The organism is Sinomonas sp. ASV486, from assembly GCF_030908215.1.
Classification (GTDB): domain Bacteria; phylum Actinomycetota; class Actinomycetes; order Actinomycetales; family Micrococcaceae; genus Sinomonas; species Sinomonas puerhi.
The window spans coordinates 109678-164353 of sequence record NZ_JAVFJK010000008.1 but is presented as its reverse complement, the minus strand read 5'-3'; the positions used below and the strand labels follow the sequence as shown (position 1 = coordinate 164353).

Below are 54676 nucleotides of genomic sequence, written 5' to 3'. Positions count from 1 at the left end.
CTCATCGCGGACCTCGTCTACTCCGCGCTCGATCCTCGCGTAAGGGTGAAGTGACATGAGCCAGCAGTCACAGCAGGAAGAAGCCACGGAGGTCTCGGCCTCCGCTGGGACGGCCGCCGCGCCTGCCGCCGGCATCGAGCCGATCCTCGAAGCCAAGGGCCTGAGCCTCGGGCAGATCGTCCGGAAGCGGTTCTTCGGCCACACCGGTGCCCTCGCCGGTCTCATCGTCTTCGCGGTCATCTTCGTCCTCGCCTTCTCGTCCGAGGGTTGGGGGCCGATCCCCGGCTGGTGGCAGTACCAGCACGATCAGGTCACCCCGCTCGTCAACGAGGGCGTACCGACATGGACCCTCCCGTTCAGCTTCGGCGATCACCCGTTCGGCCAGGACCGGATCGGTCGCGACCTGTTCGCGATGACCATGCGCGGCGCGCAGCAGTCGATCATCATCATGATCATCATCGGCGTCGTCGCCGGGCTCATCGGCGTCGTCGTCGGAGCCCTTGCGGGGTACTTCCGCGGGTGGGTCGAGGCGGTGCTCATGCGCCTGACAGACATCATCATCATCATTCCGGTACTGCTTCTCGCGGCGGTCATGTCCCAGACGGCCGGCCGGCGCGACTCCGGATCCTGGTTCGGCCAGTTTGCGGCTTCGAACGGCGTGGTCGTGCTCGGCATCTTCCTCGGCCTGGTCGCGTGGGTGGGCCTCGCGCGCCTTGTCCGCGGCGAGTTCCTCTCGCTGCGCGAGCGCGAGTTCGTCGACGCAGCACGGATCTCCGGGGCCTCCAACGCCCGCATCATCTTCAAGCACATCCTGCCCAATGCGGTCGGCGTTGTGATCGTCAACGGGACGCTGCTGATGTCCTCTGCGATCCTGCTCGAGACGGCGCTCTCCTACCTCGGAGTCGGCGTCAAGGCCCCGGACACGTCCCTCGGCCTGCTCATTTCCCAGAACCAGGAGGCCTTCTCGACGCGTCCGTGGCTCTTCTGGTGGCCGGGCCTGTTCATCGTGCTCATCTGCCTCTGCATCAACTTCATCGGCGACGGCCTGCGCGACGCGTTCGATCCGCGCCAGAAGAAGTTCAACGCGAAGAAGGCAAAGAAGGGCACAAGGAGTGGCCACGGGTCGGCCGCGGTGGCCGGAGGCGCCGCTGCGCCCGCTCTTGAGGTCGGCGGTGGCGTGAGCCCGGTGTCCGGCTACGTCCCGGACAGCGAGGCCTTCGGCGGGGCTCCCCACGCTGGCGACGACACGACCGGCAGGAATGACTGACGTGCGCGCGACGCCGATCGCGGGACCGCGCGCTGCGGGCCGCGGGGCTGGCCCCGGCTCACGCGGCGAACGTGATGACCGTGCCGACCACGAGGACGAGGCCCAGCGCGAGCACACCCCACGCCACCGAGCGGGCCACGGGCGTCTCCTCGACCTGGCCCCCGGCCACGGCACCGCGGTCCACCTGCCCGGCCCAGCGGCGTCGGACGAGGATCGCCGCCTGGCCGGACACCGTGTTGCCGAGATCGCCCGGCCGCACGGTGTGCTCGGGGCCGAAGCTCGAATCGGGGAGCCCCGTCAGATGCTCTGGGCGCGCCCGGCGGGCGCCGAGCGCCCCGGGGCCCGGCGCGGCCCACGCCGTGAACCGGCCGGCCCCGGTCCCGAGCGTGAGGGCGAACTTCGTGTCGACATACGCGAGGGCCTCCCACGGCACCCCGACGCTGCGCACCGGATTGACGAGCTCGACGCCAGAATCGCTCACCACCACGGCGGGGCGCCAGAAGAGCGCCCAGCCGGCCCAGGCCATGAGGGCCAGGGGAGCGAGGTAGCGCACGCCCGGCAGCCCGGACTGCGCGACGGTGAGCACCGCGCCGAGCGCGGCGAGGGCCCACAGGGCCACGGCCAGCAGCCTGTTGCTGCGGGCCTTGAAGACGTCGGTGGGACCGGCATGCTGCATCGCGCTCATGCCCCCCATGATGCAGGACGTCGCATCGAATTCAGGATTCCGTCGCCCGGGCCGAAGCTCTTGGGTCCGGCGGCGCAGGGAAGGAAGCACAACGATGGCTGAGAACCTCGGCACAGCGGGCCGGCCCCGACGGGACGGACGGAGCCGCGACGCGAAGAACCGCGCCAACGGGGTCGGCGAGGACCTGGTCAAGGGCCAGATGGTCCTGGAGGTGAAGGACCTCAGCGTCGATTTCGGCGTTGAGAAGGAATGGGTCCCTGCGGCCATCGGTCTCAACTACGAGGTGCGTGCCGGAGAGGTGCTCGCGATCGTGGGCGAGTCCGGCTCGGGCAAGTCCGCTAGTTCCATGGCCCTGCTCGGGCTCCTGCCGTCCAACAGCCAGGTCTCGGGCAGTGTCAAGCTCATGGGCCGGGAGCTCTTGGGCAAGGACAGGGCGTCCGCGGGGCGTTCCGTGCGCGGCAACGACGTGGCTGTCATCTTCCAGGAGCCCATGACGGCGCTCAACCCGGTGTACACGATCGGCAATCAGATCGTCGAGACGATCCGCCTCCACAACCCGGTCTCCCCGGACGAGGCGAAGGCCCGAGCGATCAAGATGCTCGAGCTCGTCGAGCTGCCAGACCCCGAGAAGGCGTTCAAGTCCTATCCGCACCAGCTCTCGGGCGGCCAGCGCCAGCGCGCCATGATCGCACAGTCGCTCTCGTGCGACCCGAAGCTGCTCATCGCCGACGAGCCGACCACGGCGCTCGATGTGACCGTGCAGGCCGAGATCCTCGACCTCATGCGCCATCTCAAGGACAAGCTCAACTCGGCGGTCATCCTCATCACCCACGACATGGGGGTGGTCGCCGACCTCGCCGACCGGATCGCCGTCATGCGGCGTGGCCTGATCGTCGAGGCCGGCACGGCCGGGGAGATCTTCCACAACCCCCAGCACGAGTACACGCAGGCGCTCCTCGCAGCTGTTCCCCACCTGGGGCAGGGCGGCGAGGGGACGGAGGACGACGTTGACATCACGGCCGCCCTCGCTGCGGCTACGGGTGCGGAGCTCGAGGCAGTCGACCCCGCCGAACTCGCCCAGCGCGAGAGGGAGAACCGCGCGGCGCTTGCTGCGGCCACAGCCGCCGAGGAGCGCCGCGGCGCCCCCATCCTGCAGCTCGCCGACGTCGCGATCGAGTACCCCAAGCAGGGGCGCGTTCCGGCCTTCCGTGCGGTCGAGGGCGCCGACCTCGTCGTGTACCCGGGCCAGGTCGTGGGGCTCGTCGGCGAGTCGGGTTCGGGCAAGACGACGATCGGCCGCGCCGCCGTCGGCCTCCTGCCGGTTGCGGAGGGCTCGCTCAAGGTGGGCGGCAAGGAGATCTCGGGGCTGAAGAAGAACTCCAAGGAGCTCCATGACATCCGCAGGTCGGTGGGAATGGTGTTCCAGGACCCCTCGTCCTCGCTGAACCCGCGCCTGCCCATCGGCGAGTCCATCGGTGAGCCCATGCTGCTCGCGGGAGTCGCGAAGGGCGCGGAGCTCCAGAAGCGCGTTGAGACGCTTCTGGACCAGGTTGAGCTTCCGCGGTCCTATCGGAACCGGTACCCACACGAGCTCTCCGGCGGGCAGAAGCAGCGCGTCGGCATCGCCCGTGCGCTTTCGCTCAAGCCAAAGCTCATGGTCGCCGACGAGCCTACCTCGGCGCTCGACGTCTCCGTCCAGGCGAAGGTCCTCGAGCTCTTCCAGGGGCTGCAGAAGGAGCTCGGTTTCGCGTGCCTGTTCGTCACGCACGATCTCGCCGTCATCGACGTCCTCGCCGACCACATCTGCGTCATGCAGCGCGGCCGGATCGTCGAGCAGGGCTCGCGTGACCAGATCCTCCGCAACCCACAGGAGGCCTATACCCAGCGCCTCCTCGCTGCTGTGCCGCTCCCGGACCCCGAGAAGCAGCGCGAGCGCCGCGAGCTGCGCGAGCTGCTCCTCGCTAGCGGGATCGAGTGAGGCGAGCGGCCGGAGCCTTCCCCGCACGACGCCGCCCGTCCGGCTGAGCGGGCAACGCACCGCGAACACGAGAGGACCCTGGACGAGGGCCCTCTCGTCGTGCTGCCCGAAGGCCGCCGAGGCATGATCACGATTTCGCAAACGGTTCTTTCGTATTTTCAGATTCGGGCTAGGCTGGATCTCTATAAGCCAAGTCACAGGGACGAGTGCTTGGCAACACAGGTTCTTGCGCTAGGCGGGGACCCATGCACCATTCAACGAAGGAGCAAGGAAATGCGTCTTTCACGCATGTCCAGGACCCTTGGGGTCGCCGCTTCTGTCGCGCTCGCGCTCAGCGCCTGCGGCGGCGGATCCGGCACCGGAGGGGGAACCCAGGCCACCGGCGATCCGAACAAGGTCATCACGGCGTACAGCAACGAGCCGCAGAATCCTCTCCTGCCTGCCAACACGAACGAGGTCTATGGCGGCCGCGTCGTGGACCAGCTGTTCGCCGGACTGAGGGCCTACGATCCCAACGGCAAGCCGGTCAACGACCTCGCCGAGAGCATCGACACGACGGATTCCCAGACCTGGACGATCAAGGTCAAGCAGGGGTCCAAGTTCACCAACGGCGAGGCCATCACCGCCAAGACGTTCGTTGACTCCTGGAACTTTGCGGCGCTGAGCACAAACCTCCAGAACAACGGGTTCTTCTTCGAGTCCCTCGAGGGCTATGACGCCGTCAGCGCCGTCAAGAAGGAGACGGGTGCCGATGGCAAGACCAAGACCACTCCGGCGCCGACGGCCCAGACCATGTCCGGCCTGAGCGCCAAGGACGATTCGACGATCACCGTCAAGCTCGCCCAGCCCGAGTCGGACTGGTCTCTGCGCCTCGGCTACTCGGCCTTCTATCCGCTTCCCTCCGAGGCGCTCAAGGACCCGAAGAAGTTCGGCGAGAACCCCGTGGGGAACGGCCCGTACAAGATGGCCAAGGACACGGGCTCCTGGGTTCACGACCAGTCGATCTCGCTCGTGAAGAACCCCGACTACAAGGGACCCCGCGAAGCCAAGAACGGCGGCGTGACCTTCAAGTTCTACACGGATCCGGGCCCGGCCTACACCGATCTCCAGGCGGACAACCTGGACGTCACCGACGTGCTGCCCTCGAACGCGCTCAAGACGTACACGAGCGACTTCCCTGACCGGAACTCGACCAAGCCGATCGCGACGGACTCGACGCTGAACATCCCGGGCTACAACCCGAACTTCCAGGGTGACGCGGGCAAGCTGCGTCGCCAGGCACTCTCCTACGCGATCAACCGCGAGGAGATCGCGAAGGTCGTCTTCAACGGTACCCGCACGCCGGCGACGGGATACGCGCCGCCGGTCATCGAGGGTTACAAGGCCGACATTCCGGGCAACGAGGTGCTCAAGTACGATCCCGCGAAGGCCAAGGACCTCTGGGCCCAGGCCGAGAAGATCAAGCCGTACGACGGTTCGAAGCCGCTCCAGATCGCGTCGAACACCGATGGCGGGAACAAGGAGTGGATCGAGGCGGTCGCCAACAACTTCAAGAACAACCTCGGCATCCAGGCCGAGATCCAGCCGTTCGCGAAGTTCGCCGAGGTGCTCAACCTCCGCAAGTCGCAGAGCCTCCCGGGCCTGACGCGCGCTGGCTGGCAGGGCGACTACCCGTCGCTCTACAACTTCCTCGGACCGGTCTGGGCCACGGGAGCGTCCTCGAACTACGAGAAGTACTCGAACCCCGACTTCGACAAGCTCCTCAAGGAGGGCCTCGCGGCCAAGACCACGCAGGAGGCCAGCGACAAGTTCAACAAGGCCCAGGAGATCCTGTTCAAGGACCTGCCGGGCGTCCCCCTGTGGGACTACACGAGGCCGCTCGTGTGGAGCAACCACGTGGTCAAGGCCGAGTCCGGCTGGAACGGGGCCATCCTGTACTACAACATCCAGGCGAAGTGACGCGCGCCCGCGCGCTCTGATCGCAGCCGAGGGCCCGGCCACCCGCCGGGCCCTCGGCATCTGATAGGAAGGCCCAGCTCCATGGCACGATCCTGTGCCCAGCACGCCGGAGGGCCGCGATGATCCGCTACATCCTCCGCCGTCTGCTCCAAGTCATCCCGGTGTTCCTCGGGACGACTCTGCTCGTCTACTTCATGGTCTTCGCGCTCCCCGGAGACCCCATTGCTGCCCTCTTCGGTGACAGGCAGCCGCCGCAGAGCGTCATCGACGCGCTGCGCGCCCAGTACCACCTCGACCAGCCGTTCCTCGTCCAGTACGGGATCTTCCTCAAGAACCTCTTCACGCTCGACCTGGGCGTCGACTTCACGCAGCAGCCCATCGCCGCGACGCTCGCCAGGATCTTCCCGGTCACGGCGATGCTTGCGGTCGAGGCGCTCGCCATCCAGGCGATCTTCGGAGTCCTGTTCGGCCTGTGGGCCGGCCTCCGCCGCGGCGGCGTCTTCGATTCCACCGTTCTGATCGCCTCCCTCGTGGTCATTGCCGTTCCGACCTTCGTTCTGGGCTTCGTGTTCCAGCTCGTGTTCGGCGTCTATCTCGGTTGGGCGAAGCCCACGGTGGGCGCTCAGGCCGACTGGGGCAACCTCCTCCTCCCGGCGATCGTGCTCGGCCTCGTCTCGTTCGCCTACGTGCTGCGTCTCACGAGGGCCTCGGTCATCGAGAACATGAACGCGGACTATGTCCGCACCGCAACCGCGAAGGGCCTGTCCCGCCCCCGCGTTGTGCTCGCCCACATCCTGCGCAACTCGATGATCCCGGTGGTGACCTATCTCGGCGCCAACCTCGGCGGCCTCATGGGCGGCGCGATTGTCACCGAGGGCATCTTCAACGTCCCCGGTGTGGGGAACAAGCTCTACCAGGCCACGCTGCGCGGCGAGGGCCCCACCGTGGTCGCGATCGTGAGCGTGCTCGTCCTCGTGTTCGTGCTCGCGAACCTGCTCGTGGACCTCCTGTATGCCTGGCTCGACCCGAGGATCCGCTATGAAGCCTGAACGCACTGAGGGGCACTTCGTTGCCCCGTTCGATGAGGTGGGGCTCGGCGCCACCGATGCCCTCCGGGTTGAAGAAGCCCCGCTGAGCCTGTGGGCCGACGCCTGGCGCAAGCTGCGCCGTCGCCCGCTGTTCATCATCTCCTCGATCATGATCCTCGCGCTCGTCTTCATTGCGCTCTTCCCCGGTGCCCTCACCCAGACCCCGCCGAATGAGAACTGCCTCCTGGAGAATTCCGAGGCCGGCCCGAGAGACGGTCACCCCTTCGGGTTCACGTTCCAGGGCTGCGACCTCTACTCGCGGGTGGTCCACGGGACCCAGGCCTCTCTGACGGTCGGCGTCCTTGCGGTGCTGTGCGTCCTCGTGATCGGCGTGACCTTCGGCGCTCTGGCGGGGTATTACGGCGGCTGGCTCGATGCCCTCCTCGCACGGCTCGGCGACATCTTCTTCGCCCTGCCCCTCGTGCTCGGAGCGCTCGTCATCACGCAGCTCCCGCTGTTCCGGGAGAACAAGAGCGTGTGGACGGTGGTGCTCGTCATTGCCATGCTGGCGTGGCCCCAAATGGCGCGCATCACGCGCGGAGCGGTCATCGAGGTGCGCAACGCGGACTTTGTGACCGCTGCCCGCTCGCTCGGTGTCTCGAGGTTCGGCGCGCTCCTGCGCCACGTGCTGCCCAATGCCATCGCCCCGGTGATCGTGCTCGCGACGCTCGAGCTCGGCGTGTTCATCGTCACGGAGGCAACGCTCTCGTTCCTCGGCATCGGCGTGCCCGAGTCCGTCATGTCATGGGGCCACGACATCGCGGCCGCACAGCAGTCGATCCGCACGAATCCGATGATCCTCATCTACCCGTCCGTGGCTTTGTCCCTCTGCGTGCTGAGCTTCATCATGCTCGGCGACGCGGTCCGCGACGCCCTCGACCCGAAGAGCAGGACCCGATGACCGAGAAGACTACTGCAGCCGGCATTCCGGCGATCATCGACGACGAGGGGCCCGGCGGTCGTCCGATCCTCGAGATCCGCGATCTGGAGATCGCCTTCACGACCAGCTCGGGCGAATTGAGGGCCGTCCGCGACGCCCACCTGAAGATCATGCCCGGCGAGACGCTCGCGATCGTGGGGGAGTCGGGATCTGGGAAGTCGACGACGGCGCTCGCCGCGATCGGCCTCCTGCCGAGTAACGGGCGCGTCACGGGGGGGCAGATCCTGCTCGACGGCGAGGACATCGCCCATGCGCCCGAGAAGCGCATGATCGAGCTGCGCGGCAACACGATCGGCATGGTCCCCCAGGACCCGATGTCCAACCTCAATCCGGTGTGGAAGATCGGCTATCAGGTCAGGGAGACGCTGCGTGCCAACGGGAAGGCGGACAAGCCGGCCGACGTCGCGCGCGCGCTCGCGGAAGCGGGGCTCCCGGACGCCGAGCGGCGCGCCAAGCAGTACCCGCATGAGTTCTCTGGAGGCATGCGTCAGCGCGCGCTCATCGCGATCGGGCTCTCGTGCGCGCCCAAGCTCCTGATTGCCGACGAACCGACCTCGGCCCTCGATGTCACGGTCCAGCGCAAGATCCTCGACCACCTCCAGACAATGACGGGGGAGCTCGGCACGTCGGTCCTCCTCATCACGCATGACCTCGGCCTCGCGGCCGAGCGCGCGGACAAGGTCGTGGTGATGTACCAGGGCAAGGTGGTGGAGTCTGGTCCCTCGCTCGAAATCCTGCGCAACCCCCTGCACCCGTACACGCAGCGGCTCGTGGCCAAGGCACCTTCGCTCGCATCCCGGCGCATCCAAGTGGCGAAGGAGGCCGGCATCGAGCCGACTGAGCTCCTGACAGCCTCGGACGAGGCCAGGGCCAAGGCTGCCGAGCGTGCCGAGGCGACGGCACTCGAAGCCGTGGAAACGCAGGAGACGCCCGCCGCGGCTGGGCCAGAGGAAGTGCCCGACGACGCGCTTGTGGTCGAGGACCTGACGAAGGTCTTCAAGCTCCGTTCCGGGGGGCTGGGTCGGTCGACAGACTTCACGGCCGTCGATTCCGTGAGCTTCCGGGTGCGCCGGGGAACCACCATGGCGATCGTGGGCGAGTCGGGCTCCGGCAAGTCGACGGTGGCCCAGATGGTCCTCCAGCTCCTGGCCCCGACCTCAGGCCGGATTGTGTTCGACGGCGTCGACACGGCGACGCTCGACCGGAAGCAGCTGTTCGCGTTCCGTCGTCGAGTCCAGCCAATCTTTCAGGACCCCTACGGCTCGCTCGATCCGATGTACAACATCTACCGGACCATTGAGGAGCCGCTGCGGACCCATGGCATCGGAGACAGGGCCTCACGCGAGCTCAAGGTTCGCGAGCTCCTCGACCAGGTCGCGCTTCCGCAGTCGGCGATGCAGCGGTACCCGAACGAGCTCTCGGGCGGTCAGCGCCAGCGGGTTGCCATTGCCCGCGCTCTCGCACTCGATCCCGAGGTGATCATCTGCGACGAGGCGGTCTCGGCCCTCGACGTTCTGGTCCAGGCGCAGGTCCTCAACCTGCTCGCGGACCTCCAGGAACGGCTCGGACTGACATACCTCTTCATCACGCACGACCTCGCTGTGGTGCGGCAGATCGCGGACCACGTGTGCGTCATGGAGAAGGGCAGGCTCGTCGAGACCGGGGCGACCGATTCGGTGTTCGACGCGCCGCAGCAGGACTACACGCGGGCGCTCCTGGAGGCCATCCCGGGCGGCAAGCTACTGCTTCCGCCGGACGCCGCATAGAGCGGACACGGAGGGTTCGGGGCAATCGGCCGCGGGGGGACTCAAGCTCAGGAGAGTGCGAGGCCCCTCGCGGCCAGCGCGTCAGCGAATACCGGGGCGAGACGCGCCTTCCCCTGCGGGCTGAGGTGCACTCCGTCGACGAGCTCCCCCGCGAGCCCGTAGCGGGAGATCCAGTCGCCGCAGCCAACGAACGGAACATCGAGTGCGGCCGCGGTGCGCTGCAGGAGCGCATCGACCTCGGTCCGGCGTCCGCCGCCGTCGGCAGCCGACTTCGCGAGCGTTCCGACCATGACGATCCGGGCGCCGGGGTACGTGCGGCGCAGCTCGGCGAACAGGGTGATGGCGCCGTTGGCAATCGCCGAATCGGCCGAGTTGCGCGATGCGTCGTTCCCCCCGCCCTGGACCACGACGAGGCGCGGGCGGCCCGCGGGCAGCCGCCAGTCGCCGAGCCTCAGTGCGTTGGCGTAGTCGTGGACCTTCGGGATGCCGACGGAATAGCCCGTGCCCCCGCTGCCGGCGAAGTACACCGAATACCCCGCGTGCTCGAGGCCCCGCCGCACCCAGCTGTCCGTCGGCTCTGACTGCGAGTCGCCGATCAGGACCGCGGCCCTCGAGAGATCCCCCAGCACAGGCTCGTTCCGCTGAGTGGCTGCATTGACGGTGAAGGAGCCGAGCGGAAGGCGATCTGCCGGCGTGAGGCGACGGGCCGGCGTCGTGCGGGGAATGATCGCGATCGGGGCAGTGCCATACGGCACCGCAGCGGGTGGCAAGACCCGGAGGGCCGCGCCTTCCGTTGGGCGGGATACGGTGCCGATGGCGCCGCCGGACGACGCCGGAAGTGCTTCGAGCGGGCCGGCGCACCCCGCGAGGAGGGGCACCGCCATGGCACAGGACAGTGCGCGCAGGGTCAGACGCCCAGCGCTGCTGGAGGCTCGGTCCATGGGGTCCTTCAGAAGATGCGAACCTCACCATGATGCGGCCTACGATGGGATCTTCGCCACTGCGGGACACCCACGCACCGGGCAGCGCACGGAGCAGTGCGCCCGAGAGAGTAAAATTGAGGGTGCTGGCCCTGACAGGGTCTGTTCCGCTGTGCCCCCACTGCCTTTGACCGAAGGACCCCGCCGGGCGCCGGACAAGTTGCGACCCACTCGAAACGAGCCTCACGCGAATGACTGAAACCGTGTCCACTGCCTCCCGTACCGACCTCCGCAACGTCGCCATCGTCGCGCACGTCGACCATGGCAAGACGACCCTCGTCGACGCCATGCTCAAGCAGACCAATTCCTTTGCCTCCCATGGCGAGGTCGAGGAACGCGTGATGGACTCGGGTGACCTCGAGCGTGAAAAGGGCATCACGATCCTCGCCAAGAACACGGCCGTCCGCTACGCGGGCCCGGCTGCGGCAGGGGCCGGTGAGCCCGAGGGCATCACGATCAACGTCATCGACACCCCCGGCCACGCCGACTTCGGCGGCGAGGTCGAGCGTGGGCTCTCGATGGTCGACGGCGTGGTCCTCCTCGTCGACGCGTCTGAAGGTCCGCTCCCGCAGACCCGGTTCGTGCTGCGCAAGGCGCTCGCGGCGCATCTTCCCGTGATCCTCGTGGTCAACAAGACGGACCGCCCTGACGCGCGGATCGACGAGGTCGTCCATGAGTCGATGGACCTCCTTCTGGGCCTTGCATCCGATCTGGCCGACGAGGTCCCCGATCTCGACCTCGACAAGGTCCTCGACGTGCCCGTCGTCTACGCTGCCGCGAGGGTGGGCGCTGCGTCGCTCGAGCAGCCCGCCAACGGCGAGGCTCCGGGCAACGACAACCTCGAGCCCCTCTTCGAGACGATCCTCAAGCACATCCCGGCCCCGACCTACGACCCTGAGGGCGTTCTCCAGGCCCACGTGACCAACCTCGACGCGTCGCCGTTCCTCGGCCGCCTCGCGCTCCTGCGCATCTACAACGGCACGCTCCACAAGGGCCAGCAGGTCGCCTGGGCCCGGCACGACGGTTCGCTCAAGACCGTCAAGATCACCGAGCTCCTCGCCACCAAGGCCCTCGACCGCGTCCCCGCCGAGTCCGCGGGTCCCGGTGACATCGTCGCCGTCGCCGGCATCGAGGACATCACGATCGGCGAGACCCTCACCGACGTCGAGAACCCGCAGCCGCTGCCGCTCATCACCGTCGACGACCCCGCGATCTCGATGACGGTGGGTATCAACACGTCCCCGCTGGCGGGGCGCGTCAAGGGTGCCAAGGTCACGGCGCGCCAGGTCAAGGACCGCCTCGACAAGGAGCTCATCGGCAACGTCTCCATCCGCGTCCTGCCGACTGAGCGGCCGGACGCGTGGGAGGTCCAGGGCCGTGGCGAGCTGGCCCTCGCCATCCTCGTCGAGCAGATGCGCCGCGAGGGCTTCGAGCTCACGGTCGGCAAGCCGCAGGTCGTCACCAAGAAGGTCGACGGCAAGGTGCACGAGCCGATCGAGCACATGACGATCGACGTCCCCGAGGAGTACCTCGGCGCGGTGACGCAGCTGCTCGCGGCACGCAAGGGCCGCATGACCAACATGGCGAACCACGGCACCGGCTGGGTCCGCATGGAGTTCATGGTCCCGTCCCGCGGCCTCATCGGTTTCCGCACCAAGTTCCTCACGGACACGCGCGGCGCCGGCATCGCGTCGTCGATCTCCGAGGGCTACGAGCCGTGGGCCGGCGAGATCGAGTACCGCACCAACGGCTCGCTCATCGCGGACCGCGCCGGTGTGGCGACGCCGTTCGCCATGATCAACCTCCAGGAGCGCGGCTCGTTCTTCATCCAGCCCACGGCTGAGGTGTACGAGGGCATGATCGTGGGGGAGAACTCGCGCGCTGATGACATGGACGTGAACATCACCAAGGAGAAGAAGCTCACGAACATGCGTTCGGCTACGGCCGACAACTTCGAGGGCCTCACCCCGCCGCGGACGCTCACGCTCGAGGAGTCCCTTGAGTTCGCCCGCGAGGACGAATGCGTCGAGATCACCCCGGAGTCGATCCGCATCCGCAAGGTCGTCCTCGACGCGAACGAGCGGCTCAAGGCGGCTCGCAGCCGCTCCCGCGCCTGACAACTTGCTCCGTCTCGGGTCCAGATCTCGCGTCTGATTCGGCATTGCGGGTACGACGACGGCCGGTGTCTTCCGCGCGGAAGGCACCGGCCGTCGTCGTACGCGTACCCGAAAGGCGAAACCAGGTGGGAGATCTGTACCCGAATCGGCAGGGGTGGCGGATCAGTCGGCGGCGGCGTCTCGGTGCTGGGCGATCATGAGCGAGATAGCCTCGCCGTCGGGATCGCTGGGCAGTGCCACGAACTCGTCGACGATGGCGCGGAGCCGGCCCATGAGGTCGTCCCGATGCTCCTGGTTGAGCTTGAGCCCGACCCTCCAGACGGCGATGTCCTCCGGCGCCAGGGCCGCGGTCTCCTGGACGAAGGTCTCAATGAGTACTGGGGCGACGTCGTCGACATGCTGGCTCCACGATTTGCGTGTGGCCAGATAGGGGACCTCCTTGGCCCCGCGGGCGCCGCGGCGCTCGGGCTGCGACTCAAGGAATCCCGTCGCCACGAGGGTGCGCACGTGGTGGAGGCACGAGGCGGGGTTGATCCCCAACCGATCTGCGATCTCCTTGTTGGTACGCGGCTGGTGGAGGCACATCCGCAGGATGCGCAGGCGCAGCGGTGAACTGAGCGCGCGGCCCTTCGCGGCCTCGTCTGGCTCCGACATGGCACCAGCCTATCGATGAGTGATTGACACTTCCCAATCACTTGACCCAGACTGGCCGCGTGTCCCCTGAAACGCCCGCAGAGCTGACCGCGCCGACTCTCCTTCGGAGCCGCTCGTTCCTCGCCTTCTGGACCGGGGAGGGCGTCAGTCAGCTCGGCGTCCAGCTCGGCCAGCTCGCGCTTCCCGTGCTCGCCGTGAGCCTCCTCGGGGCGGCGGAGATGGAGCTCGGCGTGCTCAACGCGGCCGCAATGGCGGCCTTCCTCATCGTCGGACTCCCGGCTGGCGCGTGGGTGGACCGCTGGCTCAAGCGACGCACCATGATCCGGGCGGACCTCGCACGGATGGTTGCGATGGCATGCGTCCCCGTGCTGTGGTGGGCCGGAGTGCTGCAGATGTGGCATCTCTACGTCGTCGCGGCCGTGGTCGGCGTCGCAACAGTCTTCTTCGATGTCGCCTACCAGAGCTACATTCCACTCCTCGTCCACCGGAGTCAGATCGCCGATGCGAACGGCAAGCTCGAGGCGACCGCGCAGGTCGCCCGCATGGGCGGCCCCGCGCTCGGCGGCTTCCTCCTGGCTCTCGTCAGTGCCCCGGTGCTCTTCGCCGCCGAGTCGGCGGGCTACCTCGTGTCGGCACTCTGCCTCACCCGTGTCCACGACGCGGAGATGCGGCCTGAGCGACGCGAGGACAGCAGCCTCTGGGTGGAGATCCGTGAAGGCGGTGCCTTCGTGGCAAGGCATCCGCTCATCCGGCGGATCGTGGCCAGCACCGCGATCGGCAACCTGTTCTCGTCCGTGGCCTACGTGCTCCTGCCGCTGGTCATCCTTCGCGAGCTCAACCTCGGGGCCGCCGGGTTCGGCGTCATGCTCTCCATCGGGTCCGTGGGCGGGCTCGTCGGTGCGGTGGCCGCCCCCCGCCTCGGCGCGCGGATCGGGGAGGGCCCGCTGCTTCCGATCGGGCTCATGGTCGGCGGGGCCGGTGGGGTACTTCTCCCTCTCGCGCTCGTGGCTGGCCCTGGCCCATGGGCGCCCGTGCTGTTGAGCGTGGGCGAGTTCTCGATGAGCTTCGGCGTGATCGTCTACAACGTGATGCAGGTGAGCATGCGCCAGCGTATCTGCCCGCCGCGGCTGCTCGGGCGGATGAACGCTTCCATCCGCTGCGTCGTGTGGGGCGTCATGCCTATCGGCTCGCTCCTCGGCGGGTGGCTGGGGGAGAGGATCGGGCTTGTTCCGACGCTGTGGATCGGGATCGTCGGTGGGCTCGTCGCGATCCTACCCGTGACCCTCGGCCCGTTCTTCAGGCTCCGGACGCTGTCGGACGCGGTCCAGGACTAGGCCATCTGGGCTCTCGGGACGAGCATCTCCCGATGCTCGGCCGCACAGTAGACGGTCCACTCTCCTTCGACTTCCAGGGCGAGACCGCTTTCGGCGTCGGTCACGACGAGGTCTGACCAGGTGGCGGAGAGGAGCCGTACACGTGAGCCCTTCGGCGCGGGTGCCTTGTCCAGCAGCGAGGACAACGGCGGTGCCCCGAGGGTGAGACCCGCCGTGGCGTGTCTGAAGTGCCCGGGGCGGAGGCCTGCGTGGTCCGACCGGACGCTCAGAGCTGTGATCCGGCGCCCCGTTCCGCCAGGCTCGGGCCCGGTCCGTTCGAGGACGGCCGTGAATCGGGCTGACGCCTGAATCGCGTGGCTCAGGCGTCCGGACTCGGCGTGATCCTCGTCGACATCCACGTGGAGCCCGCAGTCGAGTGCGCGCACTGCAACGGACGCGATGCGCGCTGGATGTCGAGGGTTGGAGACTGGGTCCGCGGGTCCGGACAGATGGGTACGCGGACGAGCGAGCAGGGTTCGGAGTGACATGGCAGGCGGCTTTGTCTCGGGGCGGTCCGACCCAGCTTCGGCTCACCAATTGTCCAATTGATGGTCATATTGTAGGGAGCACCTACTTGCTCCGCAAGGGCATGGCCCATTCACCGCGGACCCGTGTGACCAGGCGGTGCCTGTGGTCGGTGACCATGAGGTCTGTCCATGCGGAGTCGACGAGCACCACGCCGCGACCGTCGGGAGCGCCGATCCGCGGCCAGAAGCGCTGGGGATGCGGTGTGCCGAGGAGGAGGGAAGCGCCCGCGAGGGTCAACCCTTCACGCCTGAACGCGCCGTCACACGACTCGATGCTCGCAATGGCTCGGCGGACAGTGCTCCCATCCGGGCCACGCCGTTCGAGGACCGCCGTGAAGCGTGCCGTTGCGCGGGCGCGGCCCAACTGCACCAAGCCAAGAACCGAGAGGCCGACGTCAACGCAGAGACCTTCCGCGCAGGGATGGACCGAGACGTGGTCGAGCCTGGGTTCTTCGAGCACAAGGTGCGGAATGCTCGTCCGGGCGATCGCGCCCAGCAGGGAGTTCAAGGACATGGCCGGCCTCCTGAGGGGCCGGCCCAGCTCCAACCCAATTAAACCATCAATTGGATTAATTGTAGGTGGGGCGGCTATGGCCCACAAGGGGGGATGCGTTCCGAGCTCAGAGCCTTTGGTCGTGGATGGAGTTCACCATCCCATGCAGGGATGCCTCCAGGAACTGCACCACCTCATCGGCCGCAGTGTTGCGCTCGATCGCGAGGCTGATGAGCGACTCCTCGGCGAAGGCGACCCAGGATCGCAGGGCCACGCGCAACAACGTAGTGTCCGCCAACCCGAGCTCGATGAAGGCTTCGCGCAGGCGTTCGGCATTGAGCTCACGTGACTCATCGATGATCACGCGCACCGCGGGGTCGCCGCTGGCGGCACCTCTGACCATTGAGTAGAAGGTGCCGTGGTGCTGCTGCACGAACTGGGTGATCCTCAGCAGCGTGTCCCGGACCCGCTCCCGCGGGGCGAGGTCCTCGCGCGGAGTCGTGGCGAGGAGAAGGCTGTCCCGCGCCGTCGTGACCACGGCAAGCTGCATGCCTTGGCGGGTTTCGAAGTAATGGAACAGCAGGGCGCGTGAAACGCCGGCCAAGCGGGCGAGCTCGTCCATCGTCAGTTCGTCCAGAGTGTGGTCGGTCAGGAAGTTCACTCCGGCCGCGACGAGCTGCGCTCTCCGGTCCTGAGGGTTGAGGCGGGCGCGCTGCGGTTCGGACACAGCAGAAATTCTACTGACTCGAGAAGAGTCGGCGAGGCCGCTATTGACTCAGAGTCAACAGTGCCGATATCTTCGACCGTGTTGCCGCCGTCACGGGCGGCGCCCACGTCAGGAGGATCAATGAAGTTCCCCGTCTCGCAGCGCATCCGATCGATGGGTGCATCCCATGCAGGCCGCATCATGCTCTTTGCCGTGCCCTCGGCCGCGGCCGCATCGCTCCTCATGGGCGGCATCGCCCAAGGGGCGGTACCCGTGTCCTTCGCCGTGTCCGGCAGCCAGTTCCAGATCGGCGCCTCGAGGCTCGAGGGAACCGGGTTCTCCCAGTACGCCGGGGTCGCGAAGGATACCGAGGGGAAGGATCACCCGGTTGCGATCGCCAACATCAAGAGCGCAACCCTCTCTGACCTGTGCCAGTCCGTGGTCACGCAGACCCCGTTGGGCACGGTCGGGGTGCTCATCAAAGCCGGCGGCGGGAACAACCCTGCCTCGGCTTCCGATCTTCAGATCGGAATGACCGGCCTGAAGGGCGATTCCACCTTCGGCAAGATCCGCATCGGCGTGGACGCCTCGACGGTCAACACCGCCGCGAAGGGCTCGGCAGGCGACTTCGCCCAGGACTCAGACAGCATCACGATCACGAATCTGCAGCAGACGGCGTGGAGTACGCAGGCATCGGTGTTCACCCTGACCGGGATGAGCCTGGATCTGACGGATGGGTCCAAGGCATGCTTCTGAGCGGTGGCACGTCGTCGACGACGGAGAACAGTGCTCCCGCGCCGTCGCGGAGTGCGAAGGCGTCCGGGAAGGCCAGCCGATTCCGGCACTGGCGCCGGCAGCGGCCGTTCGTCGGCGGGTTGCTGGCCATGCTCGGCGGGGTGGAGATGTTCTTCTCGGGTCAGCTCGACCTTGGCCATCTTCACATCCAGCTGGGGATCGAGGGACTTCAGGCCACCGTCATCCCGATCGTGCTGGTGCTTCTCGGAGTCCTGTCCGTGACCATGCCGCCGCATCACGTGTTCTATGGGGTTCTGACACTGGTGGTCGCTGTCTACTCGCTGGTCGGGGTTAACATGGGCGGCTTCCTCGTCGGCATGCTGCTCTCGGTGGTCGGAGGCGTGCTGGTCGCGGCGTGGATGGGCCCGCCGGGGGCCAAGCGGGGAATGTGGGCAGGGTGAATCTCCGCCGTGCCCGCACCCTTGCCGCCGTGGCGTCCGGCTCGCTCCTCACCCTGCCGTTCGTCCTCGGGGCGGCGAGGATCCCCGACAGCGTGCCGACGGCGCTGTGTGTACCACTCGTCGTGTCGTGCCCGTCCGAGCCCCCGAGTCCTTCGCCTTCGGGCACGGCACCCACGCAGGCGCCGGGGCCCTTGCCCGCCGTGGGCGGCACTCTGCTGCCGGGGCTTGGATCCGGCCCCAGCCTGCCCGCGCTTCCCGGCGCAGGATCTGGGACGGACCCGGCTGCCATCGCGACCCCGGAACCCACGTCCAGCGCGCCTGTGGCAGCGCCTCGGGACAGCGGAACCCCGATCTTCACCAAGACTCCGGCCTCGATGGGCTCCCAGAGCCTGTCCTTCACGGGGCTGAGTTCGATCAGCGTCGTCACCGTGCCGACCGCCGACGGCAGCGGCGTCCGCGTTCTGAAGATCACGGCAGACTCGATCACCATCACGGGGTTCACCCTGACGGTGCGCCCGCCCAACGGGCCCGGGTTGGTCACGTCCGCCGACAAGACGGTGCTCAGCGGACACGTCAGCGTCTATCTGGGATCTGTCACCGCGACAACCTCCAACGGGCGGAGCCTCACCCTGGGCACCGACACACCGCCACCGCTCGACGACGTGGCTCCGGGCCTGCTCCGAGTCACCATGGGGCTTGTCGGCTCGACGGCGGATTCGGTCAGCTATGCGAACACCAATCAGCGGATGGTGCAGCCCTAGCCCTCGGGTCGGCGAGCCGCCCGACGCGGAGGAGGCGGAGGGACTGGCTTCGCAGCCACGACGTCTTCGAGAAGCACGACGGCGTTGCCGCGCCTCGTGCGGATGGTGACCGTTGCGCCGTCGTGCGCTACCAGATCCCCGAGCGTGTCCGCGAAGCCGCCCTCGATCCGGCGGCGCACCACCACGCGCGTACCCGGGGCGAGCGAGCGCAGGAGTTCGACGGGAGAGGACGGCACGCTCCATCGTAGTGCTACGGCACGTGTCTCCGTGGAGTGGCGGGAGCCAGCCGGGAGATAATAGGCTCAATCGGCCCCGGTAGATCTGCGAGAAGACGTCAGCAGTGAGGGCGAGGGAAGAGAGGGTGGCACCGTGACATACGTGATCGCACAGCCGTGCGTCGATGTGAAGGACAAGGCCTGCGTCGAGGAATGTCCCGTCGACTGCATCTATGAAGGCGAACGGTCCCTCTACATCCACCCGGACGAGTGCGTCGACTGCGGTGCGTGCGAGCCCGTGTGCCCGGTCGAGGCGATCTACTACGAGGACGATGTTCCGGACGAGTGGGCCGACTACTACAAGGCCAACGTCGAGTTCTTCGACGACCTCGGTTCCCCGGGCGGGGCGGCGAAGCTCGGCAACACGGGCAAGGACCACCCGCTCGTTGCGGCCCTCCCTCCACAGAACGCAGCCAGCTGAGCGTGGAGCCAGGACGCAGCGCCACGGGCCGGGCTTTCGGGCTGGACCTGCCCGACTACCCCTGGGAGGCCATGGCCCCGTACGCGGCGAAGGCGGCCCGGCACCCCGGTGGTGCCGTGAACCTCTCGATCGGCACGCCTGTTGACCCCACCCCAGAGGTGGTGCAGGAAGCGCTCAAGGCGGCCTCCGATGCGCACGGGTATCCCACCGTGCACGGCACGCAGGCGCTGCGCGAGGCGGTCGTCGAGTGGTTCGCCCGGCGCCGCGGCGTCACGGGCCTCGACGAGCAGGCCGTCATGCCGACCATCGGCTCCAAGGAGCTCGTGGCGTGGCTGCCGTTCCTGCTGGGGCTCGGCGAGGGCGACGTGGTGGTGCGTCCCGCCGTCGCCTACCCGACCTATGACATCGGGGCGCGTCTGGCGGGTGCAACCGCGGTCGCCGCGGACAGCCTCGATGAGCTCGACGACGCGACGCTCGCACGCGTGCGGCTCGTGTGGCTCAACTCTCCGGGCAACCCGACCGGGGCGGTGCGGAGCGCTGACGAGCTGCGCGGCGCCGTCGACCGCGCGCGTTCGCTCGGTGCGGTTGTGGCCTCAGACGAGTGCTATGCCGAGCTCGGCTGGGGTGCGTGGGACCTGCAGCGCGGCGGGCAGGCCGTTCCGTCCGTGCTCGATCCCCGCGTGAGCGGCGGGGACCTCACCGGGCTCCTGAGCGTCTACTCGCTGAGCAAGCAGTCCAACCTCGCCGGGTACCGTGCTGCATTCGTCGCGGGTGCCCCAGAGCTCATGCCGAACCTCGTCAACAGCCGCAAGCACGCGGGCATGATCATGCCCTATCCGGTCCAGGAGGCCATGCGCGTGGCGCTCGGCGACGAGGCCCATGTGCTGGCGCAGAAGGACCTCTACCGGTCGCGCCGCGAGCGGCTCCTCCCTGCCCTCGAGGAATTCGGGCTCACGCTCTCGCACTCCGAGGCGGGACTGTACCTTTGGTGCACCGCCGGCGAGGACACGTGGGCTACGGTCGATCGCCTCGCCGGGCTGGGGATCGTGGTTGGCCCGGGCGTGTTCTACGGGGACGACGGCGCGGGCTACATCCGTGTGGCCCTCACGGGGACCGACGAGCGCATCGACGCCGCTGTGGAGCGCCTGACCTCCCGATAGTCCAGCGAACGTGACAGGACTCACGGGACCGGCGGTATCGATTAGTGCCGTGCGGGAACTCGGAGTAGCTTAAGAACGTTGCGAGCTGCCCATTGAAGGGGAACCATGACTGAGATGAACGGCGCTGTCCTGCGTCACGAAGGGGGAGAGCTCCAGCTTCCCCGCATTGCCGCTGTTGAAGGAAACGACGGCTATGACGTCTCGAAGCTGCTGAAGGAGACCGGCGCCGTCACCTTCGACCCGGGCTTCATGAACACCGCTGCCACCACCTCGGCTATCACCTTCATCGACGGCGATGAGGGGATCCTGCGGTACCGCGGCTACCCGATCGAGCAGCTGGCCCAGCACTCGAGCTTCCTCGAGGTCTCCTACCTCCTCATCTACGGGAACCTGCCGACGGGGTCCGAGCTCGATGAGTTCGACCAGAAGATCCGTCGCCACACCCTCCTGCACGAGGAGCTCAAGAGCTTCTTCGCGGGCTTCCCCCGCGATGCGCACCCGATGCCGGTGCTGTCCTCGGCCGTCTCGGCGCTGTCGACGTTCTACCAGGACTCGCTTGACCCGTTCAACGAGGAGCAGGTGGAGCTCTCCACCATCCGGCTCATGGCCAAGCTCCCCGTGATCGCCGCGTACGCGCACAAGAAGTCGGTCGGCCAGGCCCTGCTCTACCCGGACAACTCCATGAACCTCGTGGAGAACTTCCTGCGCCTCTCCTTCGGACTGGCCGCGGAGCCGTACGAGCTCGACCCGCTTGTCGTGAAGGCGCTCGACACGCTCCTGATCCTGCACGCGGACCACGAGCAGAACTGCTCGACGTCGACCGTACGCCTCGTCGGGTCTGCGAACGCGAACATGTTCGCTTCCGTTTCCGCGGGCATCAACGCACTCTTCGGCCCGCTCCACGGTGGTGCCAACGAGGCCGTGCTCAACATGCTCCGCCGCATCCAGGCCGACGGCGTCAGGCCTGAGGACTTCATGGAGAAGGTCAAGAACAAGGAAGACGGGGTCCGGCTGATGGGCTTCGGACACCGCGTCTACAAGAACTACGACCCCCGCGCCAAGATCATCAAGGCCACGGCCCACGAGATCCTCGGCAAGCTGGGCGGCAACGACGAGCTCCTGGACATCGCGATGCGGCTCGAGGAGAAGGCCCTCGCGGACGACTACTTCATCCAGCGCAAGCTCTACCCGAACGTCGACTTCTACACGGGCCTCATCTACAAGGCGATGGGCTTCCCGGAGAAGATGTTCACGGTGCTCTTCGCGATCGGCCGCCTGCCGGGCTGGATCGCCCAGTGGCGCGAGATGATCAACGACCCGCAGACCAAGATCGGGCGCCCCCGCCAGCTCTACGTGGGTGAGGAAGCGCGCAACTACCCCGCGCGCTGATCCCACCCGCCCCGGGTACGACTACGGCCGGTGCCTTCCCTTGGGGGGAGGCGCCGGCCGTTGCCATGGGTGACTCAGACGGGCTGGTAGCCCATCGGGTTGCTCTTCTGCCAGCGCCAGTGGTCCTCGCACATCGCCTCGACGGTCCTTGTCGTGGACCAGCCCAGATCGGCCAGGGCGGCCGAGGGGTCGGCCCAGAACGCGGGGAGGTCGCCGGCGCGGCGCGGCGCGATCTCGTACGGGATCGGGGCGCCCACGGCCTTCTCGAACGCATGGAGCATCTCGAGCACGCTCGTGCCGCGGCCGGACCCGAGGTTCCAGCGGAACACGCCGGCATGGTCCTCGAGGTACGTGAGCGCGGCCGCGTGGCCTTGGGCGAGGTCGACGACGTGGATGAAGTCGCGCTGGCATGTGCCATCCGGCGTCTCGTAGTCCCCGCCGAAGACCATGAGCTTCTCGCGGCGGCCCACGGCGACCTGGGCGATGAAGGGGACGAGGTTGTTCGGGATCCCCTGCGGGTCTTCGCCGATCCGACCCGAGGGATGAGCGCCGACCGGGTTGAAGTAGCGCAGCAGCGCTATATGCCATTCGGGGCTGGATGCGCCGAGGTCGGAGAGGATGTCTTCGATCTGCTCCTTGGTGCGCCCATAGGGGTTCATCGCCCCGATCTCCATCTTCTCGACGTACGGCGCAGGATTGCGGTCTCCGTAGACCGTGGCCGAGGAGGAGAACACGATCTTGCGGACGCCGTGCCGCTCCATGACGCGCAGGAGGGCGATCGTCCCCGAGACGTTGTTGAAGTAGTAGTCGAGCGGGATGGCCGATGACTCCCCGACGGCCTTGAGCCCGGCGAAGTGGATCACGGCCTCGGGAGAATGCTCGGCGAAGACGGCGTCGAGCGCCGCCTCATCGGTGATGTCTGCTTCGACGAAGGTGGCATCGCGGCCCGCGAGCTCGCCCACGCGGCGGAGGGACTCCGGGCTCGAGTTGGACAGATTGTCGACGGCGACCACGTCGTGGCCTCCTTCGAGCAGGGTCAGGACCGTGTGGGAGCCGATGTAGCCGGTGCCTCCGGTGACGAGAATGCGCATGGTCTAGATCCTATCGATGGGCACAAGTGTGCTACCTACATGAAGGCGACCTCGTGCGTGAGGGCCGAGCGGCTCATGGCCGCCGTCGAGGGCCTCGGGCTCCACGCCATGCTCCAGGGCCGCTGGCTCGACGCCCAGCTGTGCGTCGACGTGGTCCGGGCGCAGGTCTCGATCATCGGGGCGGGCAGCCGCTGAAGGGGCGAGGAGGCCACCGCCCACCGTCCTCCACTGGAATGCCTCCACAGGAATACACTGGGAGAAGACCGGCAAGGAAGCGATGCGACTATGCACCACACTGGCGGACCCGGCTGGCGGATCACGATGGACACGTCCGGCCCTATGCTGCTCGCGCTCTACCTCAAGGACCATGCAGGGCTCGACGGTGCTGGCATGCCGCCGGTCGCTCCAGCACAGCCGCGGGTCCGCGAAGCTGACCACCATCAGCTCACGCAGCATGTGGGCGGCCTCCCCGCGCTCCGCCGCGAGTGGGAGGCCTGGTGGCAGCACCTGATCGAGAACCATCCCGAGATGAGCCCCGCCGTCGAGCCGCCTGCCTTCGGTGCCTTCGGGGAGGCGCCGGCGCTGCAGCGATCGCTTCAAGCGCACTTCGGCGCAGCGCTGACGTGGGCGCGGGAGCGTCGCGCGGAGTACGAGCGTCTCGAGAGGAAGCGCGAGGCCGTCGGAGCCACCAATGTGCTGCGTGAGATCGTCGAGGAGCGCCAGCTCGAGGTCGGCACCGCAGCGCGGGACTTCAACCTCACGATCATCGAGCTTCCCCTCAGCGAGGACCGAGCGTGGCTCGTCAACGCGGACAAAGTCATCATGAGCCAGAGCCTGCTCGAGGACAGAGAGGCGTTCAGGAGCTACCTCAAGCCGGTGGTTGAACTTTTAATGTGAGTCATGGGGACGATCCTTGTGGCCGCGATGCCTTTCGCGGGCCACGTCAATCCCGTGGCATCACTGGCGGGGGAGCTCGTGCGGAGGGGCCACGAGGTCCATGCGTACACAGGCGCGAAGTACGCCGAGCGCTTCGAGCGTGTGGGGGCGCTGCCCTCACTGTGGCGTTCGGCCCCCGACTTCGACGACGCACGTCTGGGGGAGACCTTCCCCGTCATCGGGGACGGACACGGATTCCGGGCCACCCTTGCGAATCTCAGGCACGTCTTCATCGGCACCGCGCCGGCTCAGACGCATGACGTCGCGCGGCTGGCCGCAGCCGTCCGCCCGGATGCCGTCGTGGCCGATGCCCTGTGCCTCGGTCCCGGGATGTGGGCGCAGCGCGAAGGCATCCCGTGGGCCTCGGTCTCACTTGTGCCGCTGAGCCTGCACAACCCCTGGGGTCCTCCCACTGGCCTGCCGTTCCTTCCCGCGGACGGAGGGCCGGCAGCCCTTCGCAACCGGCTCCTCGCATCGGTGCTCACGGCCGGGCCCGGAAGCGTGCTGCGGGCCTTCGTGAATCGCGCTCGCGCGGCCGCCGGGCTCGGACCAACGCGGCGCCCGGGCCTCGACTCGCTCTACTCCGCGCGGCTCACGCTCGCCCAGGGGATTGCCGAGCTTGAGTACCCACGGCCTGAGCCGGTGCCGGGCGTCGAGTTCATCGGAGAGCTGGCGCCGCCATCCGAGGGCGCCCTCCCCGACTGGTGGGGGAGCTGGCCGGCGGGAAGCGATGTTGTGCACGTCACCCAAGGGACTCTCGACGTCGATCCCGACGAGCTCCTGCGGCCAGCCGTCCTGGGCCTCGCGGGCGGTGCCGCGGCGACGTCGATGCGGCCCGTCGTCGTGCTCTCCACAGGCGGTGGACCGGGCGTCGGCGGGCTGCCGGAGGGCGTCTTCGCAGCCGACTTCCTGCCCTACGGGCGCATCCTCGGGGAGGTCAGCGCGGTGGTGAGCAATGGCGGGTACGGTACCGTGCTCGCATCCCTCGCCGCGGGCGTCCCGCTCGTCATTGCGGGCGGCGCGATCGACAAGCCGGAGATTGCCCGCCGCGTGGCCTGGTCTGGGGCCGGCATGAACCTCAAGACGGGACGGCCCACGCCTGCGCAGGTGCGGGATGCCGTGGCGAGGGTCCTCGGGGAGCCGGCCTACCGGCGTCGTGCGCGGGAGCTCGGAGAAGCGATTGTGGCGGCTGGCGGCAGCGCCCGCGCTGCCAACCTCGTCGAGGAGCGCCTCCTGCGTTGAGAGGTGGCTCCGGGTTGCTGGGAGGTGACTCCGCGTTGGGCTACGGCGCCTCGGCGACGGTGATCGTCACGATGTCCGTGGGCGCCGCGGAGGCGGTCCAACCCTTGTTGCCGTCGCGCAGCCACGTGTGGCCCGCATAGTCGATCTTGGTGATCGCCAGCTGCTTGGCGTTCGCCACGGCCCACTGGGCGATGGACCAGCCCTGGGCGTCGCTCGCGGGGAGCGTGAGGGTCTTGCCGGCAGCGGTAGCCTGCATCGCGCCGTACGCGAGGATCAGCTGGCTCTTGACCGTCACAGGATCCCCGGCAGCGTCCGGCGCGCGCAGCGTGCAGGTGAGCGCCGCCTGCGACTGGCCCGTCAGGGCCGAGGCGAACGCGCGCCCCATGTCCTCGTGCTGGGCATACCCTTGGGGGTACCCCGACTTCTGGACCTTCTGCGCGGCCTCGGTGATCGGCAGGCTCTCGTAGCCCTCGATCTTGATGAGCACGTCATAGAACGCGTTCGTCGCGTAGACGGGGTCCATGATCTGCGCCTCTGTGCCCCACCCCTGTGACGGGCGCTGTTGGAACAGCCCGCGCGAGTCGGGGCCAGCCGTGTCGCCGTAGCCGATGTTGCGCAGCTTCGACTCCTGCATCGCGGTCGCGAGCGCGATCGTCGCGGCTCGGGGTGGCAGGCCGCGGCGCACCGAGATCGCCGTGATGAGCGCGGCGTTCGCCGTCTGGTCCGTGGCGAGGGACTGGGTCGCGTTGCCGAGCGGCGCCGTGCAGCCTTCGACGACGGGCGCAGGGCTGCGGTTGAGCACGAGCGAGGTGATGTAGAGGCCCACCGCAACGAGGGCCAGCGCCACGAGGACGGTGAGGGCGCGCCGCACTCTGCGGGCGAGGGCCATCCGGGTGCTCCTTGAACTCAGGCTGGGGGTTTGCTGGTGAGGGGACCACATGGACGACGGCGGGTGCGCACCTGGGTGCGCGGCCGCCGTCGTGCGCGGTGTCAGTTGGCGTGCAGCGCCTCGTTGAGCTCGACCGTCTGGCCCGCGCGGGGAAGCGCCTCGACCTGTCCGTTCGTGGAGTTGCGGCGGAAGAGCAGATTCGGCTGGCCCGAGAGATCGATGGCCTTGACGACCTTTTCGGCGTTCTCACCGAAAGCGTCCTTGAAACCGCTGATCCGCACGCGCGTGCCCGCAGTCACGTACAGGCCCGCCTCGACCACCGAGTCGTCGCCGATCGAGATGCCCACACCCGAGTTGGCGCCCAGGAGGACGCGTTCGCCGAGCGAGATCCGCTCCTTGCCGCCGCCCGAGAGCGTGCCCATGATCGATGCGCCGCCGCCGACGTCCGTGCCGTCGCCGACCACGACGCCCGCTGAGATGCGGCCCTCGACCATCGAGCTGCCGAGCGTACCGGCGTTGAAGTTCACGAAGCCCTCGTGCATCACCGTGGTGCCCTCGGCGAGGTGCGCGCCGAGCCGTACGCGGTCGGCGTCGGCGATGCGCACGCCGGACGGGAGCACATAGTCGACCATGCGGGGGAACTTGTCCACGCCGAACACCGTGACGGCTCCCCGGCGCCGCAGCCTGCCGCGGGTCGTCTCGAACTCGGAGGGGTGGCACGGCCCGAAGTTGGTCCATACCACGTTCGGGAGCTTGCCGAACACGCCGTCGAGGTTGATCGTGTTGGGCTGCACGAGCCGGTGGGAGAGGAGGTGCAGGCGCAGGTAGGCGTCCGCCGTGTCGGCGGGGGCCTGGTCGAGGTCGATCTGGACGAAGACGACCTTCGTCTGGGTGCTGCGATCGGCGTCGTCGCCGTTGTCCGCGGCCGCGACGAGGTCGGCGGGGGCGGAGTCCACGACGGCGTCGTCCGCGAGGTGCGCTGCGGCCTCGCCGAGCTGCGGGGCCGGGAACCAGACGTCGAGCACGGTCGCCGTGCCTTCCCCGTCAGCGGACGGAGCAACGTGGATCGTGGCAAGCCCGAAGCCGTGGGCAGCGCGGGATGCGGCAGTGCTTTCAGTCATGGTCCCCAGTCTATCGGCGGGCGCGATGAGCCCTCGAACTATGCTGGGCGGGTGACTTCCGCCCCCTCACCCGCCCTTCCGCTCAACCTCAGCCAGGAGGTCTCGCTCCTCACCGCAGCGCTCGTCGACGTCGATAGCGTCTCCGGCGGGGAGACGCCGCTCGCCGACGCAGTCGAGGCGGCGCTGCGCGCGCAGACCTCGCTCGAGGTGACGCGCGACGGCGACGCGATCGTCGCGCGGTCGCGTCTGGGGCACTCCGATCGTGTCATCCTCGCCGGACACCTCGACACGGTGCCGCTGCCCGCGACGGCGGGCGCCCGTGGCACAGTCCCGTCGTCGTGGGACGGCACTCCGGGGGAGGGTGTCCTGTGGGGACGCGGCACGACGGACATGAAGGGCGGCGTCGCCGTGCAGCTCGCCCTCGCGGCCCGCCTCTTCCCTTCGAACGCGGGCACCGCGCACGACGGCGCCGGCGCGCCTGCCGCTGCTGCGACAGCTGGGCGCGATGTCACGTTCGTCTTCTACGACCACGAAGAAGTCGAAGCCGCCAAGAGCGGGCTTGGAAGGCTGGCGCTCAACCGTCCGGACCTGCTCGCCGGCGACTTTGCCATCCTTCTCGAGCCGACCAACGGCACCGTAGAGGGCGGCTGCAACGGCACGCTCCGGGTCGAAGCCACGACGGTCGGGGAGGCGGCGCATTCGGCACGGGCGTGGATGGGGAAGAATGCGATCCACGCTGCGGCGCCGATTCTCGCCCGGCTCGCGGCCTACGAGCCCGCCACGGTGACCGTCGACGGCCTCGACTACCGCGAGAGCCTCAACGCGGTCGGGATCTCGGGCGGAACCGCGGGCAATGTCATCCCCGACCGCTGCGTCGTGACGATCAACTACCGCTTCGCGCCCGACAAGAGCCTCGACGAGGCCGAGGCTCTTGTGGGCGCACTCCTGGACGGCTTCGACGTGGTCCGCACCGACGGCGCACCGGGTGCCCGGCCGGGGCTCACCCACCCGGCGGCCGCCGCGTTCGTCGCCGTCGTGGGCCGGGAGCCGCTGCCCAAGTATGGCTGGACTGATGTGGCCCGGTTCTCCGAGCTCGGGGTCCCGGCGGTGAACTTCGGCCCGGGGGACGCGCTCCTCGCGCACAAGGATGACGAGCGAGTGGCCGCCGAGGACATCCGCGCCTGTCTGTCCGCACTCGAGGTCTGGCTCACCGCCTAGCCCCGCGGTATCCGTTGAGTACGGCCCCATCGCCCTGCCACGAGAACGTTCTGGGGGTCGTCTCCTGCGGATGACCCGCGGGAGACGACCCCCAGAACGTGACTCTCAGGAGCTGACCTCCAGAAGCTGGACTCCAGAAAGGTGACTCTTGGAGTGGGTCAGATGCCCGTTGCCGCAGCCTCGGCGGCGGCCGTGGGGGTGCCCTTCTTGGGCTTCGCCACCCGCTGGCTGGCCCGTAGGCGGCTCTCGGCGTACTTCGCGAGGCCCGAGAGGATGAGGCACATGCCCACGTACAGCACGCCGGCAACGAGCGCAGCCGGCACGATGGGGGAGCCGTACTGCGCCTGCGAGCCGAAGTACTTCGCCTGGAACAGGATCTCGTTGTACGTCACGATGAAGCCGAGCGCCGTGTCCTTGAGGGTCACTACGAGCTGCGAGATGATCACGGGAAGCATCGAGCGCACGGCCTGGGGCAGGAGGATGCTCTGCATGACCTGGGACTTGCGCAGGCCGATCGCATAACCAGCCTCGCTCTGGCCCTTGGGGAGCGCCTCGATCCCGGCACGGAAGACCTCCGCGAGGACCGAACCGTTGTAGAGGATCAGGGCGACGACCACGGCAACGAATGGCGGCCAGTTCACGTGGAAGAGCGGCGGAAGCCCGTAGTAGATCATCATCATGAGGATGAGGACCGGGATGGCGCGGAAGAGCTCGGTGAACCAGTGGAACGGCCGGGACACCCATGCGCGGTCCGAGAGCCGTCCGATCGCGAGGGCCATGCCCAGAACGAGGCTTCCGACCGAGGCTACCGCGAACGCCGAGAGCGTCGCGCCCACCGCTTGGAGAATCGTCTGCTGGACCAACGGGAAGGTGAAGATCTTCCACTTCGCCGCGCTGAATTGGCCGGACTCGGCGAATCGCCAGATCACGAACGCGACGATGGCCAGGATCACGACGCTGCCGACGATTCCCAGCAGGAGGTGCCGGGAGCGGGCCTTGCGGCCCGGGGCGTCGTAGAGGACGGAGCTCATCGGGCCACCTTCCACTTCTTCTCGAAATAGCGTTGCAGCTGGGCGAGGACCAGGACGAGGATCACGAAGAACAGCGCTACCCATAGGAGGCCCTCCATGGCGGGGTACCCGCGCTCGGAGAGGTTGGCGCGGATCGCACCCGCCTCCGCGACCGAGAACCCAGCGGCGACCGTGGTGTTCTTCAGGAGCGCGATGAGAACGCTGAACAGCGGCGGCAGCACACTCCGGAACGACTGCGGAAGGATCACGAGGTTCAGGGTCTGGGTGAAGGTGAGGCCGATGGCGCGGGCGGCCTCGGCCTGCCCGACCGGGACAGTGTTGATGCCGGAGCGGAGCACCTCGGCGACGTAGGTCGCGGTGTACAGGCTCAGGCCGATCGTCGCAGCCGTCATGAAATCAATCTGCGGAAGTCCGAGTTTGGGGTACCCGAGCGCGAAGAAGAACAGGACGAGCGTCAGAGGGGTGTTGCGGATGACGTTCACGTACAGCGTCCCGAAGGCCCTCAGTGCAGGGACGGGGGAGACGCGCATTGCGCCCACGACCGTGCCCAGGATGAGGGCGAAGAACCCGGAGACAAGGAACAGGATGATCGTGTTCCGGAATCCGGTCGTGAAGAGATCGAGATTGTCGAAGAGGGTGCTCACGGCAGCCTTCGCTTTCTAGCCGAAACGGCGGTGGGCGGGGCGGCCATCGCCCCGCCCACCAGTGCCTGTCAGTAGTTGTCGACGGCGGGCTGCGTGACCTTCGTGCCCGACTTGCCGAGCGTCGAGTCGTAGACCTTCGCCCACGTGTCCTTGCCGTTGGTCAGGGTGTCGTTGAAGAACTTGCGCAGCGCTGTGTCGCCCTTAGTCAGGCCGATGCCGTACTTCTCCGTGGTGAACGGCTGGCCGACCACCTTGAGGGCATCCGGCTCCTGGGCGGCGTATCCGAGGAGGATGGCCTGGTCAGTCGTGACAGCGTCCGCCTGACCATTCTTGAGGGCCTCGACACACTGCGAGTAGGTGTCGAACTCGGTCGTCTTGGTGTCCTTGAAGTTCGCCTTGATGTTCTGGATCGGCGTCGAACCGGTGGCGGAGCACACGGTCTTGCCGGCGAGGTCCTTCTCGCTGTTGATCGTCGTGTTGTCCTTCTTCACGAGCAGGCCCTGCCCGGTGATGAAGTACGGGCCGGCGAAGTCGACGAGCTGCTTGCGCTTGTCCGTGATGGAGTACGTGCCGATGTAGAAGTTGATGTCGCCGTTCTGGATGGCGGACTCCCGGTTGGCCGACGGGATCGCCTTGAACTCGATCTTGTCGGGGCTGTAGCCGAGCGAGGCAGCCATCCACTTGGCGATCTCGATATCGAAGCCGCTGTACTCGCCGGAGGCCGCGTCCTTGAAGCCAAGCCCGGGCTGGTCCTGCTTGACGCCGATGACGACCTTGCCCGCGGACTTGATCTTGTCGAACGTGGGGCTGCCCGTGAGCGAGACATTGGTGGCGACCGTGTACGGAGCGGCGGACTCGGACGAGCCGCCGCCACCGCCCGAGGTGCCGCCGCAGGCGGACAGTGCCAGTGCGAAGACCGCTGTAGCGGCGGTCAGCACGGCTTTCTTGGTGCCGAAGAGTGCCATTTCGAGCATTCCTTTCATCACGGGCCGCAAATGGCCCAGGTGCGAGCGTGGGTTGATGCGGGCAGATGCCGTCAGTGGGTGAGCAGCTTGGACAGGAAGTCCTTTGCGCGGCTGCTCTGCGGGTTGGTGAAGAACTCCTCAGGCTTTGCCTGCTCGACGATCTGGCCGTCCGCCATGAACACGACGCGGTCCGCTGCCTTGCGGGCAAAACCCATCTCGTGGGTCACGACGATCATCGTCATGCCCTCCTTGGCCAGCTGGACCATGACGTCGAGGACCTCGTTGATCATCTCGGGGTCCAGAGCTGAGGTGGGCTCGTCGAAGAGCATGACCTTGGGCTTCATCGCCAGCGCGCGGGCGATCGCGACACGCTGCTGCTGACCGCCGGAGAGCTGGGCAGGCAGCTTGGGTGCCTGATGCGCGACGCCGACCCGCTCGAGGAGCGCCATGGCATCCTTCTCCGCGGTGGCCTTGTCCACCCCCTTGACCTTGATCGGCCCGAGAGTGACATTCTCGAGGATCGTCTTGTGGGCGAACAGGTTGAACGACTGGAAGACCATGCCGACGTCCGCGCGGAGCCTGGCGAGCTCCTTGCCTTCTTCGGGGAGCTTCTTCCCATCGATGAAGATCTCGCCGCCCTCGATGGTCTCAAGGCGGTTGATCGCGCGGCAGAGTGTCGACTTGCCGGAACCGGACGGGCCGATGACCACCACGACCTCGCCCTTGTTCACCTCGAGGTTGATGTTCTGGAGCACATGGAGCTGGCCGTAATGCTTGTTCACGTCCTTGACAGAGACGAGCGGGCGCGCTGAAGTGTCGGTTGTCATAGAGAAAATGTAACGGAGATTGCCTCGGGCGGGGCTCACGCAGGGAACGCATGCCGGAATCGTGATTGAAGCGAGACTAGCCTTGGGTGCATGAGCAGCGATTCCCAGCAGGGCGTTCCGAACGGCGAGCCGAGCAGCTCGCGCGGTGGATCACAGGTTCCGTGGCGCAGGAAGGGCCCTATCGAGCTGCGTCGCCGCCAGACGCAGCAGGGCACTGCCGACCAGCACCTGCTTGACACGAAGGGTGCCGGCCGGTTCGTGCACACCGATCCGTGGCGCGTGATGCGGATCCAGAGCGAATTCGTCGAGGGATTCGGTGCGCTCGCCGAACTCGGCCCGGCCGTCAGCGTCTTCGGTTCGGCCCGCACGAGGCCCGGCACCGAGTTCTATGAGACTGCGGTCATGATCGGACGGCTCCTCGCCGATTCCGGCGTCGCAGTGATCACGGGCGGAGGGCCGGGTTCGATGGAGGCCGCCAACCGGGGTGCGGTCGAGGGCGCGGGCACGTCCGTGGGGCTCGGCATCGAGCTTCCGTTCGAGACGGGGCTGAACTCATGGGTCGACCTCGGCATCAACTTCCGCTACTTCTTTGCCCGCAAGACGATGTTCGTCAAGTACGCTCACGGCTTCATAGTGCTTCCGGGTGGGCTCGGCACACTGGACGAGCTGTTCGAGGCCATGGTGCTCGTCCAGACCGGCAAGGTGACGCAGTTTCCCATCGTGCTCGTCGGATCGGCGTTCTGGAGCCCGCTTGTGGACTGGATCCGTGGGACGCTCGTGGGCGAGGGCATGATCTCCGAGTCCGACGTCGACCTCATCTCGATCGTCGATGACCCGCACGAGGCCGTGCGACGCGTTCTCGCGGGTCTGGGCGAGACCGAGCGCCGCGGCGGCATGTTCGGGAGTGCTGAGGTCGACGACGAGGGGTGGCCCGAGGACGAGCCCGGCAGCGCGGAGGGCGCGTGAGCTTCTTCCTCGTCTTCCTCGCGATCCTCCTCGCGGGCGGCCTCGCATGGTTCGCCGTCGACGTCGCGCGCGGTTCCTCGCGCGGCAACCAGCCCGAGGGCCTGGCCGAGCCGCCCACCGACCTGCCGCCGGTGCTCCTGCCCGAACACCCCAATCCGGAGGACATCGACGCGATCCGCTTCGCGCTCGCGTTCCGCGGCTACCGTATGGACCAGGTCGATCAGGTGCTCGTCAGGCTGCGGGACCGGATCGGCGTCCAGGCGGCTCTCATCGAGGCCTTGACGGCCCAGCTGAAGTCGACGAGGGCCTCTGGCATCCGCCCCGGAGGCGCGGACGGTGCGGTGCATGACGGCTGACACGGAGCGCGTGCCCCAGGAAATCCGCCCGACCGGGCTTCACGCTGCGCTCGGAAGATGGGTGCGCGGGGCCGCGGGCAGGTTCAAGGCGCTCCCGTGGTGGGTCCAGGTCCTCGCCGTCTACGCGGCAAGCCGCGTGACGAGCTTCTGCATCCTCTCCGCGGCCGCGCTCCAGCAGGGCACCAACCCCTGGTTCCCGCCGGTGCCCGACTACTGGCACTTCGTCCAGATCTGGGACTCGGAGTGGTATGGCCGGATCGTGCAGAACGGCTACCCCTCGGTTCTCCCGCACGCGGCGACGGGAGAGGTGGAGCAGAACAGCTGGGCGTTCTACCCGGTCTTCCCCCTGTTCGTGCGCGCTCTGGCCGGCATTCCCGGGATGCCTTGGCAGGCGTGGGCACAGGTCGTGGCGCTCCTCGCGGGGTTCGCCGCCGCCGTCGTGCTCTACCGTCTGTTCCGCCACCGCGCAGACCACGCGGACGCGCTCTGGGGCGTGGCACTGGTGGCGTTCTTCCCGATCTCGGCGATCCTGCAGATCCCTTACGCAGAATCACTCGGACTGCTCTTCCTGGCCTGGGCCCTCCTCTGGATCGTCGAACGCAGGTACCTCTCGGCGATACCGGTCGTCGTGGTCATGGCGCTCACGCGCCCCGTCGGGGTCCCCTTCGCCCTGATGATCGGCATGCTCTTCCTCGTCAGGCTCGCCCGCCGTCGGGCGGAGGGCACGACGCCGGGCGAGCTGGGCCGCCTGTTCGCGCTCGGCATCGCCGCGGTCGCCGCGGCGATGGCGTGGCCGGCCATCGCCTGGATCGCGACCGGCCAGCCTGACGCGTACACGGCGACCGAGACCGTCTGGCGCGGTGGCGGGACGCTGATCCCGTTCCTGCCTTGGTTCGATACCGGCCAGTACCTGTTCGGCCCGGCGCTGGGGCTTGTCGCACCCTTCGCCTTTGTGGCACTCGCGGCCCTGTACTTCACGAGTGCACACGTGCGGCGCATCGGCCTCGAGATGGAGATGTGGTGCGTGGCCTACGTGGTTTATCTCCTCGCGTTCCTCCACCCTCAGACCAGCACGTTCCGCATGATGCTGCCGCTGTTCCCCCTGGCTCTTGCGGCCGCCGGACTGTCCAGCTCACGCGCGTACCGGTGGGCCACCCTCGTGCTGTTCGTGCTGCTGCAGATCGTGTGGGTCGTGTGGCTGTGGGTCTGGGCACAGCTCCCCGGAGGCGGCGACTGGCCGCCGTAGAAGCGCCTTCGAATCGGCACGCCCGTTCCGGTCGCTGGATACTACGGGGTATGCCTGCTGGTAATGTTGTCAGCAGCACATCGTGCGGACGACCAACTGGAGGGGAAGAGCACATGGCAGCCATGAAACCGCGTACCGGTGACGGGCCGATGGAGGTCACGAAGGAGGGCCGGAGCCTGATCATGCGTGTTCCCCTTGAGGGCGGCGGTCGGCTGGTTGTGGAGCTCAACGCCGATGAAGCGGCCGAGCTCAAGCAGTGCCTCGTCGGCGTCACCGAATAGCCAACCCGCGGTGGCAGCGCCGCGCTGATGCTCGAAGGGCCGGTCCTCTGGGACCGGCCCTTCGGCGTTCCTCGGCGGCCTTCTTCGGCAGTGTTCCCGGACCCGTGCGGCGCCCCGCAGGGCTCTGGGCGAGGCCTAGAGGCGTGCGGCCACGATGAGGCCGTCGCCGGTGGGGAGGATTGACGCGCAGAGCCGCTCATCCGTGCGCAGGGCCCGGTGGAGCTCCCTCAGCCGCACTGTGGTGGGCTCGCGGTGCGCCGGGTTGGACACGCGGTCCCGGTCGAGGGCGTCGTTGACCACGAGCAGCCCTCCCCGACGCAACAGCCGGATGCCCTGCTCGGCGTAGAGCAGCGCATTGGCCTTGTCTGCGTCGACCAGGACGAAGTCGTAGGCACCGTCCGTGAGGCGTGGGAGGACTGCCGCAGCCCGGCCCGGGATGGCTCGAACCCGGTTCGCGGGTACGCCGGCCTCGGCGAACGCCTCGCGTGCGGCCTTGAGATGCTCGACGTCATGGTCGATCGTCGTGAACACCGCGGTGGAGGGCAGCCCGCGCAGGATGCAGACGCCCGAGACGCCCGCCCCGGATCCGATCTCGACTGCGGCCTGGGACTTCGACGACGCGGCGAGGACGGTCAGGACTGCGCCGACCCCCGGACTCACAGGCGTGATCCCCAGGTCGAACGACCGCTCGCGGGCCCTTGCCTGCACCGCGTCCTCCGATGCGAACGCCTCGGTGTAGGACCAACTGGTGGACTTGTTGGAGCTCATGGATCGCTTTCGCCTCGGTGCCGGTCAGGGGGGCTGACCAAGCCTATCGTTCGAGCGCCAAGCGGCGCCTTGTACGCTGGGGGCGGAACACCGAGCGAACTCCCAGCGACAACTGGCAGACTGGGGTATCCGAGCGGCGTCGTCGACACCGGCCCCCATTGAGGTCGGCAGCACGGAACGGCAGCGCCGCACCGAAGCAGCGAAGGCAGGTGCGTGGACGTGTCAGCTCGAATGGCTGCGGCCACCCAGACCCCCCACGAGACCCCCGAGGGCGAGCCCTGGGTTCCCCCGACGTGGGAAGAGGTGGTCACCCAGCACTCGGCCAAGGTGTACCGCCTCGCGTACCGTCTGACCGGCAACCAGCACGACGCCGAGGACCTCACCCAGGAGGTGTTCGTCCGTGTGTTCCGTTCGCTCGAGAACTTCAAGCCGGGCACCCTCGACGGCTGGCTCCACCGCATCACCACCAACCTCTTCCTCGACCAGGCCCGCCGCAAGGGCCGCATCCGGTTCGACGCGCTCGCCGAAGACGCCGAGTCGCGCCTTCCCGGCCGCGACCCCGGCCCCGAGCGCTCCTACGAGATGAACAACCTCGATCTGGACGTCCAGGCCGCCCTGGAGGAGCTGCCTCCGGACTTCCGCGCCGCCGTCGTGCTGTGCGACCTCGAGGGGCTCTCCTACGATGAGGTCGCCGATGCGCTCGGGGTCAAGCTCGGGACCGTCCGCAGCCGCATCCACCGCGGCCGGACGCTCCTGCGTGAGAAGCTCGCCCACCGTGATCCCCGCCGTGGCGCTGCGAAGAAGCGCCTGGCGCTCCCGCGCGTCGCCCGCGGCACCCGCTAGGAAGCCCCTATGGCTCTTCCACGATGGAGGGACATCCTCCCCGACGAACATCCGGAGTCCGCCGCGCACGTGAGGTGCTGCCCCGAGTGCCGCGGTCGGCTTGAGACCGAGCGCAGGTACCTCGCGTCCCTCCGTACGGCCCAGGTGCCGGACGCGAGCCACGCCCTCCACGAGCGGCTCCTCGAGCACACCCAATACCTCGCGGCCAGGGCCGAGCTCGCCGAGAGCAGCGAAGGGCGCGGCCGCAGTGCCGCCCGCGCCGGACTGTCGGCGCTGGCCGGGGTGGCGGCCTGTGCGGCGGCGCTGGCAGTGACGGCCTACGCGCTTGCAGGGGAACCGCAGCACCGGTCGGTGGCCGGAAGCGGGTCGCCAGCGCTCGTCCGCACCTCCAGCGGAGCCGACCAGTGGGTGCGGGATGTGCCCGGGTTCTCTGTGCAGACGGCCTCAAGCAGTGAAGAGCCGCTCGATCGGATCGGGCGCGGACTGCGCGTGGTCTTCGGCGCATCGGGCCGCCCCTGATGCGACGCTTTCCAACGGAATCGCCCGCTCCCGCGGGCAGAAGGTAATGTTGCACGCGTGTTCGGAATCAACGGCCCTGAATTCCTGATCCTGCTGGTCATCGGCATCCTCGTGATCGGCCCCAAGCGGCTGCCCGAATACACCCAGAAGCTCACGAATATCGTGAAGGAGCTGCGCCGCATGGCCTCCGGGGCCAAGGAGCAGCTCAAGGAGGAAACGGGCGTCGACCTCAACGAGGTGGACTGGCGCAAGTACGACCCGCGGCAGTATGACCCCCGCAAGATCATCCGCAATGCCCTCCTCGACGACGAGGGCGGCGCTGACGCCGCTGCTGCTCCGAACGCTGTTGCGGCCGCAGCGGCAGGTGCCCCCGCCTTCGCTGTTGCCGCAGCCGCCCCGGAGCGTACTGTGGAGCGGCTCTCTGCCGGTGAGAAGGCACCGTTCGACTCCGAGGCGACCTGAGCCCGAGGCCGGCCGCGCCGCTGCCCAGGCAGTCAGGGCGCGGGAGCCACTCCGAGGCTCCGGCCTGCGAGTCCTCGGGGTCTGGCGGCGAGCAGATCCGCGATGGCGCGCAGGGCAACAGCCGCCGACGAGCCGGGCTGTCCGAGCACGATCGGCACGCCCGCATCGCCGCCCTCGCGTAGCGCGACGTCGAGCGGCACCTGCCCGAGGAGATCCACCGGAGTCCCGAGTGCAGCGCTGAGCCTCTCGGCCACACGCTGGCCTCCACCGGAGCCGAACACGTCCATGACTGTTCCGTCCGGGAGCGTCAGGCCCGCCATGTTCTCGATGACCCCGGCCACCTTCTGTCCCGTCTGCGCGGAGACCGAGCCCGCCCGCTCGGCAACCTCCGCGGCGGCGGCCTGCGGCGTCGTCACGATGAGCAGCTCGGCATTCGGCAGGAGCTGCGAGACCGAGATCGCCACGTCTCCCGTGCCGGGCGGCAAGTCGAGGAAGAGGACATCGAGGTCCCCGAAGAAGACGTCACCGAGGAACTGCTCAAGCGCGCGGTGGAGCATCGGCCCGCGCCAGGCCACCGCCTGATTGCCGTCCACGAACATGCCGATCGAGATGACCTTCACGCCATGTGCAATGGGCGGCAGGATCATGTCGTCCACGCTTGTCGGCGTGCCGGTCGCACCGAGCAGTCCCGGGACCGAGAAGCCGTGCACATCCGCGTCGACGATGCCGACGCGGAGCCCGCGGGACGCCAGCTCGGTCGCGAGGTTCACCGTCACCGAGGACTTGCCGACGCCGCCCTTGCCGCTGGCCACCGCGTACACCTTGGTGAGCGAGTCCGGGCGGCTGAAGGGGATGCCGCGCTCCGGCCGCAGCCGCTCCCTGAGCTCCTGCCGCTGCTGCGGGGTCATGACGTCGAGCACGACGTCGGTCTCCTCCACCCCGGGGACGGCACCGAGCGCCGTGTGCACGTCGCCCTCGATGGTGCCCCGCAGGGGACACCCGGCGATGGTGAGCAGGACGCCGACGGTGACCCGGGCGCCGTCGACCGTCACTGACTGGAGCATGCCGAGCTCGTCGATGGGACGGCGCAGCTCCGGGTCGATCACGCCGTGCAGGGCAGCCCGCACGGCGTCCTCCGAAACGGGCACGGAGTGAACTCCGCTCATTCTGTGCTCCCTGCGTCGCGGACCCGGGGGATCTGCTGGGTCTTCGGGGCGCGCTGCTTTCGCTCCTTGCGGGGCCTCCCGTCCGAGCGGACCCGGTCAGAACGGCCCTCCGACTCTGGCTCGTCCGGATCGTTCGCGAGGTCCTCGACGAGCGAGCGCAGCTCGGCCCTGACGAAGTCGCGCGTGGCGACCTCGCGCAGCGCGAGGCGCAGGGATGCGAGCTCGCGGGTGAGGTACTCGGTGTCGGCGAGGCTGCGCTCGTTGCGGGACCGGTCCTGCTCGATCTGCACCCTGTCGCGGTCATCCTGCCTGTTCTGGGCAAGGAGGATGAGGGGCGCGGCGTAGGAGGCCTGGAGGGACAGCAGGAGGGTCAGGAGCGTGTAGTTGAGCGACTTCGGGTCGAACTGCAGGTCCTCAGGGCCCAACGTGTTCCAGCCCAGCCAAACCACGCAGAACAGCGTCATGTACAGCAGGAAGCGCGGCGTTCCCATGTAGCGCGCGAAGTTCTCCGCGAAGCGGCCGAATGCATCGGGATCGGGGCGGGGGATGAGCCGCGTGCGCTGCTCGAGGGGGGTATCCAGACCGGGCAGCTTGCGGGGCTCAGCCAAAGCGTCCTCCGAACTTCTTTACGGGCTCGCCATCCTCGTGGACGCGCCAGTCGTCGGGCAGGAGGTGGTCGAGGAGGTCATCAACGGTCACCGCCCCGACGAGACGGCCGTCCTCGTTGACAACGGCAATGGAATTGAGGTTGTACTGCGCCATGGCCCTCGCCACGTCGCCGATGGGCGCCAGGTCGTGGATGGGCTCGAGGTTCTTGTCCACGAGGGTGCCGAGCTGCTCGGGCGGTGCGCTGCGAAGGAGCTGCTGGATGTGCACTGTCCCGAGGTAGCGCCCCGTGGGGGTCTCGAGCGGGGGCCGGCAGATGTAGATCGACGAGGCCAGCGCGGGACTGAGCTCCTCGCGGCGCACATGGGCCAACGCCTCAGCGACCGTGGCCTCCGGAGGGAGCACCACGGGAACCGGCGTCATGACGGAACCGGCGGTTCCCTCGTCGTACTGGAGGAGCCGGCGCACGTCCTCGGCTTCCTCAGGTTCCATGAGCTGCAGGAGCTCCTCCGCCTTGTCGGCAGGGAGGTCGGCGAGAAGGTCTGCGGCGTCGTCGGGGTCCATTTCCTCGAGGACATCGGCCGCGCGCTCGAGGTCCAGCGCGGAGAGGATCTCGACCTGGTCGTCCTCGGGGAGTTCTTGGAGGACGTCTGCAAGGCGCTCGTCCTGCAGCTCCGAGACGACCTCGAGCCGCCGCTGGTCGCTCATCTCCTGCATGGCGTCGGCGAAGTCTGCGGGCTTGAGGTCCTCGTGCGTCGCAAGGAACTGGGCGGCGCCGCGGCCCTGACCCGCGCCACGCCGCGTGTCCTCCCAGTCGACGAGCAGCGTCTCGCCACGCCGAAGGCCACGGAGGCCCCGGCCGCCCAGAAGACGCCGCACGAACAGCTTGCTCACGAGCCAGTCGCCGTTGCGCTGCTGGTCGATGGCAAGGTCCTCGATGGTGGCCTCGGTGCCGTCCTCTACGAGGGTCACGTGGCTGTCGAAGACGTCCCCGAGGATGAGCTGCTCCGCGCCGCGCTGCTCGAACCGGCGCAGGTTGATGAGGCCGGTCGTGATGATCTGCGACTGGTCCATGCTCGTCACGCGGGTCATAGGCACGAACACCCGCCTCTTCCCAGGGACCTCCACCACGATGCCGACAGACTGGGGAGGGCGCACGCCGCGGGGGATCACGACGACGTCGCGAAGCCGCCCTACGCGGTCGCCGGCAGGGTCGAAGACGTCGAGGCCCAGGAGCCTGGCGACGAAGACACGGGTGGGGGTCCAACTCACGCACTTAGGCTACTCCAGCTCAAACTCAGCGCTCACTCTGAGCGGAAACACACATATTGCGCGGCGACTCGCGTAAGAATGGAGGCATGTCCAACTTGTTCGGTTCCGCGAAGCCCACCGACGAGGCCCGCGCGCTCCCGCACGGCGAAACCGTCGGCTCCTACACTTCCTACCTCGATGCGCAGAAGGCCGTGGACTACCTCGCCGACCAGCAGTTCCCGGTCGAGCTGGTCGCGATCGTCGGCAATGACCTCAAGCTCGTTGAGCGGGTCACCGGCCGCCTGAGCTACCCCCGGGTGGCCCTCAACGGGGCCCTGAGCGGCATGTGGTTCGGCTTGTTCGTGGGCGTGCTGCTCTCGTTCTTCACGCCAAACGGCAGCTATTTCTCGATCATCACGTCCGTGCTCATGGGCGCGGCATTCTTCATGCTGTTCGGCATCGTGACGTATGCGATGCAGCGCGGCAAGAGGGACTTCACGTCGACGAGCCAGGTGATCGCGAGCAACTACGACGTCATTGTCGGCCAGGACGTGGCCCACGAGGCGCGCAGGCTCCTCGCCCAGCTCCCCATGGGCCAGGGCGCGGTCCAGAGTGGCCAGCACCAGCAGGGCGGCTATGGCCAGCCGGGCGGCTACGGTCAGCAGGGTGGCCAGCACCAGCAGGGTGGGTATGGCCAGCCAGGCGGCTATGGTCAGCAGGGTGGTTATGGTCAGCAGCAGCCGGGCTACGGCCAGCCGTGGCAGCCTCCGCAGCATGACGAGCCAAAGCGGCCGTCCGGATGGACCGATCCGTACGGCGTGAACGCTGGTGGCGAGCCGCAGCCGGAAGCCGCGGAGCCGAAGGCCGTGCCCGCTCAGCCGGCCCACGAGCCGCGCGGCGGCTATCACGATCTCCCTGACGGCCGCCCGCAGTACGGCGTGCGCGTGGAACCAGAGCCAAAGCCGGAGGGGGAGCCCCGGCCCGCCGGGAAAGGCGACGACGAGGCCAACCCGAGCGCGTAGCTCCACCGCGGGTCTCCCACTCACACAGAACGCTGCATCAGGACATCCCGCTTCAGCCAGCGCTGTCGCGGCCTGTCCTGATGCAGCGTTCCTTGGTGGGCCTGCGTGCTGCTCAGCGCAGGGACGCCATCCAGGCCTCGACATCGCTCGGGGTGCGGGGGAGTGCGGCGCTGAGGTTCACGGGGCCCTCGGCCGTCATGAGGACATCGTCCTCGATGCGCACGCCGATCCCGCGGTATTCCTCAGGGATGGCAAGGTCTTCCGCCTTGAAGTAAAGGCCCGGCTCGATCGTGAAGACCATGCCCGGTGCGAGTTCGCCGTCGAGGTAGAGCTCACGGCGCGCCTGAGCGCAGTCGTGCACGTCGAGGCCCAGGTGGTGGCTCGTTCCGTGCGGCATCCAGCGGCGGTGCTGCTGGCCGGTCTCCGAGAGCGCCTCGGCCGCGGACACGGGCAGGATGCCCCATTCCTCGAGCCGGGCGGCGAGCACCTCCATCGCCGCCGTGTGCACGTGGCGGAACTTGACGCCGGGCTTCGCGGCGGCGAAGGCTGCGTCGGCGGCGTCGAGGACCGCCTGATAGATGCGGCGCTGGATCTCCGAGTAGGTGCCGTTCACGGGAACGGTTCGGGTGATGTCCGCGGTGTAGAGGGACTCGCTCTCGACGCCTGCGTCCACGAGGAGCAGTTCGCCCTCGCGTACCGCGCCGTTGTTGCGGATCCAGTGGAGCACTGTCGCGTTGTTGCCCGCGGCCGCGATCGTCTCGTAGCCGAGGTCGTTGCCCTCCTCGCGGGCTTTGGCGAAGAACGCGCTCTCCACGACGCGCTCGCCACGGCGGTGCGTGACGGCCCGCGGGAGCGCCCGGACGATCTCCTCGAAGCCCGCCACGGTCGCTGCGACTGACTCTCGCATCTGCTCGACCTCCCACTCGTCCTTGAGGAGGCGGAGCTCGGAAAGTGCCTCGGCGAGCTGGTCGTCGAGGGCATCAAGCGCGCTGAGGTCCAGGGCGTCCGGGTCCTGTGCCGTGTTGTAGCGCGCCGTGTCCACGAGCGCGTCGATGTTCTCGTCCACCTTGCGCACGAGGCGGATCGAGATTCCGCCGATCTGCACCGCGCCGACGCCCTTCGTGACGGCGACCTCGAGCCCGTCGAGATGCGCGGTCGCGATTCCCAGACGAGCCTCGATCTCGGCGAGGGTGGGCCGCGCGCCAACCCAGAACTCGCCCGAGCGCGCGTCGGCATAGAACTGTTCGCTGTCGCGGCCGGCGAGCGGACGGAAGTAGAGGGTCGCGCTGTGGTGGCCGCCGCCGTCGCCCGTGCCCTCGTCAACAGGCTCGAGGATGAGCACGGCGTCGGGCTCATGGTCGAGGCCGAGGCCGGTGAGGTGCGCGAACGCTGAATGGGGACGGAATCGGTAGTCGGTGTCATTGGAACGGACCTTCGGCGGCCCGGCCGGGATGATGAGCCGCTCGCCCGGGAAGCGGTCGGAGATCGCACGACGGCGCCGTTCGGCGTGGTCTGCCACGTCGTCGCGCGCCGGGAGCGAGGCATCTGCAGGCGCCCACTTCGAGGCCATGAATGCCTTGAACGCGTCCGAGGTCGGGCGCTGCGAGCGGTTGTTGACACGCTCTTCCATGGGCTGCTGTGCGGCTGCGGGCTGGCCGGGATCGCCGGCTGCGGAATCTGAAACACTCATTACGCCATTGTTCCACCGCGGTCTGTGATGTCCAGCGCGCTATCGTGAGGGTGTGAGGATCGATCTGCACGCCCATTCGACGGTCTCCGACGGGACCGAGACGCCCGCGGAACTCGTCGCGGCAGGGCTCGAGGCGGGGCTGGACGTCCTCGCGATCACGGACCACGATTCAACGTCCGGCTGGGCCGAGGCCACCGACGCCGCGCGGCGGCTCGGGCTCACGCTCGTCCCGGGCATGGAGGTCTCGTGCCGCACGCCGGAAGGCATCAGCGTGCACCTCCTCTGCTACCTCCAGGACCCCACCCATCCCGGGCTGCTCGAGGAGATCACGAAGGCCAAGGACGCGAGACTGTCCCGGGCCGAGCACATGGTCTCCCTCCTGGCCGAGGACTACCCGCTCTCGTGGGACGACGTCACGCGCCACGTCGCACCCGGAGCGACAGTGGGCCGACCGCATATCGCAGACGCCCTCGTCGCCGCGGGCCTCGTGGGTGACCGCACCGAGGCCTTCGCCACGATCCTGTCCTCGCGGTCTCGGTACTTCGTGCAGCACTATGCGCCCGAACCGGCGTTCGCGGTCTCGCTTATCCGCGAGGCCGGCGGCGTGCCGGTGTTCGCGCACCCGGTAGCGTCCGCGCGGGGGCGCACCGTTGGAGAACCCGTGTACCGCGACATGATCGACGCAGGCCTGGCCGGACTCGAGCTGTACCACCGGGACAATCCAGAGGAGCGCCGGCCGTTCCTCCTGGACCTCGCGGCCGAGACCGGACTGTTCGTCACCGGCTCGTCCGACTACCACGGCGCGGGCAAGCTCAATCGGCTCGGCGAGAACACGACGACCGCCGAGGTCCTCGGTGAGATCGAACGCCAAGGGCACGGGGCCGCCGTCGTGCGTCCCTAGAACTCCGAGGTCCCGAGGAACTTGGCAGTGGGGAGGCGGCGGGACATGACCTCGATCGCCTGCGGGTTCTCGTCCACGCATACGAACCGCCTCCCGAGGCGCTGGGCCACCGCGCCGAGGGTGCCAGACCCGGCGAAGAAGTCGAGGACCCAGTCGCCCGGGCGGCTCGATGCCGCGACCATGCGACGCACGAGCCCCTCGGGCTTCTGCGTGGGGTAGCCGGTTTTCTCCCGTCCGGTGGGGGAGACGATCGTGTGCCACCACACATCCGTGGGCAGCTTGCCGAGCTCGCGCTTCTCCGGCGTCACGAGGCCGGGGGCCATGTAGGGCTCACGGTCGACCTCGGCCGTGTCGAAGTGGTACGCGGCCGGGTCCTTCACGTACACGAGCACATTGTCATGCTTCGTGGGCCAGCGCCGCTTGGTCCGGGCACCGTAGTCGTAGGCCCAGATGATCTCATTCAGGAACGATGAGCGACCGAAGATCGCGTCCAGCATCACCTTGGCGTAGTGCACTTCGCGGTAGTCGAGGTGCAGGTACAGGGTGCCGTCCGGCGTGAGGAGACGCCAGGCCTCGATCAGCCTCGGCTCGAGGAATGCCCAGTAGTCGCTGAACGCGTCGTCGTACGTGTGCAGCGCGCCCTTGATCGTCTCGTAGCGCTGGCCCGAGAAGCCGACCCGATCGCCGTCCGCGCTGCGCAACATGCTCAGCTCCTGCCGACGCTGCGGCCGGCCCGTGTTGAACGGCGGATCGATGTAGACCATGGTGAACGCCGCATCCGGGAGGCGCGGAAGCACTACGGCGTTGTCACCTTGGACGATGAGGTCCGGCCCCACGGGGGACCATAGCGGGCTGGGAACTTCGGCAGGTCTGGCAGTCTGGGCGGCGGCCCCGCCGGCGTCCGCGGCGCGGGCCGTGCGCACCGCGGCTACTCGGCCTCGGTGCGCGAGACGACCTCGCCGTCACGACGGCGAGTGCGCGACCGACGACGGCGGGCTGCCGCAACCCCACGATCGAGGGGCGCCCCGTCCCCGCCATCGGCGAGGTTCACCGCCATGGCGGCGGAGGTCGGCCGCCGGCGGCCCTGCTGCTCAGTGCTCTCGGCGGAGCGCTCGGCAGAGGTGTCCGCGGGCTTCCTGCGCGTGCGCGCCGGACGGCTCGGCTCCTCGGTGGAATCTGCCGTTGACGCGGCCTCGGAGGCTTCTTCGGTCGCGGGGCGGCGACGACGACGGCGGCCCTCGCCGCTCGGTTCGGCGTGCGCCTGGCGGTCGGCCCGACCGTGACCGTGGCCGGACTTGCCCGCGCCCTCGGTCACTTCGGCGTCTGCGATGGCGGCGCCGTCGTCCGCGGTCGACTCCTGAGCACGCCGCGCCGTGCTGTGGCCCGCATCGCCCCGGCCTTCCGGGCTCCGGCGGGAGCCGTGCTGACCCGCGGATTCGCCACGCCGCTCGCCCCTGCCGCGGCCTTCGCTGCTGCGGCGTGGTTTCTTGCCGGGCTCGCCGAGATCCTCGACGACCTCGCCGGCGAGGCCTTCGAGCACGCGCTTGTTGCGTGGGAGGCGGCCCTTGGTGCCAGCCGGAATGTCCAGGTCTGCGTAGAGGTGCGGGGAGGATGAGTACGTCTCGACGGGTTCGGGGACGTCGAGGCCGAGGGCCTTGTTGATGAGCGTCCAGCGCGGGACGTCCTCCCAGTCCACGAACGTCACGGCCGTGCCCTTGTTCCCCGCGCGTCCGGTACGGCCGACGCGGTGGAGGTAGGCCTTCTCGTCCTCGGGGCACTGGAAGTTGATGACGTGGGTGACGTCTTCGACGTCGATGCCGCGCGCGGCGACGTCGGTCGCGACGAGGACATCCACCTTGCCATGGCGGAATGCGCGCAGCGCCTGCTCGCGGGCGCCCTGGCCGAGATCGCCGTGGAGTGCCGCGGCGGCGAACCCGCGGTCGATGAGCTCCTCGGAGAGCTTGGCGGCGGTCCGCTTGGTCTTCGTGAAGATGATGGTCCGGCCTCGTCCCTCGGCCTGGAGGATGCGCGCCACGACCTCGTCCTTGTCCAGCTGGTGCGCGCGGTAGATCACCTGACGGATGTCCTTCTTGGTGATCGAATCGTCGTTGGGGTCCGAGGCGCGGATGTGGGTCGGCTGGGTCATGTACCGGCGGGCCATCGCGACAACGGGGCCCGGCATGGTGGCCGAGAAGAGCAGCGTCTGGCGGACCGCGGGTACCGCGGCCATGAGAGTCTCGACGTCCGGGAGGAACCCCAGGTCGAGCATCTCGTCTGCCTCGTCGAGGACGATCATGCGGACGTTCTTGAGATTCAGGTGGCGCTGGCGGTGCAGGTCGATGAGACGGCCCGGAGTGCCGACGACCACCTCGACGCCCCGCTTGAGGGCCTCGATCTGGGGCTCGTAGGCCCGACCGCCGTAAATGACCTCGACCCGGAGCGTGGTGCGCTTGCTCGCGGTCTGGAGATCCTTGCTGACCTGGACGGCGAGCTCGCGCGTCGGCACGACGACGAGTGCCTGCGGCGCCCCGGGGGCGGGGAGCTTGGCGTAGTCCGGATGGTCGGCGGGGATGGCCCGCTGGAGTGCAGGGATGCCGAAGCCGAGGGTCTTGCCGGTACCGGTCTTGGCCTGCCCGATGATGTCGTGGCCACCGAGCGCGACGCCGAGCGTCATCGATTGGATGGGGAACGGGTTCAGGATTCCGGCATCGGCCAGCGACTGTGCGATCGCGGGAGCCACGCCGTAGTCGGAGAAGGTCTTCTGGCTCTCCTGACGCACTGGCGCGTCGTTGGTGATGGTCTCCTCGGTCTCGACGGTCACGGTTCCGGTGTCGTCGGTCAGGAGTTCGTGCGTATGGACTTCATTCACAGGGGGGAAGGTCCCTCTCCATAGGGGCCTGAGCGGGTCTCGCTCGACAGACCGCCTGACATTGTGAGTCACAGACGTCTGGAGCAGGAGCGCGCGCCGGCCATCCAGCGGAAGCCGATCGCGGGCTATCAGGGTGTCGGCACCTGCCGACGGGTGAAAAGGGATCGCATGAATACGATCGGGCATCCATTAACAGTCCAAGGATACCGCGGCCGCACGAAATCCTTTGAATCGTGAGGCGCGACACGTCGGGTGTGGACCGCTTCGGGTGCCGCGGCGCCATCATACCGAGGTGAAGCTCGATCGCTGGCGGCCACTCTCTGGTGTCCGTAGCACCGGGGGTTGGCTGTTCTGGCGGGGGTTAGCAGCATCCGCGTGGGCTCCTTCCGGCGTGGATAGTCGGAAACGGCGGGTCTGCCGCGAACCGGCTGGTCTCCTGGCAACGGCGTTGCTGGCGGAATCGGTGCTCGTCCCTCCGGTGGCAGCGGTGTGCCCCCAGAGCATGCGTCATGCTTACGCGGCGCGCATCCGCCGAGCCCGTGCGAAGGCGCGGGCGAGCATCGCCTCGACGCGGGCGGGGTGAGCGAGGTCGGACCATGTGATCCGCACAACGACCCAGCCCATGTTCGTGAGCGCTTTCTCGCGTTCACGCTCGGCCAGCAATACTTCGGCCGTCGGCGGTCCGCCGAAGTACTTGAGGCGGCCGTCGATTTCGAGCGCAACGAGGATGTCTGGCCAGGCGTAGTCGAGGCGATAGTTGCGTCCGCCGACGACCACCTTGAACTGCTGCACCGGTTGTCCTGCTGAAAGCGCCAGCGCCAAGAGAAGAAGCCGGGCACGCGTTTCGGCCGCAGACTCGGACAGCGCGCTCGCAGACGAGAGGACGGATCGAGCCCTTCCAATCCCGCGACGGCGCGCCGCCTGGTCAACGGCGCCTTCAAGCTCATTTCTGGGCACTCCGCGCGAGAGCGCCGACTCGCACACGATCATTGCCGGCTCAAAGTCCAGAATCCGAAGGCAGTCGACCACGGTGTCGGTGACCGACGTCGCCGGAAGGCCGTCTATGACGATTGATCCTGCGAGGCTCCGCTCGGTCTTCATGACATCGGTTGCGTGGTCCCCTCGGGATGAGGTGAACTCCTGGATGATGTGAAGGCGCCTTTCAGGTGTCCACAGTGCGAGTCCGTGCAGAGCCGCACCGCTGACCGCCGAGTAGGCGAAGTTCCATGAGCGGTTCGCGCAATAGTGCCTCCATGCGTGAGCCCTCAGCGCGAGAAGCCGCGCTGCGACGTCGCGGGCATGGACCGCTTGGGGTGGCGCGGCGGCTTCTCGCGTCGCGAGGCACCCGCGGCGCAGCGGAACCAGTTCGCCCGCCGCGACGAGTTTGGCCGTGTCCGTTCGTCGACGCCCATCAGGCGTAGTTCGAAGGGCGTGCAGAGCCCGCGGGCAAAGCCGGGACGAGGACCGAGCCGTGATAGATCAGGCGATGTCAGCTTCATGGCGCCACTCTCCCGCGTCGCCGCCCGCCTGACGGCACTCCGGCCGCGCATGTGGACAACACGCCCAAAATGGGCGATGTGGAGGAGCAGTGGGGGCGTCTGCCAGAGCTGGTCGGCCGCGGATCGCGGCGGGTTTCGTTCCCCTGCGGTGCCGTGCGCCTCGGCGGGAGGCGGCCGACCGGCGGGCGGGCGCCGCCGTGGCGGATCCTGGGTTCGTGCGGGGGATTGCCGCTGATCCGGGGGCAGGAACCGGCGGGAGGGCAGCATGCCGGTGGGTGGGCGCCGCATCGGCGGGAGAGCAAGGAACCGGCCGCCGGGCGGGCGCAGCCGTGGCGGGTTCTTGGTTCGCACGGGGGTTTGCCGCTGATCCGGGGGCAGGAACCGGCGGGTGGGCGGCCGCACCGGCGGAAGGGCAGCGAACCGGCGGAAGGGCAGCGAACCGGCGGGCGGGCGCCGCACTGCGGCTTGTGGTCAGGCCCGTTCGAACCGGATGCGGCGCTTCTGGATATCAGCCTCAACGAGCCGGACGCGGATCATGGTCCCGGACTCCATCTCGCCCTCGCAGCGCGCCGTGACCGGTGGCTCGGACAGCTGGACGGTGCCGAAGGGCATCGACTGCTGCGGGTGCTGTCCACCCGCCGACACTGCACCTTGGGTCCCGTTCTGGGAGCTCGCGATGCGGTCGAGCGGTTGCGCAGGCCTGCCGTTCCCTCCGCCCGGACCCGCATCACTCCCCGAAGCGGGCTTGGACCCCGAGACCACGACCGCGTCGAACTCCTGCCCCACCGCGTTGACGAGCAGGGCAGCCTCGACGAGATCGATGGAGGCCCGCTCCACCTTGGCCGCGAGCTGGTCGGAGGACGCCATGAGGGCCGGGAGTTCCGGCAGGGCCATCCGCACCCATGCCGGCACCTCGGCGTCGGTGGCCACGGCCTCGCACAAGACGAGCACGAAACGGTCCACAAGGCGGCGCAGGGGAGCGGTCGTGTGCGTGTAGGGGGCTGCGATGGCCGCTTGGACCGGGTCCGGTGGAACGGTACCGTCGAAGGGCGTGTACGTCGCGCCGCGGAACAGCGCGGCGGCGGCGTGGAGGATCGACAGCTGGCGAGGCTGGGTCGGGTCCAGGGAACGGAGGTACTCCCCGTACGGGACGGTCACGTCCCAGGGCTTCCCGAGGGCCTGGGTCTGGCGGCGGAAGTGCCGGAGCGACCTCTCATCCGGCGCCGGCATGGTGCGCAGGATCCCGATCCGGGCATTCACCATGAGCTTCGCGGCAGCCATGCCGGTCATCAGGGAGATCTGCGCGTTCCAGTCCTCGACGGGACGCTGGGGCGCGATTTCGATCCGGTAGCCGCCGTCATCGGTCGGGACGATCTCCTGTTCGGGGAGGTTCAGGCTTGCGCCGCCGCGCCGCCGCTCGAGCTCGACGCGCTTGAGCCCCACCTCCCTGAGGAGCATGAGCGGCTCCGCCGCGGTGCCGGCGTCGATCTGCTCCTGCACGGCCGCGTAGTTGAGCTTCGCGCGGCTGCGCACCCGTGCGTGGACCAGTTCGACGGCGGCCACCTCGCCTTCTGCATCGAGCCGGAAGTCCCACACGAACGCGCCGCGGACCGCGTCGGCGAGAAGGCTGCCGGCGTCGTCAGTGATGTCCCGTGGATGCAGCGGGACCTTGGCATCCGCTGCGTAGATCGTCTGGCCGCGACGCCGTGTTTCCGCGTCGAGCTCGCCCTGTGGGCGGACGAAGGCGGGCACGTCTGCGATCGCGTAGCGCACGCGGTACCCGTCGCCGTCACGCTCGATGTGGAGGGCCTGGTCCAGGTCGGTGGACGCAGGCGGGTCGATCGTGACGAACTCGACGTCGGTCGCGTCCTCATCGGGCAGGGTATGCGCGGCGATCGCCGCCGCGGCATCCGCGAGAGCGGCCGCGGGGTACTCGGAGGCGAGCTCGAACTCGTCCCGCAGGGCGGCGAACGCGCCGGCGAGTGCGGCACCGCTGGCCTCCGCCCGCGGGCCGGCCTGCGGTCCGGCAGACTTAGGCGAGAAGAGGGGATGACCCATGACGGCCAGCCTAACCCCGGGACGGTGCGGCTACCCGGCGCGGAGGCCGAAGCGGCGCGGGTGGGCGGGGAAGACGCCCAGGATCCTGAGCTCGGTCGAGAAGAACTCGAGCTCTTCCAGCGCACGGGCGAGCGGCGGCTCGTCGGGGTGCCCCTCGACGTCGACCATGAACATCGTCGCCGCGAACTTCCCGTCCACCATGTAGCTCTCGAGCCGGGTCATGTTCACGCCGTTGGTCGCGAACCCGCCCAGCGCCTTGTACAGCGCGGCGGGGATGTTGCGGACCCGGAAGACGAAGCTCGTCACGTGCGCGTCGGCGCCCGCCTGAGGATAGTCGCGCGGCGGGGCCAGAATCACAAACCTCGTCGTGTTGTGCTTCTGGTCCTCGATGTCGCTCGCAAGCACGCTGAGCCCGTACCTTTCGGCGGCGAGCGGCGGCGCGATCGAGAGCTTCGTCGGGTCGCCCCACTCGGCCACCTCGCGCGCAGATCCGGCGGTGTCGCCGGCGACGACGGGAGTGAGGCCATGGGCGCGGATGAATTCACGGCACTGCGCGAGCGCATGGACATGGCTGTGGACTTCGCGGGCGCCCTCGATCGTGGAGCCGGGCAGACCCATGAGGCTGAAACGGATGCGCAGGAAGTGCTCGCCGATGATCTGCAGGCTCGTGTCCGGCAGGAGCACATGGATGTCCGCGACGCGTCCGGCGACAGTGTTGTCGATCGGGATCATCGCGAGATCCGCGGCTCCCGTCGTGACAGCGGAGAAGGCGTCCTCGAACGTCGCGCAGGCGAGCGTCTCGGCGTCCGGGTAGGCCTCGAGGGACGCCATGTGCGAATTGGCGCCGGGTTCGCCCTGGTAGGCGACGGTCGTCATGCGAGGGGCTCCCGTGCGAGCGCGGGAAGCTCGGCGCGGAGGCGCGCGGCGGCGTCGGCCGGATCGTCGGCGTCGGTGATCGCGCGCACGACGACGACGCGGCTCGCCCCCGCCTCGACGACCTCGGCGACGTTGGAGTGGTCGATTCCTCCGATCGCGAACCACGGCAGCGGCTCCCGCCGAGACGACTTGCCGGCGTCGAGCACCTCCCGCGTGCGCCGGGCCGCGTACTGGACGAGCCCGAGCCCAACGGCGGAGCGTCCCGGCTTGGTCGGGGTGGCCCACAGGGGGCCGGTGCAGAAGTAGTCGAGGCGTGCGTTCCCGGCGGGAGACTCGGCTTCGGCCCGCCCCATCGCGGCGTCGACCATCGCGGGCGAGCTCGTGGACAGGCCCACAATGACGGACGGGTCAACGAGGCGGCGGATGGCGGGGAGGGGAAGGTCCTTCTGGCCCACGTGGAAGACCGGCGCGCCCGACAGCATCGCGACGTCCGCCCGGTCATTCACGGCCCACAGCTTGCCGTGACGCTCGGCGACGGCGCGCAGCACCTCGAGATGTTCGAGTTCCTCGGCGGCCTCGATCTGCTTGTCTCGCAGCTGGATGATGTCCACACCGCCCGAGAACGCCGCATCGACGAAGTCCTCGAAGTCGCCGCGGTCCTTCCGGGCGTCGGTGCACACGTAGAGCTGGGCGTCGGTCAGGAGCATGGAACTAGACTAGTCCGCAGTACTGCGGGAGCCCGCGCGTGCGACGAGAACGCAGCCGGGCTGAGAGGGCCAGAGCCGACCGCTTCACCTGATCCGGGTCATGCCGGCGGAGGGAAGGAACCATGGAGCACAGCGACGTCATCGTTGTGGGCGCCGGCGTGATCGGGCTCGGGATCGCCTGGGAGGCGGCGCGCACTGGGCGGCGAGTCCTCGTCGTCGATCCGGAACCGGGCTCCGGCGCGAGCTACGCCGCCGCGGGCATGCTGGCCGCCGTGAGCGAGTACCACTACCAGGAGGAGGACCTCCTCGGCCTCACGCTCGAATCCGCCGCGGCGTGGCCTGAGTTCGCCGCGGGAGCCGGGCCGGACTGCGGCTACGTGAGCAGCCCGACGCTGTGCCTCGCCGGCGATGCCGCGGACCGCCAGGCGTTCGCCGACCTCAAGGCTGTCCAGGAGGCGCACGGCCTGGCAGTCCGTCCGCTCACGGTCCGCCAGGCGCGAGCCGAGGAGCCGTTCCTCGCACCGGGCATCGCCGGGGCCTTCCAGATCGAGGCGGACCACCAGGTCGACCCGCGCCGGCTCGTCGCCGCACTGCTCGCGCGGCTGACCGAGCGCCTCGGCGACGGCTTCCTCGTCCGGGCGCGCGCGACGTCGCTCGCATGGGACGGAGGCCGCGTGGTCGGAGTCGTGCTCGAGGACGGGCGCGAGCTGCGCGCCGCAGAGACGATCGTCGCCAACGGCCTCGGCGCCCGGGAGCTCGGCGCGCTGCCCGTCGCGCTGCCGCTCCGGCCCGTCTACGGGGACATTCTCCGCCTGCGCGTGCCTGAGCGGCTCCGTCCGCTCGTGACGGCAACCGTCCGCGGACTCGTGCGGGGAAAACCGGTCTACATCGTGCCGCGTGCGGACGGCAGCGTCGTCATCGGGGCCACGCAGCGCGAGGACGGCTCCGACGCCGTCTCCGCCGGGGGAGTCTACGAACTCCTGCGCGATGCCCAGATCCTCGTCCCGGCGGTCGCGGAGCTCGAGCTCTACGAGATCGCCGCGCGCGCCCGGCCAGGAACGCCGGACAACGCCCCGCTGCTCGGACGCGTCCGCGCGGCTCGCACTGATAGCAGGGGCGGCGGTGCGCACGACGACGCGGTGCCGGGTGGCGCCGGCGCCGTACCGGGCCTCATCATCGCCACCGGATTCTTCCGGCACGGAGTACTCCTCACGCCGGCCGCCGCCCAGGTGTGCCGAGGCCTGCTCGAAGGCCGCACCGACCCCCGGTGGGACGCGTTCCTGCCGGACCGTTTCGTTCCGACCGCCGCCGGGCTCCCGGCCGCTGCGGCCGCGACAGGAGGCAAGTGATGACGACCACAGACAAACTCGGCCAGCTCACCGTCAACGGCGACGCCCGACCGCTCCCACACCCGGCCACCGTCCTCGCGCTCGTCGCCACGGCCACAGGGCGGAACCTCGGTAGCGACGGGAAGCCGTCCGACGGCGGGCGGCTCGGAGTGGCGGTCGCGCTCAATTCCGAGGTGGTGCCCCGCAGCCGCTGGGCGGCCACCCCGCTGACGGCCGGGGACGCCGTCGAACTCGTCACAGCAATGCAGGGAGGCTGACGATGACTCAGACCGGAACAGGTTCAGGGACTGAGATGACACTGGGCCACGACCCGTTCGTCGTGGACGGCGTGGCCCTGGAGTCGCGGCTCATCATGGGCACGGGCGGGGCGCCGAGCCTCGACGGGCTTGGCGATGCCCTCGAGGCCTCGGGCACCGAGCTCACCACCGTCGCGATGCGCCGCTTCTCGCCGGCCGAGCAGGGCTCGCTCTTCCAGCTGCTCGTGGACAGGGGCATCCGCGTCCTGCCCAACACGGCGGGCTGCTTCACGGCCCGCGACGCGGTTCTCACGGCGGAGTTGGCGCGCGAGGCCCTCGAGACGGACTGGGTCAAGCTCGAGGTCATCGCGGACGAGACGACGCTCCTCCCCGATCCGATCGAGCTCGCCGATGCCACCGAGCAGCTCGTGGGCCGCGGCTTCAAGGTCTTCGCGTACACGAACGACGACCCCGTCCTTGCCCGGCGCCTCGAGCAGCTCGGGGCCGTCGCCGTCATGCCGCTCGGTGCGCCGATCGGGACCGGGTTGGGGATCCTCAACCCCCACAACATTGAGCTCATCGTCGCGCGGGCCGGAGTGCCCGTGGTGCTCGACGCCGGGATCGGGACGGCTTCGGACGCCGCGCTCGCGATGGAGCTCGGGTGCGACGCCGTGCTGCTGGCCTCCGCGGTGACGCGCGCTCAGGACCCTGTCCGCATGGCCCGCGCCTTCCGCCATGCCGTCACGGCGGGGCGCCTCGCCTCGCAGGCGGGCCGCATCCCCAAGCGCGAGCATGCTCTCGCCTCGAGCCCGATGGAGGGCCGCGCGCAGTTCCTCTGATGCCCGTTGTTCCCTCGGGCGGACGCCCGGCCTACGCTGACGTCCATGGCACACGAGCCGTTGACACAGGAACAGATCGAGGCGGAGCTCGCGAGGCTTGTCGGCTGGAGCCATGTCGACGGAGGCCTTGCTATCGTCTACAAGCTGCGCACTTCGGCCAAGGCGCTCGAATTCATCGCCGCCGTCGGGGAGGTGGCCGAAGAACTCAACCATCACCCTGACCTCGACTGGCGGTACAACCGGGTCATCCTGCGCTTCTCCTCGCACGATGCCGGGTCCGTCGTCACGGCCAGGGACGTTGAAGCCGCGGATCGCTGCACGTTGCGGGCCGCGGCACTCGACGCGGTTGCTCAGCCCTGGGGTCGCTAGAGGTCCCGGGTATGCGGAAGGCGCGCACGACGGCGCGGGCTGCTCCGCGCCGGCGTGCGCGCCTCCGGCGTCCGAGACGGGCAAGCCGCCCGTCCAGA

At 68.6% G+C, this 54676-nt stretch carries 57 protein-coding genes and 1 riboswitch (1 of these 58 cut by a window edge); of the genes, 32 read left to right on the top strand and 25 right to left on the bottom strand.

Annotated elements, in window-relative coordinates; all coding sequences use genetic code 11:
- Both RBS60_RS13005 and RBS60_RS13000 read left to right on the top strand, forming a co-directional pair.
- Positions 1-54: the end of an ABC transporter permease gene (locus RBS60_RS13005; protein WP_307957987.1), read on the top strand. Its footprint begins 1476 nt before the window's first position; the window shows 54 of its 1530 coding nt (coding positions 1477-1530); the start codon falls outside the window, past its left edge; the stop codon is at positions 52-54.
- A 1-nt stretch (position 55) separates the two neighbouring features.
- Complete coding sequence (locus RBS60_RS13000; protein WP_307957986.1) at positions 56-1267, top strand: ABC transporter permease; 1212 nt, start codon at positions 56-58, stop codon at positions 1265-1267.
- Positions 1268-1325: 58 nt separating this feature from the next.
- Here the strand turns inward: RBS60_RS13000 and RBS60_RS12995 are convergent, their stop codons facing one another.
- On the bottom strand, positions 1326-1952 hold the full coding sequence (locus RBS60_RS12995; RefSeq protein ID WP_307957985.1) for a PH domain-containing protein: 627 nt from the start codon (positions 1950-1952) through the stop codon (positions 1326-1328).
- Between the two features lie 199 nt (positions 1953-2151).
- On the opposite strand from RBS60_RS12995, the gene RBS60_RS12990 reads away from it, so the two are divergent.
- From RBS60_RS12990 to RBS60_RS12970, 5 genes are all read left to right on the top strand, one after another.
- Complete coding sequence (locus RBS60_RS12990; RefSeq protein WP_307958047.1) at positions 2152-3930, top strand: ABC transporter ATP-binding protein; 1779 nt, start codon at positions 2152-2154, stop codon at positions 3928-3930.
- A 273-nt stretch (positions 3931-4203) separates the two neighbouring features.
- Entirely contained in the window at positions 4204-5889 is a 1686-nt protein-coding gene (locus RBS60_RS12985) for an ABC transporter substrate-binding protein (RefSeq protein WP_307957984.1), read from the top strand.
- A gap of 119 nt (positions 5890-6008) precedes the next feature.
- Positions 6009-6938, top strand: a complete 930-nt coding sequence (locus tag RBS60_RS12980) for an ABC transporter permease (RefSeq protein ID WP_307957983.1) — start codon at positions 6009-6011, stop codon at positions 6936-6938.
- Complete coding sequence (locus RBS60_RS12975; protein ID WP_307957982.1) at positions 6928-7878, top strand: ABC transporter permease; 951 nt, start codon at positions 6928-6930, stop codon at positions 7876-7878. The genes RBS60_RS12980 and RBS60_RS12975 overlap by 11 nt, the downstream gene beginning before the upstream one ends.
- Positions 7875-9683: an ABC transporter ATP-binding protein gene (locus RBS60_RS12970; RefSeq protein ID WP_307957981.1), complete on the top strand. Its 1809-nt coding sequence runs from the start codon at positions 7875-7877 to the stop codon at positions 9681-9683. Before RBS60_RS12975 ends, RBS60_RS12970 begins: the two co-directional genes overlap by 4 nt.
- 47 nt (positions 9684-9730) lie before the next feature.
- Here the strand turns inward: RBS60_RS12970 and RBS60_RS12965 are convergent, their stop codons facing one another.
- Positions 9731-10624: an SGNH/GDSL hydrolase family protein gene (locus RBS60_RS12965; RefSeq protein ID WP_307957980.1), complete on the bottom strand. Its 894-nt coding sequence runs from the start codon at positions 10622-10624 to the stop codon at positions 9731-9733.
- Between the two features lie 230 nt (positions 10625-10854).
- Between RBS60_RS12965 and typA the strand changes: the two genes are divergently transcribed.
- A complete protein-coding gene (typA, locus tag RBS60_RS12960; RefSeq protein ID WP_307957979.1) occupies positions 10855-12780 on the top strand; it encodes a translational GTPase TypA in 1926 nt (641 codons plus the stop codon).
- A gap of 162 nt (positions 12781-12942) precedes the next feature.
- On the opposite strand, the gene RBS60_RS12955 is transcribed toward typA, so the two are convergent.
- Positions 12943-13434: a helix-turn-helix domain-containing protein gene (locus RBS60_RS12955; protein WP_307957978.1), complete on the bottom strand. Its 492-nt coding sequence runs from the start codon at positions 13432-13434 to the stop codon at positions 12943-12945.
- A gap of 59 nt (positions 13435-13493) precedes the next feature.
- Here RBS60_RS12955 and RBS60_RS12950 point away from each other — a divergent pair, with 59 nt between their 5' ends.
- Positions 13494-14768, top strand: a complete 1275-nt coding sequence (locus RBS60_RS12950) for an MFS transporter (protein WP_307957977.1) — start codon at positions 13494-13496, stop codon at positions 14766-14768.
- On the opposite strand, the gene RBS60_RS12945 is transcribed toward RBS60_RS12950, so the two are convergent.
- The 3 genes from RBS60_RS12945 to RBS60_RS12935 form a co-directional block, all read right to left on the bottom strand.
- Positions 14765-15295 (bottom strand): hypothetical protein, encoded by a 531-nt coding sequence (locus tag RBS60_RS12945; protein ID WP_307957976.1) that lies wholly within the window; start codon positions 15293-15295, stop codon positions 14765-14767. The genes RBS60_RS12950 and RBS60_RS12945 overlap by 4 nt on opposite strands.
- 82 nt (positions 15296-15377) lie before the next feature.
- Positions 15378-15848, bottom strand: a complete 471-nt coding sequence (locus RBS60_RS12940) for a hypothetical protein (protein WP_307957975.1) — start codon at positions 15846-15848, stop codon at positions 15378-15380.
- A gap of 106 nt (positions 15849-15954) precedes the next feature.
- Positions 15955-16554: a TetR/AcrR family transcriptional regulator gene (locus RBS60_RS12935; RefSeq protein WP_307957974.1), complete on the bottom strand. Its 600-nt coding sequence runs from the start codon at positions 16552-16554 to the stop codon at positions 15955-15957.
- 120 nt (positions 16555-16674) lie between these two features.
- On the opposite strand from RBS60_RS12935, the gene RBS60_RS12930 reads away from it, so the two are divergent.
- Genes RBS60_RS12930 through RBS60_RS12920 form a run of 3 tightly spaced genes read left to right on the top strand, consistent with a single transcriptional unit; the run spans position 16675 to position 18490 of the window.
- Positions 16675-17289 carry a DUF6230 family protein gene (locus RBS60_RS12930; protein WP_307957973.1) on the top strand — a complete coding sequence of 205 codons (615 nt, stop codon included), beginning with the start codon at positions 16675-16677 and terminating at the stop codon, positions 17287-17289.
- A complete protein-coding gene (locus tag RBS60_RS12925) occupies positions 17280-17729 on the top strand; it encodes a DUF6114 domain-containing protein (protein ID WP_307957972.1) in 450 nt (149 codons plus the stop codon). The genes RBS60_RS12930 and RBS60_RS12925 overlap by 10 nt, the downstream gene beginning before the upstream one ends.
- On the top strand, positions 17726-18490 hold the full coding sequence (locus tag RBS60_RS12920; protein WP_307957971.1) for a hypothetical protein: 765 nt from the start codon (positions 17726-17728) through the stop codon (positions 18488-18490). The genes RBS60_RS12925 and RBS60_RS12920 overlap by 4 nt, the downstream gene beginning before the upstream one ends.
- Here RBS60_RS12920 and RBS60_RS12915 read toward each other — a convergent pair.
- Positions 18487-18726, bottom strand: coding sequence for a hypothetical protein (locus RBS60_RS12915; RefSeq protein ID WP_307957970.1), 240 nt, complete (start codon positions 18724-18726; stop codon positions 18487-18489). The two genes, RBS60_RS12920 and RBS60_RS12915, sit on opposite strands and share 4 nt — an antisense overlap.
- 133 nt (positions 18727-18859) lie before the next feature.
- Here RBS60_RS12915 and fdxA point away from each other — a divergent pair, with 133 nt between their 5' ends.
- The 3 genes from fdxA (at position 18860) to RBS60_RS12900 (ending at position 21735) form a co-directional block, all read left to right on the top strand.
- The gene (gene fdxA, locus RBS60_RS12910; RefSeq protein ID WP_307957969.1) at positions 18860-19186 is read left to right on the top strand and encodes a ferredoxin; all 327 of its coding nucleotides are present in this window, start codon (positions 18860-18862) and stop codon (positions 19184-19186) included.
- Positions 19187-19188: 2 nt separating this feature from the next.
- Positions 19189-20346 (top strand): succinyldiaminopimelate transaminase, encoded by a 1158-nt coding sequence (gene dapC / locus RBS60_RS12905; RefSeq protein ID WP_307957968.1) that lies wholly within the window; start codon positions 19189-19191, stop codon positions 20344-20346.
- A gap of 105 nt (positions 20347-20451) precedes the next feature.
- A complete protein-coding gene (locus tag RBS60_RS12900; protein ID WP_307957967.1) occupies positions 20452-21735 on the top strand; it encodes a citrate synthase in 1284 nt (427 codons plus the stop codon).
- Between the two features lie 74 nt (positions 21736-21809).
- Here RBS60_RS12900 and galE read toward each other — a convergent pair whose 3' ends face one another.
- A complete protein-coding gene (galE, locus tag RBS60_RS12895; RefSeq protein ID WP_307957966.1) occupies positions 21810-22826 on the bottom strand; it encodes a UDP-glucose 4-epimerase GalE in 1017 nt (338 codons plus the stop codon).
- A 39-nt stretch (positions 22827-22865) separates the two neighbouring features.
- Here galE and RBS60_RS12890 point away from each other — a divergent pair, with 39 nt between their 5' ends.
- The 3 genes from RBS60_RS12890 (at position 22866) to RBS60_RS12880 (ending at position 25004) form a co-directional block, all read left to right on the top strand.
- Positions 22866-23021: a hypothetical protein gene (locus tag RBS60_RS12890; RefSeq protein WP_307957965.1), complete on the top strand. Its 156-nt coding sequence runs from the start codon at positions 22866-22868 to the stop codon at positions 23019-23021.
- Positions 23022-23111: 90 nt separating this feature from the next.
- Positions 23112-23723: a hypothetical protein gene (locus RBS60_RS12885; protein WP_307957964.1), complete on the top strand. Its 612-nt coding sequence runs from the start codon at positions 23112-23114 to the stop codon at positions 23721-23723.
- 3 nt (positions 23724-23726) lie between these two features.
- Complete coding sequence (locus RBS60_RS12880; RefSeq protein WP_307957963.1) at positions 23727-25004, top strand: nucleotide disphospho-sugar-binding domain-containing protein; 1278 nt, start codon at positions 23727-23729, stop codon at positions 25002-25004.
- A gap of 40 nt (positions 25005-25044) precedes the next feature.
- On the opposite strand, the gene RBS60_RS12875 is transcribed toward RBS60_RS12880, so the two are convergent.
- Entirely contained in the window at positions 25045-25893 is an 849-nt protein-coding gene (locus RBS60_RS12875; RefSeq protein WP_307957962.1) for a hypothetical protein, read from the bottom strand.
- Between the two features lie 101 nt (positions 25894-25994).
- Complete coding sequence (gene dapD, locus RBS60_RS12870; protein ID WP_307957961.1) at positions 25995-27014, bottom strand: 2,3,4,5-tetrahydropyridine-2,6-dicarboxylate N-succinyltransferase; 1020 nt, start codon at positions 27012-27014, stop codon at positions 25995-25997.
- Between the two features lie 51 nt (positions 27015-27065).
- On the opposite strand from dapD, the gene dapE reads away from it, so the two are divergent.
- Positions 27066-28232 (top strand): succinyl-diaminopimelate desuccinylase, encoded by a 1167-nt coding sequence (gene dapE, locus RBS60_RS12865; RefSeq protein WP_307957960.1) that lies wholly within the window; start codon positions 27066-27068, stop codon positions 28230-28232.
- Between the two features lie 158 nt (positions 28233-28390).
- On the opposite strand, the gene RBS60_RS12860 is transcribed toward dapE, so the two are convergent.
- From RBS60_RS12860 to RBS60_RS12845, 4 genes are all read right to left on the bottom strand, one after another.
- Positions 28391-29263: an amino acid ABC transporter permease gene (locus RBS60_RS12860; protein WP_307957959.1), complete on the bottom strand. Its 873-nt coding sequence runs from the start codon at positions 29261-29263 to the stop codon at positions 28391-28393.
- Positions 29260-29907 (bottom strand): amino acid ABC transporter permease, encoded by a 648-nt coding sequence (locus RBS60_RS12855; protein ID WP_307957958.1) that lies wholly within the window; start codon positions 29905-29907, stop codon positions 29260-29262. The genes RBS60_RS12860 and RBS60_RS12855 overlap by 4 nt, the downstream gene beginning before the upstream one ends.
- A gap of 68 nt (positions 29908-29975) precedes the next feature.
- Entirely contained in the window at positions 29976-30872 is an 897-nt protein-coding gene (locus tag RBS60_RS12850) for a glutamate ABC transporter substrate-binding protein (RefSeq protein ID WP_307957957.1), read from the bottom strand.
- Positions 30873-30943: 71 nt separating this feature from the next.
- Positions 30944-31699 (bottom strand): amino acid ABC transporter ATP-binding protein, encoded by a 756-nt coding sequence (locus RBS60_RS12845; protein ID WP_307957956.1) that lies wholly within the window; start codon positions 31697-31699, stop codon positions 30944-30946.
- A 90-nt stretch (positions 31700-31789) separates the two neighbouring features.
- Here RBS60_RS12845 and RBS60_RS12840 point away from each other — a divergent pair, with 90 nt between their 5' ends.
- The 4 genes from RBS60_RS12840 to RBS60_RS12825 all read left to right on the top strand — a co-directional run bounded on the left by RBS60_RS12840 (position 31790) and on the right by RBS60_RS12825 (position 34548).
- The gene (locus RBS60_RS12840; protein ID WP_307957955.1) at positions 31790-32665 is read left to right on the top strand and encodes a TIGR00730 family Rossman fold protein; all 876 of its coding nucleotides are present in this window, start codon (positions 31790-31792) and stop codon (positions 32663-32665) included.
- A complete protein-coding gene (locus RBS60_RS12835) occupies positions 32662-33021 on the top strand; it encodes a DivIVA domain-containing protein (protein ID WP_307957954.1) in 360 nt (119 codons plus the stop codon). The genes RBS60_RS12840 and RBS60_RS12835 overlap by 4 nt, the downstream gene beginning before the upstream one ends.
- Entirely contained in the window at positions 33011-34267 is a 1257-nt protein-coding gene (locus tag RBS60_RS12830) for a hypothetical protein (RefSeq protein ID WP_307957953.1), read from the top strand. The genes RBS60_RS12835 and RBS60_RS12830 overlap by 11 nt, the downstream gene beginning before the upstream one ends.
- A gap of 113 nt (positions 34268-34380) precedes the next feature.
- The gene (locus RBS60_RS12825) at positions 34381-34548 is read left to right on the top strand and encodes a DUF3117 domain-containing protein (RefSeq protein WP_307957952.1); all 168 of its coding nucleotides are present in this window, start codon (positions 34381-34383) and stop codon (positions 34546-34548) included.
- Between the two features lie 135 nt (positions 34549-34683).
- Here RBS60_RS12825 and RBS60_RS12820 read toward each other — a convergent pair whose 3' ends face one another.
- Positions 34684-35316 (bottom strand): O-methyltransferase, encoded by a 633-nt coding sequence (locus tag RBS60_RS12820; RefSeq protein WP_307957951.1) that lies wholly within the window; start codon positions 35314-35316, stop codon positions 34684-34686.
- 219 nt (positions 35317-35535) lie between these two features.
- On the opposite strand from RBS60_RS12820, the gene sigE reads away from it, so the two are divergent.
- From sigE to RBS60_RS12805, 3 genes are read left to right on the top strand one after another with little or no spacing between them, the layout of a single operon-like run.
- On the top strand, positions 35536-36159 hold the full coding sequence (gene sigE / locus RBS60_RS12815) for an RNA polymerase sigma factor SigE (RefSeq protein ID WP_307957950.1): 624 nt from the start codon (positions 35536-35538) through the stop codon (positions 36157-36159).
- Positions 36160-36168: 9 nt separating this feature from the next.
- Entirely contained in the window at positions 36169-36678 is a 510-nt protein-coding gene (locus RBS60_RS12810) for a hypothetical protein (protein ID WP_307957949.1), read from the top strand.
- Between the two features lie 57 nt (positions 36679-36735).
- Positions 36736-37140 (top strand): twin-arginine translocase TatA/TatE family subunit, encoded by a 405-nt coding sequence (locus tag RBS60_RS12805; RefSeq protein WP_307957948.1) that lies wholly within the window; start codon positions 36736-36738, stop codon positions 37138-37140.
- A 32-nt stretch (positions 37141-37172) separates the two neighbouring features.
- Here the strand turns inward: RBS60_RS12805 and RBS60_RS12800 are convergent, their stop codons facing one another.
- Genes RBS60_RS12800 through RBS60_RS12790 form a run of 3 tightly spaced genes read right to left on the bottom strand, consistent with a single transcriptional unit; the run spans position 37173 to position 40184 of the window.
- Positions 37173-38306, bottom strand: a complete 1134-nt coding sequence (locus tag RBS60_RS12800) for a P-loop NTPase (RefSeq protein WP_307957947.1) — start codon at positions 38304-38306, stop codon at positions 37173-37175.
- On the bottom strand, positions 38303-38914 hold the full coding sequence (locus RBS60_RS12795) for a DUF1003 domain-containing protein (protein WP_307957946.1): 612 nt from the start codon (positions 38912-38914) through the stop codon (positions 38303-38305). The genes RBS60_RS12800 and RBS60_RS12795 overlap by 4 nt, the downstream gene beginning before the upstream one ends.
- Complete coding sequence (locus RBS60_RS12790) at positions 38907-40184, bottom strand: magnesium transporter MgtE N-terminal domain-containing protein (RefSeq protein ID WP_307957945.1); 1278 nt, start codon at positions 40182-40184, stop codon at positions 38907-38909. Before RBS60_RS12790 ends, RBS60_RS12795 begins: the two co-directional genes overlap by 8 nt.
- Before the next feature lie 86 nt (positions 40185-40270).
- On the opposite strand from RBS60_RS12790, the gene RBS60_RS12785 reads away from it, so the two are divergent.
- The gene (locus tag RBS60_RS12785) at positions 40271-41185 is read left to right on the top strand and encodes a general stress protein (protein WP_307957944.1); all 915 of its coding nucleotides are present in this window, start codon (positions 40271-40273) and stop codon (positions 41183-41185) included.
- A gap of 112 nt (positions 41186-41297) precedes the next feature.
- Here RBS60_RS12785 and RBS60_RS12780 read toward each other — a convergent pair whose 3' ends face one another.
- Entirely contained in the window at positions 41298-42875 is a 1578-nt protein-coding gene (locus tag RBS60_RS12780) for an aminopeptidase P N-terminal domain-containing protein (RefSeq protein ID WP_307957943.1), read from the bottom strand.
- A 52-nt stretch (positions 42876-42927) separates the two neighbouring features.
- On the opposite strand from RBS60_RS12780, the gene RBS60_RS12775 reads away from it, so the two are divergent.
- Positions 42928-43776 (top strand): PHP domain-containing protein, encoded by an 849-nt coding sequence (locus tag RBS60_RS12775; protein ID WP_307957942.1) that lies wholly within the window; start codon positions 42928-42930, stop codon positions 43774-43776.
- On the opposite strand, the gene RBS60_RS12770 is transcribed toward RBS60_RS12775, so the two are convergent.
- The 6 genes from RBS60_RS12770 to thiE form a co-directional block, all read right to left on the bottom strand.
- Complete coding sequence (locus RBS60_RS12770) at positions 43773-44612, bottom strand: site-specific DNA-methyltransferase (RefSeq protein WP_307958046.1); 840 nt, start codon at positions 44610-44612, stop codon at positions 43773-43775. The genes RBS60_RS12775 and RBS60_RS12770 overlap by 4 nt on opposite strands.
- 92 nt (positions 44613-44704) lie before the next feature.
- Positions 44705-46645: a DEAD/DEAH box helicase gene (locus RBS60_RS12765; protein WP_307957941.1), complete on the bottom strand. Its 1941-nt coding sequence runs from the start codon at positions 46643-46645 to the stop codon at positions 44705-44707.
- 513 nt (positions 46646-47158) lie between these two features.
- Entirely contained in the window at positions 47159-47746 is a 588-nt protein-coding gene (locus tag RBS60_RS12760) for a hypothetical protein (RefSeq protein WP_307957940.1), read from the bottom strand.
- An 869-nt stretch (positions 47747-48615) separates the two neighbouring features.
- Entirely contained in the window at positions 48616-50202 is a 1587-nt protein-coding gene (locus tag RBS60_RS12755) for an RNB domain-containing ribonuclease (RefSeq protein ID WP_307957939.1), read from the bottom strand.
- 30 nt (positions 50203-50232) lie between these two features.
- Positions 50233-51078 carry a prephenate dehydratase gene (locus tag RBS60_RS12750; RefSeq protein WP_307957938.1) on the bottom strand — a complete coding sequence of 282 codons (846 nt, stop codon included), beginning with the start codon at positions 51076-51078 and terminating at the stop codon, positions 50233-50235.
- The gene (gene thiE / locus RBS60_RS12745) at positions 51075-51785 is read right to left on the bottom strand and encodes a thiamine phosphate synthase (protein ID WP_307957937.1); all 711 of its coding nucleotides are present in this window, start codon (positions 51783-51785) and stop codon (positions 51075-51077) included. Before thiE ends, RBS60_RS12750 begins: the two co-directional genes overlap by 4 nt.
- Positions 51786-51799: 14 nt before the next feature.
- Positions 51800-51917, top strand: a riboswitch (TPP riboswitch).
- On the opposite strand from thiE, the gene thiO reads away from it, so the two are divergent.
- The 4 genes from thiO (at position 51908) to RBS60_RS12725 (ending at position 54578) form a co-directional block, all read left to right on the top strand.
- A complete protein-coding gene (thiO, locus tag RBS60_RS12740) occupies positions 51908-53134 on the top strand; it encodes a glycine oxidase ThiO (protein ID WP_307957936.1) in 1227 nt (408 codons plus the stop codon). (Overlaps the previous riboswitch by 10 nt.)
- On the top strand, positions 53134-53391 hold the full coding sequence (gene thiS, locus RBS60_RS12735; RefSeq protein ID WP_307957935.1) for a sulfur carrier protein ThiS: 258 nt from the start codon (positions 53134-53136) through the stop codon (positions 53389-53391). The genes thiO and thiS overlap by 1 nt, the downstream gene beginning before the upstream one ends.
- Positions 53392-53393: 2 nt before the next feature.
- The gene (locus RBS60_RS12730; RefSeq protein WP_307957934.1) at positions 53394-54209 is read left to right on the top strand and encodes a thiazole synthase; all 816 of its coding nucleotides are present in this window, start codon (positions 53394-53396) and stop codon (positions 54207-54209) included.
- A 45-nt stretch (positions 54210-54254) separates the two neighbouring features.
- On the top strand, positions 54255-54578 hold the full coding sequence (locus tag RBS60_RS12725) for a 4a-hydroxytetrahydrobiopterin dehydratase (protein WP_307957933.1): 324 nt from the start codon (positions 54255-54257) through the stop codon (positions 54576-54578).
- Positions 54579-54676 lie beyond the last annotated feature (98 nt).

What these genes read in the sequence shown, in the direction of transcription:
- RBS60_RS13000 (WP_307957986.1), top strand. Translation starts at nt 56, where the DNA reads ATGAGCCAGCAGTCACAGCAGGAAGAAGCCACGGAGGTCTCGGCCTCC.
- RBS60_RS12995 (WP_307957985.1), bottom strand. Translation starts at nt 1,952, where the DNA reads ATGAGCGCGATGCAGCATGCCGGTCCCACCGACGTCTTCAAGGCCCGC.
- RBS60_RS12990 (WP_307958047.1), top strand. Translation starts at nt 2,152, where the DNA reads ATGGTCCTGGAGGTGAAGGACCTCAGCGTCGATTTCGGCGTTGAGAAG.
- RBS60_RS12985 (WP_307957984.1), top strand. Translation starts at nt 4,204, where the DNA reads ATGCGTCTTTCACGCATGTCCAGGACCCTTGGGGTCGCCGCTTCTGTC.
- RBS60_RS12980 (WP_307957983.1), top strand. Translation starts at nt 6,009, where the DNA reads ATGATCCGCTACATCCTCCGCCGTCTGCTCCAAGTCATCCCGGTGTTC.
- RBS60_RS12975 (WP_307957982.1), top strand. Translation starts at nt 6,928, where the DNA reads ATGAAGCCTGAACGCACTGAGGGGCACTTCGTTGCCCCGTTCGATGAG.
- RBS60_RS12970 (WP_307957981.1), top strand. Translation starts at nt 7,875, where the DNA reads ATGACCGAGAAGACTACTGCAGCCGGCATTCCGGCGATCATCGACGAC.
- RBS60_RS12965 (WP_307957980.1), bottom strand. Translation starts at nt 10,624, where the DNA reads ATGGACCGAGCCTCCAGCAGCGCTGGGCGTCTGACCCTGCGCGCACTG.
- typA (WP_307957979.1), top strand. Translation starts at nt 10,855, where the DNA reads ATGACTGAAACCGTGTCCACTGCCTCCCGTACCGACCTCCGCAACGTC.
- RBS60_RS12955 (WP_307957978.1), bottom strand. Translation starts at nt 13,434, where the DNA reads ATGTCGGAGCCAGACGAGGCCGCGAAGGGCCGCGCGCTCAGTTCACCG.
- RBS60_RS12945 (WP_307957976.1), bottom strand. Translation starts at nt 15,295, where the DNA reads ATGTCACTCCGAACCCTGCTCGCTCGTCCGCGTACCCATCTGTCCGGA.
- RBS60_RS12940 (WP_307957975.1), bottom strand. Translation starts at nt 15,848, where the DNA reads ATGTCCTTGAACTCCCTGCTGGGCGCGATCGCCCGGACGAGCATTCCG.
- RBS60_RS12930 (WP_307957973.1), top strand. Translation starts at nt 16,675, where the DNA reads ATGAAGTTCCCCGTCTCGCAGCGCATCCGATCGATGGGTGCATCCCAT.
- RBS60_RS12925 (WP_307957972.1), top strand. Translation starts at nt 17,280, where the DNA reads ATGCTTCTGAGCGGTGGCACGTCGTCGACGACGGAGAACAGTGCTCCC.
- RBS60_RS12900 (WP_307957967.1), top strand. Translation starts at nt 20,452, where the DNA reads ATGACTGAGATGAACGGCGCTGTCCTGCGTCACGAAGGGGGAGAGCTC.
- galE (WP_307957966.1), bottom strand. Translation starts at nt 22,826, where the DNA reads ATGCGCATTCTCGTCACCGGAGGCACCGGCTACATCGGCTCCCACACG.
- RBS60_RS12890 (WP_307957965.1), top strand. Translation starts at nt 22,866, where the DNA reads ATGAAGGCGACCTCGTGCGTGAGGGCCGAGCGGCTCATGGCCGCCGTC.
- RBS60_RS12885 (WP_307957964.1), top strand. Translation starts at nt 23,112, where the DNA reads ATGCACCACACTGGCGGACCCGGCTGGCGGATCACGATGGACACGTCC.
- RBS60_RS12880 (WP_307957963.1), top strand. Translation starts at nt 23,727, where the DNA reads ATGGGGACGATCCTTGTGGCCGCGATGCCTTTCGCGGGCCACGTCAAT.
- RBS60_RS12875 (WP_307957962.1), bottom strand. Translation starts at nt 25,893, where the DNA reads ATGGCCCTCGCCCGCAGAGTGCGGCGCGCCCTCACCGTCCTCGTGGCG.
- dapD (WP_307957961.1), bottom strand. Translation starts at nt 27,014, where the DNA reads ATGACTGAAAGCACTGCCGCATCCCGCGCTGCCCACGGCTTCGGGCTT.
- RBS60_RS12860 (WP_307957959.1), bottom strand. Translation starts at nt 29,263, where the DNA reads ATGAGCTCCGTCCTCTACGACGCCCCGGGCCGCAAGGCCCGCTCCCGG.
- RBS60_RS12850 (WP_307957957.1), bottom strand. Translation starts at nt 30,872, where the DNA reads ATGGCACTCTTCGGCACCAAGAAAGCCGTGCTGACCGCCGCTACAGCG.
- RBS60_RS12845 (WP_307957956.1), bottom strand. Translation starts at nt 31,699, where the DNA reads ATGACAACCGACACTTCAGCGCGCCCGCTCGTCTCTGTCAAGGACGTG.
- RBS60_RS12840 (WP_307957955.1), top strand. Translation starts at nt 31,790, where the DNA reads ATGAGCAGCGATTCCCAGCAGGGCGTTCCGAACGGCGAGCCGAGCAGC.
- RBS60_RS12830 (WP_307957953.1), top strand. Translation starts at nt 33,011, where the DNA reads ATGACGGCTGACACGGAGCGCGTGCCCCAGGAAATCCGCCCGACCGGG.
- RBS60_RS12825 (WP_307957952.1), top strand. Translation starts at nt 34,381, where the DNA reads ATGGCAGCCATGAAACCGCGTACCGGTGACGGGCCGATGGAGGTCACG.
- RBS60_RS12820 (WP_307957951.1), bottom strand. Translation starts at nt 35,316, where the DNA reads ATGAGCTCCAACAAGTCCACCAGTTGGTCCTACACCGAGGCGTTCGCA.
- RBS60_RS12810 (WP_307957949.1), top strand. Translation starts at nt 36,169, where the DNA reads ATGGCTCTTCCACGATGGAGGGACATCCTCCCCGACGAACATCCGGAG.
- RBS60_RS12800 (WP_307957947.1), bottom strand. Translation starts at nt 38,306, where the DNA reads ATGAGCGGAGTTCACTCCGTGCCCGTTTCGGAGGACGCCGTGCGGGCT.
- RBS60_RS12785 (WP_307957944.1), top strand. Translation starts at nt 40,271, where the DNA reads ATGTCCAACTTGTTCGGTTCCGCGAAGCCCACCGACGAGGCCCGCGCG.
- RBS60_RS12780 (WP_307957943.1), bottom strand. Translation starts at nt 42,875, where the DNA reads ATGAGTGTTTCAGATTCCGCAGCCGGCGATCCCGGCCAGCCCGCAGCC.
- RBS60_RS12760 (WP_307957940.1), bottom strand. Translation starts at nt 47,746, where the DNA reads ATGAAGACCGAGCGGAGCCTCGCAGGATCAATCGTCATAGACGGCCTT.
- RBS60_RS12755 (WP_307957939.1), bottom strand. Translation starts at nt 50,202, where the DNA reads ATGGGTCATCCCCTCTTCTCGCCTAAGTCTGCCGGACCGCAGGCCGGC.
- RBS60_RS12750 (WP_307957938.1), bottom strand. Translation starts at nt 51,078, where the DNA reads ATGACGACCGTCGCCTACCAGGGCGAACCCGGCGCCAATTCGCACATG.
- thiE (WP_307957937.1), bottom strand. Translation starts at nt 51,785, where the DNA reads ATGCTCCTGACCGACGCCCAGCTCTACGTGTGCACCGACGCCCGGAAG.
- thiO (WP_307957936.1), top strand. Translation starts at nt 51,908, where the DNA reads ATGGAGCACAGCGACGTCATCGTTGTGGGCGCCGGCGTGATCGGGCTC.
- thiS (WP_307957935.1), top strand. Translation starts at nt 53,134, where the DNA reads ATGACGACCACAGACAAACTCGGCCAGCTCACCGTCAACGGCGACGCC.
- RBS60_RS12730 (WP_307957934.1), top strand. Translation starts at nt 53,394, where the DNA reads ATGACTCAGACCGGAACAGGTTCAGGGACTGAGATGACACTGGGCCAC.
- RBS60_RS12725 (WP_307957933.1), top strand. Translation starts at nt 54,255, where the DNA reads ATGGCACACGAGCCGTTGACACAGGAACAGATCGAGGCGGAGCTCGCG.